Here is a 57184-nt window from a genome sequence, read left to right on the forward strand (position 1 = left end):
TCGACGCGAAGGCCAAGCCACTCACCGGTGAGGACGAGCGGAGTGCGGCGGAGCGGCAGGCCGAAGCGCTGGCGGAGGTGTGCGGGTTCGTGCTGGACCACGGCGACGTGCCGCACGCCGGTGGTGGGCGGCCGCATCTGAATGTGTTGGTGCGGTTGGAGGATCTGGAGAATCGGTGCCGGGCCGCGGTGCTCGATTTCGGTGGCACGGTCGCCCCGGAGTCGTTGCGGATGCTGGCCTGTGATGCGGCGGTGGTTCCGGTGGTGCTGGGTGGGAGGGGTCAGCCGCTGGATGTGGGCAGGTTGACTCGCACGATCCCGGATGGGCTGCGGCGGGCGGTGGTTGCGCGCGGGGGTGGGTGTGAGTTCCCGGGTTGTGGGCGGCCGCCCTCGTGGAGCGAGGTTCATCATGTGCTGCCCTGGCAGGAGGGTGGGCCGACCGCGTTGCACAACCTCGTGATGGCGTGCCGGGTGCACCACCGGTTGCTGCACCACTCGGAGTGGATCGTGCGCATCCGGGACGGGCTACCGGAGTTCATCCCGCCCGCGTGGATCGACCCGGAGCGAAGACCCCGGCGAAAACCCCTCCCACACCTGGTCACCGCGAGCTGAGGCAGAGAGCAGCCTGATCACTGGTCGGACGTCCAGCGGCACGGTTCGTCCGGCGGTCCACGCCGCGCGCGTCGCGCACCCGCAAACCCCGTGCGGACGGCCCTCGGGCTGCCTAGGGTCACGCCCCGTACCCCGACCGACGGACAGGACGATGAGCGAGACGATCACCACCGACGCCCGCATCCGCCGCGCCATGGCGAACTCGACGAAGGGCGAGGCGGCCCGGATGACCCTGCCGGGGTGGGTGCGGGACCTCGATCTCGACGCCGTCGACGACGTGCTGGGCTGGCGCGACCCGAAGGCGCCGGAGCGCGGCGTCCTGCTTCTCGCGCACGAGGGCGGGCTCGTGGGGATCGCGCTGCGGGCCGGTGAGAGCGCGGTCCGGACGGCTGCCATGTGTGCGCTGTGCCGCACCACCCATGCCCCGGGACGGGTTGAGCTGCTAGTGGCTCGGCGTCCGGGCGCGGCGGGCCGCAATGGGGACTCCGTCGGCACCTATGTCTGTGGGGATCTCGCATGCGCACGGCACATCAGGGTTGAGAAGGCGACCGCGGCGTTGCGGCCGACTCCGGGCACGGATGTCGAGGAGCGACGTGCCGGCCTGCGGGAACGTGCACAGGAGTTCGTGAGGGCGGTGCTCGGCTGAGCCCGGAGCGTCAACGTCTGTGCTGGGACCGACGTGGCATGACTCCATCTCGTCACAAAGATCGAGTCTCCGTACACGTCCAGCGTCCTCGATGAACGGCGGTGTCGGCTTCATCGGTTCGAGAGGATGGGTGAGGATGTGCCGGTGACGAGCGAGAGGTCGGGCCCGAAGGCGGAGCCTGCGACGCTCGGGGCCCGTTCGCGGACGCGTAATCGATGGGGTCAGGGTGAGCGGCTCCGTGCGGAGGTTCTGGAGGCTGCTGCCCGGTTGCTCGGCGAGTTGGGCACGGTGGAGGGGCTGAGCCTGCGTGGCGTGGCCCGGGAGGTGGGCGTCGCGCCGGCGAGCCTGTATGCGCATTTCGCGGACAAGTCGGCCCTGATCGAGGCGCTGCTCGACTACGAGCACGAGCGGCTGGTGGCTCTCTTACGGGAGGCCGGGGCCGCAGTGGCGGAGGCGGACCCGATCGGCCGGGTGCGCGCCCAGTTGCATGCCTTCTGCGGGTTCTCGCTGGCCAGTCCTGGCCTCTACCGGGTGATGTTCGGGGCACGGCTGGGCCAGCCTGTCAGCACCGCCCGTGCCCTGGTCGAGACCCTGACCGACAGCCTGCATGCGTGTGAGGTGGCGGGGGCCCGACTGCGGCTGCCGGCCGAGCGGGCCGCCATCGTGCTGACCGTCGGCACGCACGGCCGTGTGGCGATCTCCCAGGCCCGGTCCGTGGACGACGCCGAGGCTGTGGTCGTTGAGTTCGTGGACGAGCTGCTCTCCCTGGTGTTCGAGAGCGGCTGACGTCCGGCTCGCCCCGGGCCGACCCATGATTTTTTCTATCCTATGATTTTTTGCCCTTTTCCATGATTCTTTTTCGCGCACGTTGAAAGGCGACCCAGAGACGACTAACATCTGTTCAGTAAGTTGATGAACAAATGTTAGGTAACTGGACCTTTCGGCGCGGAGGCGCATATGAGCAGGGCAATGACGAACACGACAGACCAGGCGTTGGTCGACACCCCGGACTACCCGATGCCGCGAGCGGCCGGCTGCCCGTTCGATCCGCCGCCGGCGCTGCGGGCGTTGCAGGCGCAGGCGCCGATCACCAGGGTCCGGCTGTGGGACGGCAGTACCCCCTGGCTGGTCACCCGTTACGCCGACCAGCGCGCCCTGCTGGCCGACCCGCGCATCAGCTCCGACACCACGGCTCCCGGCTACCCGCACATCAGCGCCGGCGTGCGGGAGCGCCGCACGCAGGCCCGGACCTTCATCAGCATGGACGACCCCGAGCACGCCCGGCTGCGCCGGATGGTGACCGCAACGTTCGCGATCAAGCGGGTCGAGGCGCTGCGCCCGGCGATCCAACGGATCGTGGACGACCTGATTGACCAGATGCTGGCCGGCCCCACCCCGGTCGACCTGGTGCAGGCCTTCGCCCTGCCGGTGCCCTCCCTGGTGATCTGCCACCTGCTCGGGGTGCCCTACGCCGATCACGACTTCTTTCAGCGCAACAGCAAGCTCCTGATCAACCGGGACACCCCGCCGGAGGTGAGCCGACAGGCCCAGGCCACGCTCACCGACTACCTGGACCGGCTGATCACCGACAAACTCGCCCACCCCGCTGACGACCTGCTCTCCCGGCTGGCCCACGAGCAGGTCAGAACCGGGGAACTGACCCAGCGCGAGCTGGCCGTGGTGGCCAGCCTGCTGCTCGTGGCCGGCCATGAGACCACCGCGAACATGATCGCGCTGGGCACCCTGGCCCTGCTGCAGCACCCCGACCAGCTCGCCGCGCTGCGCGCGACCACCGACCCTGCCCTGATCCGCAGCACGGTCGAGGAACTGCTGCGCTACCTCACCATCGTCCACAGCGGCCGGCGCCGGGTCGCGCTCGCCGACATCGAGATCGACGACCAGCTCATTCACGCCGGCGACGGCGTCATTCTCGCCACCGAAGTCGGCAACCGCGACGAGCAGGCATTCGCCGATCCCGACGCACTGGACCTGCACCGCGACGCCCGCGCCCACGTCGCCTTCGGATTCGGCGTCCACCAATGCCTCGGCCAACCCCTGGCCAGGGTGGAACTGCAGGTCGTCTACGGCACTCTCTACCGGCGCATCCCCACCCTTCGCCTGGTCGGCGACGTCGCCGACATCCCGTTCAAACACGACGGCGCGGTATATGGCGTCTACGAACTGCCCGTCACCTGGTCGACGACACACCTGTCGGAAACGGCCTGAGCAGACCGTGGGAACCCACGGAGAACCCACCGAGGAAACGTCATGCGAGTTATTGCGGACCAAGACAAGTGCGTCGGCTCGGGACAGTGTGTGCTGGCCGCCGCGCAGGTGTTCGACCAGCGCGAGGAGGACGGCATCGTCACGCTGCTCATCGACAACCCACCGCCCGAGCTGCACGAGGCTGTCCGCCAGGCCGCGGCCATCTGCCCGGCCCTGGCCATCACTGTGCTGGAAGAGCCGTGAGTGGGCCGAAGCGGATCGCCATCGTCGGGGCCTCGGCGGCCGGGCTTGGCGCGGCCGAAGCCCTGCGCCGCCGGGGCTACGACGGCACCCTGACGCTGATCGGGGACGAACAGCACCCGCCCTACGACCGGCCGCCTTTGTCCAAGCAGATCCTGGCCGGCACCTGGGAGCCGGACAAGATCGTCTTGCGCAGCGGGGCGCAACTGGCCACCCTCGACGCCGACCTTCTGCTCGGCCGGTCTGCCGTTGGCCTGGACATGGCCGATCGGCGGGTCCTGCTCGACGGCGGCGACCGGATCGACTTCGACGCCCTGGTCATCGCCACCGGCGTCGCTCCACGCCACTTGCCCGGCGACGGCCTCGCCGGTGTGCATGTCCTGCGGACCCTCGACGATGCACTGTGCCTGCGCTCTCACCTGCTCGACCGGCCGACGGTGGTCGTCGTGGGTGCGGGCTTCCTCGGCGCCGAGGTGGCCGCGGTCGCCAGGGGCATGAGCCTGGACGTGACCCTCGTCGATCCCCTGCTGGCACCCATGCATGCCCAGTTCGGCGACCGGATCGGTGGCATCCTCGCCGACCTGCACCGTGACCACGGCACATCGGTGCGCTGTGGTGTCGGCGTGCGCCGGTTCATTGGTACGGCCGGGCGGGTGGCCGGGGTCGAGCTCACCGACGGTTCGGGGCTGGAGGCCGACCTGGTGGTGGTCGCGGTCGGCGCCGGCCCTGCCATCGGGTGGCTTGCCGGGTCCGGCCTCCCGCTCGGCAACGGCGTCGAATGCGACGCCCACTGTCGGGCCGCCCCACACGTGTACGCGGCCGGCGACGTCGCGTCCTGGCGCAACAACCGCTTCCACACCCGGATGCGCGTGGAACACCGGGTCAACGCCACCGAGCAAGCCATGGTTGTCGCCGCCAATCTGCTCGGCGACGACCAGGAATACGCGCCCGTGCCCTACTTCTGGACCGATCAGTACGACGCCCGCATCCAGGCCTACGGAATCTTCCCTGCGGATGCGGACATCACGCTTATGCGCGGCGAACTGGCCGGCCGCAGATTCGTCGTCGGCTACAGCCACCGGGGCAGGGTGGTCGGCGTGCTGGGCTGGAACAGCCCCCGCGAACTGCGCACGCTGCGCCAGCTTGTGGTCGACGCCGCACCATCTCCGGCAAAGCTGACCGCCGCTGACGACCTGGACGCGGCCTGATCTTGGCTGCCCGCCGGTGCTGAAACCGTCGTCTTCGATGAGAGACCGGGCGTTTGCTCGCTAGCTCCTTGCCAGCGAGCGGGCGATCACCAGCCGCTGGATCTGGTTCGTCCCCTCGAAGATCTGCATGATCTTCGCCTCTCGCATGAACCGCTCGACCGGGAAGTCCCGTGTGTAGCCGTACCCGCCCAGCACCTGCACCGCGTCGGTCGTGACCTTCATGGCGGCGTCCGTGGCCACGAGCTTCGCGACGCTCGCCTGCCGCCCGTACGGGCGTCCCGCGTCGCGGCGGCGGGCGGCGTCGAGGTAGGTGGCGCGGGCCGAGTCGACGGCGGCGGCCATGTCGGCGAGCAGGAACCCGAGGCCTTGGTGGTCGATGATCCGCTTGCCGAACGTGCTGCGTTCGTGCGCGTAGGCCACGGCGGTGTCCAGGGCCGACTGCGCGAGCCCGGTGGCGACCGCGGCGATTCCGAGGCGGCCGGAGTCGAGGGCGGCGAGGGCGATCGGGAGGCCCTGGCCCTCCGCGCCGATCAGTCGGTCGCCGTCGAGCACGGCGCCGTCCCAGTGGGCGGTGGTGGTCGGGATCGCGTGCAGGCCCATCTTCTCCTCGGGCCTGCCGAATGAGAGGCCGTCGGCCCGTGCCGGTGCGAGGAAGCATGAGACTCCGCGGCTGCCCGCACCGGTGCGGGCGAAGAGCGCATAGAAGTCGGCCACGCCGCCGTGGGTGATCCACGCCTTCGTTCCGGTGATGCGGTAGCCGTCGGCGGTCTTCTCCGCCTTGCACGTCAATGCGCCCGCGTCGGAGCCGGCCTGTGGCTCCGACAGCGAGTAGGCGCCCACCAGTTCCCCCGCGAGCGCGGGGGCGAGCCAGCGCTCCTGCTGCGCGGGGGTGCCGAACGTGGCGAGCGGGAAGCAGGACAGGCCGTGCACGCTCACTGCCACGGCGACGGCGGCCCAGCGCGCCGCCAGCTCCTCGAGGACCTGCAGGTAGACCTCGTACGGCTGGCCGCCGCCGCCCTGCTCCTCGGGGTAGGGCAGTCCGAGGAGTCCGGCCTCGCCGAGCGTCGCGAACAGGCCGTCCGGGTAGGTCTCGGTCCGTTCGTGTACCTCGACGCGGGGCGCGAGCTCGCGATCGGCGAGCTGGCGGGTGAGCGCGAGCAGGTCGGCGGCTTCCTGGGTGGGCAACAGCCGGTCGACGGCCATCGATTACCTCTAACGGTACTGAGAAGGGAACTCCAGTACCGGCTAACGTAGCTGACATGTCCATCCCGGTGCGGCGCGGCGCCGTCCGGCGGGAGCAGCTCTTCGACGCGCTCGTGGAGCTGCTGCTCGCCGAGGGCTTCGCGCACCTCACGCTCGACGACCTCGCCGCCCGCCTGCGTTGCTCGAAGCGCACGCTCTACGCGCTGGCGGGAAGCAAGCAGCAGCTGGTCAGGGCGGCGGTCGTGCATTTCTTCCGGGGTGCCACCGCGCGCGTGGAGGCTGTCCTGTCGGGACGTGACGACCCGGCCGGGCAGGTGGGCGCGTACCTGCGGGCGGTCGCGACGGAGCTGGGGCCCGCGTCAGCGCGGTTCTTCGACGACGTCGCGGGCTTTCCACCTGCCGCGGAGGTGTACGAGCGCAACACGCGCGCGGCGGCGCGACGGGTGCAGGAGCTGGTGGCGGCCGGGGTCGCGGCGGGGGCGTTCCGGCAGGTGCATCCAGAGTTCGTCGCGGACGTCGTCACGGCGGTGATGGTGCGGATCCAGCAACGCCAGGTCGCGACGGCGACGGGCCTGGACGACGCCGCGGCCTACGCGCACCTGGCGGAGCTGCTGCTGCACGGGCTCGCCAAGCCCTAGGCGACCAGGGAAATCAGGAGCGGACGAGCCGCGCGATCGCCTCGGACGCCTCGCGCACCTTCTCGTCGGCCTCGTCGCCGCCCGCGGCTGCCGCCTGCACCACACACGTCGCGAGGTGCTCGTCGAGCAGCTCCAGCGAGAACGCCTGCAGGGCCTTGGTGGCCGCGGCGACCTGGGTGAGGACGTCGATGCAGTACTTGTCCTCCTCCACCATCCGCTGCAGACCGCGGACCTGGCCCTCGATGCGGCGCAGGCGCTTGAGATAGGCATTCTTGTCGCCGCTGTAGCTGGCCATAACAGGGATCCTACACCCCCTGGGGGTAATGCCAGGTCACAGGCGATCAGATCAGGAAGCGGTACGCGGTGGTGCCCGGTGCGATGTGCTGGATCGTGAGCGGGCTCGCCTCCATGCGCTTCCACAGCGGCTCGTAGCCGTCGCGGTCGGAGACCTCGATGCCGCAGAGCGCGGCGCCGGTCTCCCGGTTGTCGCGCTTGACGTACTCGAACAGCACTATGTCGTCGTCCGGGCCGAGCACCTCGTCGAGGAAGCGGCGAAGCGCCCCCGGCTCCTGCGGGAACTCCACCAGGAAGTAGTGCTTGAGCCCCCGGTGCACGAGCGAGCGCTCCACGATCTCCGCGTAGCGGCTCACGTCGTTGTTGCCGCCCGAGAGCAGGCAGACGACGGCGGCGTCGGGCGGGAGGTCCAGCTCGTCGAGCGCCGCGGCGGCCAGCGCGCCGGCGGGCTCGGCGATGATCCCGTCGACCTGGTACAGCTCCAGCATCTCGGTGCAGACGCGCCCCTCGGGCACGCTCATCAGCTCCGCGCCGCTGTCGCGCACCAGCGGGAAGCTCACGTCCCCGACCCTGCGCACCGCGGCGCCGTCGACGAAGGTGTCCAGGTCGGGCAGCGCCACCGGCTCGCCCGCCGCGAGCGCCGCCGCCATGCTCGCCGCTCCGGCCGGCTCCACCCCGATGATGCGGACGCCCGGGTGTTCGGCGGCGAACCAGCTCCCGACCCCTGCGAGCAGCCCGCCGCCGCCCACCGGCACCAAGACCACGTCGGGTGCGCGCCCGAGCTGCGCCACTACCTCGACGCCGACGGTGCCCTGCCCGGCGATCGTGCGGACGTCGTCGAACGCGGGGACGACCGTGGCTCCGGTGCGCTCGGCGTACTCCGCCGCCGCGGCCGCTGCCTCGTCGTAGGTGTCGCCGCCGACCACGAGGTCGACAGCGCCGCCGCCGAGGGCCGCGATCCGCTCGCGCTTCTGCCGGGGTGTGGTGCTGGGGACGTGCACGCGGCCGCGGATTCCGAGCTGGCGGCACGCGTACGCCACGCCCTGCCCGTGGTTGCCTGCGCTCGCGCAGACGGCCCCCGCCGCGCGCTCCGCGTCGTCGAGCTGGGCGAGCAGGTTGTAGGCGCCCCGCAGCTTGTAGGAGCGGCCGACCTGCAGGTCCTCCCGCTTGAGCCACACCTGCGCGCCGGCCACCGCGGACAGGCGCTCGTTGCGGTGCAGCGGGGTGCGGCGGGCCACGCCGCTCAGGCGTTCGGCCGCGGCGGGCACGGCGTCGGCGAGGGAGGACACCCCTGAATCCTCCTCCGGTCTACTGGACCAGCGGTGAGCGGGGGCGCGGCTCGAACCCGGCAGCGGTGTAGCAGGCGTCCACCAGCTCCGCGGTCGCGACGGCGTCGTCGGCCCCGGTCGGCACCGGTGCGCCCGTCCGGATCGCCCGGGTGAACGCCTCCAGCTGGTAGGCGTACGAGGGTCGGCGGCCCAGCTCCTCCACCCGCTCTACGCCGTCCACATTCACGAGCAGGCGGTCGTCGCGGTGGGGGAGCACGAAGTTGAAGGCGAGTATCGCGCCGTCGCTGCCCGTGATCCGCGCCGTCATCTGGACGTCGTCGGCGGCCATCGAACACCGGACGGTCCCCTCGGCGCCGCCGGGGAACTCCAGGTCGACGTCGAGCCACTCGTCCACGCCGGGGTGCCCGGCCCGCTCCCCGCCGTCCGCGTCGACGACGTGCGGCTCCCCGCCGGCGAACGCCCCGAGCGCGCGGTGCAGGTGCAGCCCGTAGCAGCCGACGTCCATCAGCGCGCCGCCCGCCAGCTCCAGGGACCAGCGGGGATCAGTGTCGGGCGGCGGCGGGATCAGCATGTCGACCTCCACTCGTTGCAGCTCCCCGATGTCGCCGGAGGCCACCACGTCCAGCAGCCGACGGGCGACCGGGTGATAGAGGTAGTGGAAGGCCTCCATGACGAGCACGCCCGCGCGCGCGGCGGCGTCGCGCACTTCTCTGGCCTCGACGGCGTCGCTCGCGGAGGGCTTCTCGGTGAGCACGTGCTTGCCTGCGTCGACGGCGGCGAGGTTCCACGGCCCGTGCAGGCCGTTTGCCAGTGGGTTGTAGATCGCCTCGACCTTCGGGTCGGCGATGACGTCGGCGTAGGAGTCGTGCACGCGCTCGACGCCGTGCTCAGCGGCGAACGCCTCGGCGCGGGCCCGGTCGCGGGCGGCGACCGCGACGAGCCGGGTGCCGGTGAGGCGGGCGGGGTCGGCGATGGCGGACGTGGCGATGCGAGCGGCGCCGAGCACGCCGATCCTGAGAGGTTCCACGGACGCCATCCTGCCCTGCTCATCAGATGAGTCCGCGCTAGGAGGCCAGCCACCCGCCATCGACGGCGATGTTCTGGCCGGTCACGTAGGCGGACGCGGCCGAGAGCAGGAACACGGCGGCGCCGACCAGGTCCTGCGCCGTTCCGAGCCGGCCCATCGGGATTCGCCCGAGGATCCGCGCGTGCTGCTCCGGCTGTGAGAGCAGGTCCTCGGTCAACCGCGTATGGAAGTAGCCGGGCTGGATGCCGTTCACGCGGATCCCCAGCGGCGCCCACTCGGCGGAGAGCGTGCGGATCACGCCCAGCAGGGACGACTTCGACGCCGCGTACGGGGCGGCGTTGCGCACGGCGATCGAGCTCGAGAGCGACGTGACGAACACGTGGCTCGCCGGAACCCCGGCGTGCGCCTGTGCCGCGCCCAGCCGGGTGGAGAGGAAGAACGGCGCCTCGACGTTGACCGCCTGGATGAAGGCCCAGTCCTCGGGCGTGACCTCGGTAGCCGGCTTGCGCACCTGCACCCCCGCCCCGTGGACGACCCCGTCGGGCACGCCATCGGCCACCAGGTCGGCGACGAGGCCCTCCCACCCGTCCCGGCTCGCCAGGTCCGCGGGAACGACGTGGCACGAGCCGCCTGCGTCGCGGATCTCGCGTCCGGTCTCCTCCAGTTCGGGGAGCGAACGCGCGACGAGCACGACGTGCGCACCCTGCCGGGCGATCCCGGTCGCCAGTCCCTGGCCGAGGCCCCGGCCCGCGCCGGTGACGACGATCCGGCGGTCGGCGAGGGTGAAGAGATCGGTGGGACGCGCGGGTGGCTGGCTCATGCCGCACACGGTTGCAGCCCGCGCCGCGGCTCCCGCAAGGAGCGCCCTGAACAACTCGGCCCTACTCCGCGCCGCCCAGGCGGGCACCTCGCGGCGTTGGACGATCGGGCCGATACAACAGCGGTATCGGCCCGATCGTCCGCCTTGCGATGCACCCACCTGGACGCCGCTCGCTACGGGCGGAGTCGTTCAGGACACTCCTAGTGGATGTGGTCTTGCCAATCCGCCGGCACCCGGTCCCGAGGGCCGGGCACGGTCTGGTCCAGGGGGTGGTGTTGCGGGTCCGGGAGATCCGGGCCCTGCAGCATCTCTTGGCTGCGGTAGTCCCAGTACCAGCTCTCACCCGGTTCGAACGACTGGACATACGGGTGCGCCGTCGTGCGGAAATGCGCGGTGGCGTGCTGGGCGGGGGAGGTGTCGCAGCAACCGACGTGACCGCACTCGGCACACCGGCGCAGGTGCACCCACCAGCCGCCGGCCTCGTCGCACTCGACACAGCCCGTGCCGCTCGGCCGGGCGGTGACGTCGATCCCCTCCGGCAGTGTCATTGCGTCGCCTCCTCGGTGGCTGGGAAGGACCATCATGGACCTCGGCGGGCGGGTTCCGGTGTGACCGGCGTCGCGGTACCGTCCGAATTGGTCAAAGCTTTGATCGGGAGGATCGGCCATGGCGACGAAGCCGTTCGCATCGTCTGCGGACCTCGCGGCCAAGGAGCAGACCCTGGAGGTCCTCGACGACGGCGTCTACGCGCTGACGGCAGAGGGCGACCCCAACATCGGGGCCGTCGAGGGCGAGGACTTCCTCGTCTGCTTCGAGGCCCTCGCCACCCCGGTCGCGGCCCGCAAGTGGCTCGCCCGGTTGCGGGAGCACACCGACAAACCGGTGCGCTACCTCGTGCTGAGCCACTACCACGCCGTTCGTGTGCTCGGCGCCTCCGCGTTCGATGCCGAGGTGATCGTGGCGCACGAGAACACGCGCGCCCTCGTCGCCGAGCGGGGCAAGGAGGACTGGGAGAGCGAGTTCGCCCGGATGCCGCGCCTCGCCGACGGCGCCGACTCAGTGCCCGGCCTGACGTGGCCGACGCTCACGTTCTCCGACCGCCTGACGATCGACCTGGGCGGCGACCGCGGCGACCTCGTGCTCCAGTACTGCGGCCGCGGGCACACCGAGGGCGACATCGTGGGCTGGCTCCCGCGCCAGAAGATCCTCTTCGCAGGCGACCTGGTGGAGGCGGAGGCGGCGCTCTACACGGGCGACGCGTTCCACCGTGACTGGGCGAGCACCACGCTGGACCGGGTGGCGAGGTTGGGTGCGCAGACGCTCATCGGGGGCCGCGGCGGGGTGAGCCGCGGTGCGGACGCCGTCGCCGACGCGATCGGGCAGACACGGCACTTCCTGCAGGTCATGCTCGACGAGGTCGGCGCGGTGCACGGCCGCGGCGGCACCCTCAAGGAGGCGTTCGAGCGCACGCACGCCGCACTCGTCGACCGGTACGGGCGCTGGCCGATCTTCGAGCACTGCCTCCCGTTCGACGTCTCGCGGCTGTGGGACGAGCTGTCCGGGATCGAACGCCCGGTCATCTGGACCGCGGAGCGCGACCGGGAGGTCTGGGACCAGCTGCAGTCATGAACACGCCGGTGGCGGTGATCGGCAACGGGCCCGTCGGGCAGACGACGGCTCTGCTGCTCGCGCGCTGGGGTGTGCCGGTGGTGGTGCTCGACCAGCGGCCCGCCCGCGACCTGGTGGGCTCGAAGGCGATCTGCCAGCAGCGGGACGTCCTCGACATCTGGGACGCGGTCGGGGCTGGCGCGCAGATCGCTGCGGAGGGCGTCACCTGGACGACCGCCCGCACCTTCCACCGCGGCGCCGAGCTGTTCTCGTTCACCTTCGCCGACGCCGGGCGCCCCGCGTTCCCGCCCTTCGTCAACCTCTCGCAGCCGCGCACGGAGGAGATCCTCGACGAACGGGTGGCCGCGCAGCCGCTGATCGACGTGCGGTGGGGACACCGGGTCACCGGGCTCGTGCAGGACGCCGACGGCGTCACGCTGGCCTGCGACAACGGCGCCGAGGTGCGGGCCGCGTACGTGGTGGCCTGCGCTGGGGCGCGCTGCGCGGAGCTGCGGGACGCGCTGGGCGTGGCGTTCGAAGGCCACTCGTTCGACGACCGTTTCCTCACCTGCGACATCCGCGCCGACCTGCCCGGAATGCGCACGGAGCGGCACTTTCACTTCGACCCGGAGTGGAACCCCGGCCGGCAGGTGCTCGTGCATCCCTGCCCGGACTCGAGCTTCCGCATCGACTGGCAGGTGCCTGCGAACTACGACCTCGACGCCGAGACCGCGTCCGATGCGCTGGACCGGCGGATCCGCCAGGTCGTCGGCGACCAGCGCTACGAGCTGGGGTGGATCACGGTCTACCGGTTCCACTCCCGATGCGCCGACCGCATGCGGGTCGGGCGGGTGCTGCTCGCCGGGGACGCCGCGCACCTGATGTCGCCGTTCGGGGCGCGCGGGCTCAACTCCGGTGTCGCCGACGCCGAGAACGCGGCCTGGAAACTCGCGTTCGTGCTGAACGGCTGGGCGCCGGAGGAACTGCTCGAGAGCTACCACGACGAACGGCACGCCGCGGCGCAGGAGAACCTGGAGGTCACGACGGCGACGATGGACTTCCTCGTGCCGCAGGACGCGGCGGCTGCGAAGCACCGCCGCGAGGTGCTGGAGCGTGCGGCGACCGACCCGGACGCGCAGGCGCTCGTGAACTCGGGGCGGCTGTCGGAGCCGTTCTGGTACGTCGACTCACCGCTGACGACACCGAACGAGCGCCGCCCCTTCGCAGGCCGCCCACGGAGGGGCGCGGTGCCCGAGCCGGGCCCGGGGATCCTGACACCAGACGCCCCGGTGCGCGCCGCCCCCGAACGTCAGCGGGGCGGCCCCGCAGACGTTGAACGTCAGCAATGCCACCCCGCTGGAAGTACGGGTTGGTCACCACGGCGGTTCCGGCAGCTCGCCCGGGAGGGGTTCCTGCTGCTCGCCGCGCCCGGGGCCGACCTCGACGCGGCCCGGACCGTCGCCGCGCAGCGCGCCGCGCCCGTCCGCGTCGTCGAGCTGGCCGAGATCGACACGACCGGTGCACTCGCGGGCGCGCTCTCCGTGCGGGACGGTGAGGTGTGGGTCCTGCGCCCGGACGCGCACATCGCCGCCGTGCTCGAGCACCCCACACCCGCGACCATCGAGGGGGCGCTGCACCGAGCGCTCGCCGACCGGGAGGAGAGCGGCCATGGCCTACTACCGACGAGCCGGTGAGGTCCCGCCGAAGCGCCACACCCAGCACCGCAGGCCCGACGGCGGGCTCTACTACGAGGAGCTGATGGGGGAGGAGGGCTTCTCGTCCGACTCATCCCTGCTCTACCACCGCCACATCCCCTCGGCGATCGTCGACGCGACCCCGTGGGAGATCCCGCCCGCCGACACCGAGCCGAACGTCCCGCTGCTGCCGAGGCACCTGAAGTTGCACGACCTGTTCCCCGGCGAGGACTGGAAGGCCGTGGACGCCGTCACCGGGCGGCGGCTCGTGCTCGGCAACGCCGAGGTGCGCATCTCCTACGTCGTCGCGGGGGAGGCGAGCCCGCTCTACCGCAACGCGATCGGCGACGAGTGCGTGTACGTCGAGTCCGGCGCCGGGGTCGTCGAGACCGTCTTCGGAGCGCTCGACGCCCGGCAGGGCGACTACGTGCTGCTGCCCAGGGCCACCACCCACCGCTGGGTGCCGGTCGGGCCCGAACCGCTGCGGCTCTACGCCATCGAGGCGAACTCCCACATCGCGCCGCCCGAGCGCTATCTCTCCCGCTTCGGGCAGCTCCTGGAGCACGCCCCCTACTGCGAGCGCGACCTGCACGGCCCGGCCGAGCCGCTGCTCGTGGACGGGGCCGACGTCGATGTTCTGGTGAAGCACCGGGGGAGCCGCGGCATCACCGGCACCCGGTACGTCTACCCGGCACACCCCTTCGACGCAGTGGGCTGGGACGGGTGCCTCTATCCGTACACGTTCAACGTGGCGGACTTCGAGCCGATCACCGGGAAGGTGCACCAGCCGCCGCCGGTGCACCAGGTGTTCGCGGGAAACGGGTTCGTGATCTGCAACTTCGTGCCGCGCAAGGTCGACTACCACCCGCTCGCGATCCCCGTGCCGTACTACCACTCGAACGTGGACTCCGACGAGGTGATGTTCTACTGCGGCGGCGACTACTCCGCCCGCAAGGGCTCCGGCATTGCGCAGGGCTCCATCAGCCTGCACCCCGGCGGGCACTCCCATGGGCCGCAGCCGGGGGCGTACGAGCGCAGCATCGGGGTGCAGCAGGTGGACGAGCTGGCCGTCATGGTCGACACGTTCCGGCCGCTGGAGCTGGGCGAGGCCGGCCGCGCGGCCGACGACGGCGCCTACGCGTGGAGCTGGGCCGGCCGGGGCGCCCCGCGCTGAACGGGGTTCACGACAGCAGCGTTCTTGCCACCGATTTCCACAGTGCTAGGTGGGGGTCGGTGCGCGGGTCGCGGTGCTCCATTGCGTACGCGAGACCGACCCCGCGCATGCTCGTGAAGAGCAGGTCGCGGACCTCGGCGAACCGCGGGTGCGCCGCCAGCTCCGCACCGAAGAACCGCGGGATGAGCGCCCGGACCGCCGCGCCCACCTCACGTTCCTCGGGCAGGAGCGCGCCGCGCAGCTCGTCGTTGGTCCGGGCGGCCGTCCACAGCTCGACGGCCGCCCAGAAATGCGGCTCGGAGAACGTCTCCCAGAGCAGCTCGACGGCCCGCTCGAGCCGCTCGTCGTCGGACGCGCTGTCGGCGAGGCTCTCGACCCTCTCGCCCGTGCGGCGCAGGCGCTCTGTGGCCAGGTGCCGGGACGCGGCAACGAGGAGTTGGTCGCGCGACGGGAAGTGGTGCAGCAGCCGCCCACGCGACACCCCGGCCCGGGCCTGGATGCGCAACGTCGTCGCGCCCGCGTACCCGGACTCGACGAGGCACGCGACCGCCGCGTCGAGGATGCGAGCCCGGCTCGTGGCCGTGCGCTCCTCGCGGCGGCCTCGGGGAGGTACCGGCGCCGAGGACGTCATGCCCGGAAGGGTAGTCGGCACCAGTCAGTGTTGACCCTTTCCGGCGGCCGGCCCTACCCTCCCGAAATGAGGCGGTTCGACGTGCTGCGGCGGATCGAGCGGCTCGACCCCGAGACGGACTGGTACGAGATCTACCGCACCAGCGTCGCCCTCGAATTCCCGTGGGACTACAACCAGTCCCTGTCGTTCGCCCTGTTCCGCACCTACGCCGTCCCGAGCATCGGGCGGCTGCTCGCGGAGACGGGCGAGTTCGCCGAAACGCGCGTCCAGAAGCGCTACGACGACACCAGCCTCATCCTCGACGCGATCGTCGAGCACGGCTTCACCGGCACGCACGGCCGGGGTGCCATCCGCCGCATGAACCAGATGCACGGCGCGTACCCGATCTCCAACGAGGACTTCCTCTACGTCCTCTCGACGTTCGTCGTGGTGCCGATCCGCTGGATCGACTCGTTCGGCTGGCGACGGCTGTCCGAGGGCGAGAAGGTTGCCGCGGCCAACTACTACCGCGAGCTCGGCCGCCACATGGGGATGAAGGACATCCCGGCCACCCACCAGGAGTTCGCTCGCTACCTCGACGACTACGAGGCCGAGCACTTCGCCTACGACGAGGGCGCGCGGGCCGTCGCTGACAGCACGCTCGGCCTGTTCGCGACGTTCCCGCCCAGCCATCACGCTCCCGCCGCCGTGGTGAAGCGGTTCTCCCTCGGCCTCATGGACGACCCGCTGCGGGCCGCGTTCCACTACCCGCGGCTCTCGCGTGTCGAGCAGGCGGTGTCGCGCGGCGCGGTGTGGCTTCGCGGGCGCGTGGTGCGGTTCCTCCCGCCGCGAGAAGAACCGAAGTTCGCGCGGCAGCTTCCCAACATCCGCAGCTACCCGGACGGCTACGAGATCGGCGCGCTCGGCACGTTCCCGCGCGGTTGTCCCGTGCCGCACCCGGAGCCCACCCAGCCGGTCGCGGAGGCCTGATCAGCCGGGCGGCGGCCCGGTTGTGGTGCCGATCCGCAGCGCTACCGGCAGGACGACGGGTTCGGCCGGCCTCCCGTGCACCAGGTCCATGGCGGCCTGCGCGGCGGCCCGGCCCTTCTCGTCGCTGGGCTGGACCACGGTGGTCAGCCGCGTCTCGCCGAGCCACGGCAGGTCGGCGCCGTCGAACCCGCCGACGCTGACGTCCTCCGGCACGCGCAGCCCGAGCGCCGCCGCGGCCCGCAGCACCCCGGCGGCGAGCACGTCGCTCTGGGCGATCACGGCGGTCGGCCGCCGGTGGGCCGGCACGTCGAGGAGCACGCGCCCGGCGGCTTCGCCCTCGTCGACGGCGTTGCTCGCCGTCTCGTAGACGGGCACCGGCCCGAACACGTCCTCGGCGCCCTCCATGCGGTGGCGCGTGTCCCGGTAGTGGTTGCGGGCCCGGCGCGCCTTCCCGACGGGCCCGCGGGTGCCGTCCAGACGCAGCGGCATCGCGATCATCTCGATGCGGCGGTGGCCCATGTCGTGCAGGTGGTGGGCGAGGTCGCGGGTGCCACGGCGGTCGTCGATGTCGATGAGCACCACCCCGTCCGCCACGGGCCCCTCGATGCCCACAACCGGCACGCCCCGAGCCCGGAGCTGGCTGAGCGCGGGGTCGTCCTCCAGGCCACACGTGGCGAAGATGGCCGCGTCGAGCGGAATGCGGGCGATCTGCTGCGCCGAGGGCCGCCCGGTGTCGCCCGCGAGGAGCAGCAGCCCGACGCCGTGCGCGCCGAGCACCTCCGTGATGCCGTCGAGGAGCTGGACGGCGACCGGGTCGCGGAACGCGTAGAGCAGCCGCTCGCCCACGAACGCCCCGACGACGCCGCTGCGGCCGCGGCGCAGCGACGCCGCGAGCGGGTCCGGTCCCGCGTAGCCGAGCAGGGCGGCGGCCGCCAGCACGCGCTCGCGGGTGGCGGGCGCGACCCGAGGACTGTCGGCGAAGGCCAGCGACGCCGTCGAAGGGGAGACGCCTGCGCGCGCCGCGACGGCGGCGAGCGTCGGCCGGATGGACACGCCCGGAACGGTAGCCGTGTAACGGATATCCGGGTTGAGCGGACCGGGGGTCGGCGGGTACGGTCGGCGCGGATCGAATCGATTCGACGAGGAGCCGATGTGACGACCACCGGGGCCCCGATCGCCCCCGAGATCCTCCGTTCGCGCACTGCCGTGGCCGTCACGTTCGCCGCGAACGGCCTGGCGTTCGCCTCGTTCATCGCGCGCACCCCGGCCATCCGCGAGGCGCTCGGGCTCAGCACGGGTGGGCTCGGACTGTTGCTGCTGTGCCTGTCCGGCGGCGCGGTCGCGGGCTTGCCGCTCTCGGGGCCGATCGTGCACCGGCTCGGGGCGGGCCGCGCGGTCCTGGCGGGCACCGTGTCCAACATGTTCGGGCTGGTACTGCTCCTGGTCGGCCTGGTCACCGGCGCCGTCTTCCCGGCCGGAGTCGGGCTGGTGTTCGTCGGGCTCGGCTCGGGCGTGTGGGACGTCGCCATGAACATCGAGGGCGCCGACGTCGAACGGCGGCTCGGCCGCTCGCTCATGCCCAAACTGCACGCCGGGTTCAGCCTCGGCACGGTGACGGGCGCGGGGATCGGCGCCGCCTGCGCCGCAGCCGGGGTTCCGCTCGCGGCGCAGCTCGTGGTGGTCGTGCTGGTGTTGCCGGTGGTGGTCGTGATGGCGGTGCGGCGCTTCCTCCCCGTGACCGAGACCACGCCGGAGCAGAAGGCCGCGGGTGCCGGGGCGCTCGCCGCGTGGCGGGAGCCGCGCACGCTCATGGTCGGGCTCCTCGTGCTCGCGTTCGCGTTCACGGAGGGATCGGCCAACGACTGGATCGCCGTCGCGATGGTCGACGGCTACGGCGCGGGCGAGACGGTCGGCGCGATCGCGTTCGGCTTCTTCGTCACCGCCATGACCATCGGGCGGCTCGCCGGCGGAAGCTTGCTGGAACGTTTCGGGCGGGTGCCCGTGCTGCGCGCCACCGCGGTGATCGCGCTTGCCGGTTTGCTGCTCGTGCTCTTCGGTGGGTCCGCACCCGTTGCGCTCGGCGGGGCCCTGCTCTGGGGGGTGGGAGCCTCGCTGGGCTTCCCGGTCGGCATGAGCGCAGCCGCCGATGACCCGGCCCGCGCCGCGGCGCGCGTCTCCGTGGTCAGCTCCATCGGCTACACCGCGTTCCTCGCGGGTCCGCCCCTGATCGGCCAGCTCGGCGAGCGCATCGGCACCCTGCATTCGCTCCTGGTGGTGCTCGGCGCGGTGACGCTGGGCCTGCTCACCTCGGCCGCGGCTCGCCCCCTGCCGGCGACGTCGGAAGGGTGATCCCCACTGCACGAGCGGCTCGTCCGTCCAGCCCTTCCGGACGAACGCGCTGCTCATGCGACAGACCTGCGTGACCTCGGGTTACGGTAACTTTCCCGACCGGTTCGCCCATTGACGTGTGCCATTGCGAGAGCGACGCTGTTGCGCGTCGTGCAGGTCGTTCCGCAATGTGCTCCCGGAGAGTCCGCCATGATCCATGTCTGCGCCCTCAGTGAGCTCCCGCACGCGGTCTACCTGGTGCTCACCGGCACCGACGCGGGCGCCGACGACCTCGAAGCCGCGTCGTGACACCGCGCGTCGTCGTCATCGGCGCGGGCGTCGTCGGAGCGGCGGTCGCCGACGAGCTGACCGCGCGCGGCTGGACCGACGTGACCGTGCTGGACCGGGGCGCGCTGCCGCTCCCGGGCGGCTCGTCGTCGCACGCCCCGGGCCTGGTGTTCCAGACCAACCCGTCGAAGACCATGGCGGGGTTCGCCGGCTACACCGTGGAGAAGATGTCGGCGCTCGGCGTCTTCGACCAGGTGGGCGGGCTCGAGGTCGCCACCACACCGGAGCGGCTGGCCGACCTGCGCCGCCGCCACGGGCTGGCCACGAGCTGGGGAGTGCCGTCACGGCTCGTCGAGCCGGACGAGTGCGCGGCGCTGCACCCGCTGATCGAGCCCGACCGCGTGCTCGGCGGCTTCCATACCCCCACCGACGGGCTTGCCAAGGCTCCGCGCGCCGTCGCCGCGCAGCTCGCCCGCGCCACCGACCTCGGTGCGCGGGTGCTGGGTGAGCACCGGGTGCTGGAGGTCCTCTCCGAGAAGGGCCGGGTCACCGGCGTGCGCACCGACCAGGGTGACGTGCCTGCCGACGTCGTCGTCTCCGCCACCGGCTTCTGGGGGCCGCGTACCGGCGCGCTCGTCGGGCTGACGATCCCCCTGCTGCCGATGGCCCACCAGTACGCGCGGACGACCCCGGTGGCCGCGCTCGCCGGGCGCAACTCCGAGACAGCGGAGGCGAGCGCGCCGATCCTGCGCCACCAGGACCGCGACCTGTACTTCCGCGAGCACGTCGACCGCGTCGGCATCGGCTCCTACGCCCACCGCCCGATGCCCGTGGATCTCGACACACTGCCCGCTGAAGGCATGCCGAGCGTCCTGCAGTTCACCCCGGACGACTTCGCGCCGTCCTGGGCCGACGCGCGCGAGCTGCTGCCCGCGCTTGAGGACGCCGAGATCGCGAGCGGGTTCAACGGCATCTTCTCCTTCACCCCCGACGGCATGCCGCTGCTCGGCGAGCACCCCGACCTGCGCGGCTTCTGGGTGGCCGAGGCCGTCTGGGTCACGCACTCCTGCGGGGTCGGGCAGGCGCTCGCGCGCTGGCTCGCCGAGGGCGAGCCCGGCGTCGACGTGCACGAGTGCGACCTCAATCGGTTCGAGCAGGCGCAGCTCAGCCCGTCGTACGTCGAGACCCGCAGCGCGCAGAACTTCGTCGAGGTCTACGACGTGCTGCACCCGCTCGACCCGCCCGCCCGGCCGCGCCCGCTGCGCGTCAGCCCGTTCCACGCGCGGCAGGTGGAGCTGGGCGCGGTGTTCCTCGAGGCGTCGGGCTGGGAACGCCCGCATTGGTTCGAGGCCAACGCCGGGCTGCCCGAGGTGCGCCGCGTGCCCGGGCGTGGGGAGTGGGAGGCGCGGCATTGGTCGCCGATCGCCGGCGCCGAGGCGCTGGTCACGCGCGACCGCGTGGCGATGTACGACATGACCCCGCTCAAGCGGCTGGATGTGAGCGGCCCGGGCGCGCTCGCGCTGCTGCAGCGGCTCACCACCAACAACCTGGACAAGAAGCCGGGGGCGGTGACCTACACACTGCTGCTGGAGCCGTCGGGCGGCGTGCGCAGCGACCTGACGGTGGCCCGCCTCGGCGAGCAGCGCTTCCAGGTGGGGGCGAACGGCAACCTCGACCTCGACCGGCTGCAGCGCGAGGCCGGCGGGGACGTCCACATCACCGACATCACCGGCGGCACCTGCTGCATCGGGCTGTGGGGGCCGCGGGCGCGGGACGTGCTGGCCTCGGTCACCCGCGACGACGTCTCGCACGCCGGGTTCGGTTACTTCCGCGCCAGGGCGATCCACGTCGGCGACGTGCCGGTCACCGCGATGCGGTTGTCGTACGTGGGTGAGCTGGGCTGGGAACTCTACGCGAGCGCCGAGCTGGGGCTGCGGCTGTGGGACGTGCTGTGGGAGGCGGGCCGGCGCTACGGCGTGATCGCCGCCGGGCGCAGCGCGTTCAACTCGCTGCGGCTGGAGAAGGGCTACCGGTCCGCCGGCACGGACATGACCACCGAGCACGACCCGTACGAGGCCGGGCTGGGTTTCGCGGTGCGGCCGGGCTCCTACGTCGGGGCAACGGCGATCGCCGGGAAGGAGCAGCCCACGCGGCGGCTCGTCCCGCTGCTGCTCGACGACCCGTCGCACGTCGTGATGGGCAAGGAACCGGTATGGCATGCGGACGCGCCCGCCGGGTACGTCACCAGCGCCGCCTACGGCTACACGATCGACGCGAGCATCGCCTACGCGTGGCTGCCCGCCGCGGCCGCCGAACCCGGCACGCCGGTGCACGTGGAGTACTTCGGCGAGCGCCTCCGCGCGGTGGTGGCCGCCGAGCCCCTGTTCGACCCCGAGATGAAGCGGATCCGTGCATGACGAGCTACGACGTGATCGTTGTGGGCCTCGGCGGGATGGGGTCGGCGACGGTCCGCTACCTCGCCGCGCGGGGCGTCCGCGTGCTGGGGCTCGAGCGGTTCCAGCCCGCCCACGACCGCGGATCCAGCCACGGCGACTCCCGGATCACCCGGCAGAGCTACTTCGAGGACCCGGCCTACGTCCCGCTCCTGCTGCGCGCCTACGAGCTGTGGCAGGAGGCGGAGAAGGACTCCGGCGCCGACCTGCTCACGCTCACCGGCGGTCTCTACCTCGGCCCGCCCGAGAGCACGACGTTCGCGGGGAGCCTGCGCGCAGCGCAGGAGTGGGACCTCCCGCACGAGGTGCTCGACGCCGCCGCCGTCCGGGCGCGGTTCCCCACCTTCAGCCCTGCCGAGGACGAGGTGGCCGTGTTCGAGGAGCGCGCAGGGTTCGTCCGGCCGGAGCGGACGGTGGCGACGCACCTCGACCTCGCCGCCCGCGACGGCGCCGACCTGCGCTTCGGCCGGCAGGTGGTCTCATGGGACGCGAATGGCACCGGCGTGCGGGTGCGGACGGCCGACGGCGAGCACACCGCGGGCTCGCTCGTGATCTCGCCGGGGGCATGGGCGCCCTCGTTGCTTGCCGGGCTCGGCCTCCCACTTCGTGTGGAGCGGCTGGTGCAGTACTGGTTCGCGCCGCCGGGCGGGACCGAGCCGTACGAACGGCAGCCCGTCTACGTCGCTGAACAGGCCGGGGGCGCGCAGATCTACGGCTTCCCCGCGATCGACGGGCCGGAGGGCGGCGTGAAGGTGGCGTTCTTCCGCCGCGGCCGCGACACCGACCCGGATGCGCTGGACCGCGTGGTCACCGACGCCGAGGTCGACGAGATGCGGGCGCGGGTGGCCGACACGCTCCCCGGGCTGGTGGGGCCGGTCGTGAAGACCGTGCCCTGCATGTACACGACCACCCCCGACGAGCACTTCGTGATCGCCACGCACCCCGAGCACGAGAACGTCACGATCGCATGCGGCTTCTCGGGGCACGGGTTCAAGTTCGTGCCGGTGGTGGGTGAGGTCCTCGCCGACCTCGCGACCACCGGCACGACGTCGCATCCGATCGCCCTTTTCGACGCGCGGAGGTTCGCGTGACCGCGGTCGAGGCGTCGGGTGAACGCGCGAGTCGGGCTGTGAGTGCGCGCGAGTCGGGGCCTGGGTGCACGCGAGTCGCGCTGTGAGTGCGCGCGAGTCGCGCTGTGGGTGCGCGCGAGTCGCCCTCCGCGGTGGGAAAGCTCCTGGTCATCGTGCGCGAGGCCTACGACCTCGCGGCAAGCGTGGCGGTGGCCCGACTCGCGTGCATTGAGGCCCCGACTCGCGTGCATTCACGCCCCGACTCGCGTGCATTCAGACCGCGACTCGCGGGGGTGGGGCCTGGTGTTCGGGTTACGGGTGGAACCAGCCCATTCGTCTGCTCACCTCGGATGCGGCCGCGCGGACCGGGGTGGCGAGGGCGTCCAGGTGGTCGGGGTCGAGGCGGTAGGCCGGGCCGCTCACGCTCAGCGCGGCGATCACCTCGCCGGTGCGGTCGTGGATCGGGGCCGCCACGGCGTTGAGTCCGATCTCGTACTCCTCCACCGCCACCGCGAGGCCGGTCTCGCGCACCTTCCCCAGCTCTGCTTCGAGGGCGTCGAGGGTGGTGATGGTATGTGGGGTCAGCTTCTCCATTCCCGATTCCGCCAGCAGCGCTGTGCGGCGTGCGGGGTCGAGGTGGGCGATCAGCACCTTCCCGCTCGACGTGCAGTGCAGCGGGGTGAGCCTGCCGATCCAGTTGTGCGTCGCGACGGTGGACGGGCCGCGGGCCTGGTCGACGTTCACCGCCCAGTGCTCCTGCAGGACCGCCAGGTTGATCGTCTCGCCCAGTTCGGCGGCCAGCCGCTCGCACACCGCGCGGCCCTGCCGGGTGACGTCCAGCCGGTCGGACACGGCCCCGGCCAGCGGGATGAGCGCGAACCCGAGCCGGTACTTGCCGCGGTCGGAGGTCTGCTCCACGAGCCCGCGGTCCTCGAGCGCGCCCAGCAGCCGGAACGCCGTCGACTTGTGGACGTCGATCTCGGCGGCCACCTCGCTGACCCCCGCCTCACCGCGCCTGGCCAGGATCTCCAGGACGCTGATGGCCCGATCTACGGACTGGACTCCACCGTCCCGCCCGCCTGTGTTGCTCATGGCGAAACTATATGCACCAATCGGCGATCAGTGCTTTGACGTGTGGCCGGGCGGGTGGACGATCCATTGATGCCGAGCCTGCTGATAGGCGGAACGTGGACGACGGGGTCCGGTGGCACTGCCGATGTGATCAACCCTTTCGACGCGAGTGTGATCGAGGCGGTCGATCAGGCGGGGCCGGAGGACGTCGAGCGGGCGGTCGCCGCGGCGCGGAGCGCGTTCGACAGCGGCCCGTGGCGCCAGACGTCCGCCTCCGAGCGGGGCGAGCTCCTGCGACGGGTGGCCGACCTGCTGGTCCGTGACAAAGAGGAGATCGCCCGCACCGAGACCCTCGACACCGGCAAGACCCTCGTCGAGAGCCGCATCGACGTCGACGACGTGGTCGCGGTGTTCCGCTACTACGCCGATCTCGCAGGCAAGGACGCCGGCCGCATCGTCGACGTCGGCCAGGCCCACGTGCTGAGCCGTGTCGTCCACGAGCCGGTCGGGGTGTGCTCGCTCATCACGCCGTGGAACTACCCGCTACTGCAGCTGTCGTGGAAGGTGGCCCCGGCGCTGGCGGCGGGGAACACCGTGCTGATCAAGCCCAGTGAGGTCACCCCGCTCTCCACGATCAAGCTCGTGAGACTTCTGGACGAGGTGGGTGTCCCCGCCGGGGTGGTCAACCTGCTGCTCGGCGACGGCCCCACCGTCGGGGCCCCGCTCACGGAGCACCCCGACGTGGACATGGTGTCCTTCACCGGCGGCCTGGACACGGGCCGGCGAATCATCCGATCCAGTGCGGAGACGGTGAAGAAGCTGGCCGTCGAGCTGGGCGGGAAGAACGCGAACGTCGTCTTCGCCGACACCGACTTCGAGACGGTGGTCGACTACGCGCTGCTGGCGGTGTTCCTGCACTCCGGCCAGGTCTGCTCGGCGGGTGCCCGGCTGCTCGTGGAGGACGAGCTGCACGACGCGCTGGTCGAGGAGGTCGGCAAGCGGGCCGAGCGGATCCGGCTGGGCAACGGTCTCGACCCGGAGGCCGAGGTCGGGCCGCTGGTATCCGAGCAGCACCGGGCGAAGATCGAGGCGTATGTGGCCTCTGCGCTCGACGAGGGTGCCCGGCTGGTGGCCGGCGGTCGACGGCCGGACGAGCCGGAACTGCAACGCGGGTACTTCTACCGGCCTACCGTCCTCGACGACTGCCGCGCCGACATGCGGGTCGTCCGCGAGGAGACCTTCGGTCCGATCATGACGATCGAGCGCTTCTCCACGGAGGACGAAGCGATCGCCCTCGGCAACGACACCGAGTACGGCCTGGCCGGGGCGGTGTGGACCAGCGACATCGGCCGGGCGCATCGCGTGGCGAACGCGCTGCGCCACGGCACGATCTGGATCAACGACTTCCACCCCTATGTCCCGGGGGCGGAGTGGGGTGGCATGAAACGGTCCGGCAACGGACGCGAGCTCGGGCCGACGGGGCTGGCCGAATACCAGGAGCTCAAGCACATCTGGCAGAACACCGCGCCGCAGCCGATGCGGTGGTTCCGCGGCTGATCTCTCCACCCGGAGGTGGGCGATGAGTACTACTCAAGATCGCGCCAGCGACGACGGGATGGCCGACTACGGCTACTCGCAGTCACTCGACCGCAGTATCGGGAAGTTCGCCAGCTTCGCAGCCGGCGTCAGCTACATCTCGATCCTGACCGGGACATACCAGCTCTTCTACTTCGGGTTCGGCACCGGTGGCCCGGCCTACTGGTGGTCGTGGCCGCTGGTGTTCGCCGGCCAGTTCATGGTTGCGCTGTCGTTCGCCGAGCTGGCCGGGCGCTACCCGGTGGCCGGTTCGGTCTACAACTGGTCGAAGCGGCTCGCGGGCCCCACCACGTCGTGGATGGCGGGCTGGATGATGCTCACGGCCTCGATCGTCACGATCACCGCCGTTGTGCTCGCCTACCAGTTGGTGCTGCCGCAGATCTGGTCCGGGTTCCAGATCGTCGGCGACGCGGCCGACGCCGAGGACGCCGCGATCAACGCCGCCATCCTCGGCGGCTTGCTCATCGTGTTCACCACGGTCGTCAACGCGATCGGCGTGAAGCTGATGGCGCGCATCAACAGCACCGGTGTGTTCATCGAGCTGATCGCTGCGGTGCTGATCGTCGTGCTGCTGGCGATCAACATCGTGAACCCACCGTCTGTGCTGTTCGACACCCAGGGCCTCGGCGCGGGCACGAACCTCGGCTATTTCGGGGTGTTCCTCGTCGCCTCGCTGGCCTCGGCGTACGTCATGTACGGGTTCGACACCGCCAGCTCTCTGGGCGAGGAGACGGTCGACCCGCGACGCACCGCGCCCACCGCGATCCTGCGGGCCGTGATCGCGTCGTTCGTCCTCGGCGGTCTGATCCTGCTCCTGATGATCCTCGCCGCGCCCGACCTGAATGATCCCGCGCTGGGGGAGAAGTCCGGTGGTGGGCAGCTCATCCTGTTGCAGGTGCTTGGCGGGCCGGTGGGCACGGTCTTCCTCGTCGCGATCGCGATCGCGATCACCGTCTGCACGCTGGCGGTGCACACGGCCGCGATCCGGCTGATGTTCGCCATGGCGCGCGACAACGCCCTTCCGGCGGGAGCGACGCTGGCGAAGATCGACCCCGTGCACAAGACACCGGTGATCCCGTCGATCCTCGTCGGAGTGCTCGCGCTCGCCATCCTGATGTCGAACATTGGGACCCCCGAGGTCTTCACCGCGGTCACCAGCGTCGCGATCATCATGATCTACATCGCGTACCTCCTGGTCACGGTGCCGATGCTGGTGCGGAGGCTGCGTGGTGAGTGGCCGGACGAGGAGGCAAGGTCGCGCCGCTACTTCTCGCTCGGAGTCTTCGGGCTGCCGGTCAACATCCTCGCGGTTCTGTGGGGTATCGCCATGTCGATCAACCTCGCGTGGCCGCGCGAGGAGGTCTACGGCGGCGGCTGGCTGCGGTGGATCGCGTTCATCTTCATCGGCATCGTGGCCCTGGCGGGCCTCGCCTGGTACCTGCTGCGCGGCCGGCACCAGTTCGGCACGCTGCCCGAGCACCTCGCCGCTCAGATGGACGTCGACCCGACCGTGCCCCGGGAGGTCGGTCCCGAGCCCGAGGGGAGCCAGGCTTGAACCTGAACGACACAGGAACCTTCGACTACGTCGTCGTCGGCGGCGGGTCGGCCGGGTGCGCGCTGGCCGCGCGGCTGTCCGAGGATCCGTCGGTGACGGTGTGCCTGCTCGAGGCCGGCCCGTCCGACGTCGACGACCCGAACATCCTGCAGCTCGGGGAGTGGATGCACCTGCTCGACTCCGGTTACGACTGGGACTACCTCGTCGAGCCGCAGGAAAAGGGCAACAGCTTCCTGCGCCACGCCCGGGCCAAGGTGCTCGGCGGCTGCTCCTCGCACAACTCGTGCATCGCGTTCTGGACCCCGCGCGAGGACCTCGACGAGTGGGCGTCGATGGGCTGCACGGGATGGAGTGCTGACGAGTGCTGGCCGCTGATCAGCCGGCTGGAGAACAACGACGGGCCGTGGGATGGCCACGGCCGGTCCGGCCCGGTGAAGATCCGCCAAATCGCGCCCGACGATCCGTGCGGCGTCGCGCTGCTCGAGGCGGCCAGCGCGGTCGGGCTGCCCACCGTGCGGTTCAACGAGGGCGCCACGGTCGTCGAGGGCGCCGGCTTCTTCCAGATCAACGCGGACGAGGACAACATCCGCTCGTCGTCCTCGCACGCGTACCTGCACCCCGTGATGGGACAGCGGCCGAACCTGGACGTGCGGGTCAACGCATGGGCCCGGCAGATCCTCTTCGACGCCGACCGGCGCGCCACCGGCGTCCACTACCTCGACTCCGCCACCTTCCACTACGAGTCCGTGGCCGCCCGCCGCGAGATCATCGTGTGCTCCGGCGCGGTCGACACGCCCAAGCTGCTCATGTTCTCGGGCATCGGCCCGGCCGAGCACCTGCGGGAGTTCGACATCGACGTGCTGGTCGACGCGCCGGGCGTCGGCTCCAACCTGGACGACCACGTCGAGGGCCTCGTGATGTGGGAAGCGGCGCGGCCGATGGTCACGCGCTCCACGCAGTGGTGGGAGATCGGGCTGTTCACCCGCACCGAGGACGGCCTCGACCGGCCGGACCTGATGATGCACTACGGGTCGGTGCCGTTCGATCTCAACACCGTGCGCTGGGGCTACCCGACCACCGACAACGGGTTCTGCCTCACGCCCAACGTCACACGGGGCCGGTCCCGGGGCACGGTGCGGTTGCGCACGCGCGACTTCCGCGACCGCCCGCGCGTCGACCCCCGCTACTTCACCGACCCCGAGGGCCACGACATGTCCGTGATGCTCACCGGGGTCAAGCTCGCCCGGCGGATCGCCGAGCAGCCCGCGCTGAAGGAGTGGGTGGCCCGGGAGCTGGCCCCGGGGCCGGACGCCGTGACCGACGACGAGCTGGCCGACTACATCACCAAGACCCACAACACCGTGTACCACCCGGCGTCGACGGCGAAGATGGGCCCGGACAGCGACCCGGGTGCGGTGGTGGACCCGCAGCTGCGGGTGCGCGGGGTGCGCGGCCTGCGGGTGGCGGACGCGTCGATCCTGCCGTTCCTGCCGGCGATCAATCCCAACATCACCTGCATGATGATCGGTGAGAAGGCCGCCGGCCTGCTGCGCGCGGAGCGCTGACCTGCGTCAGGGCGCGGCCCCGACAGATCCGGTGGGCTGCTCGATCGCGGTCACGAGCTCGTCGGGTGCTGCGGCCGTGCCGCGGGCGAACTCCGCCGCGAAGCCGGCCTCACCGAGCGCCCGGCAGGCCGCGGCGGTGATGCGGTCGACATCGCCCCGCTCGGCCGGCGGCAGCGGCCGCCCCACCCCTTCGCGGGCGGCCGCCGCCGCGCCGAGCAGGCGTGCCGCGTGCTCGGGCGCACCGCCGAGCGCGACGGCCCCGGCCAGGCCCTCCAGAGCGAGCGCCACCGCGCGCGGGTCGCCGAACCGCCGGGCTATCGCGTAGCCGTCGAGCTGGCGGCGGGTGGCCAGGGCCGCGTCGCCGCGCAGCTCGGCGACGAAGCCCAGCTCGGCGAGAATCAGCGAGTTGGCCGGTTCGAAGTCGACCCCGCGACCCCACTCGAGCGCCACCTCGAGGTGCTCCTCGGCCGCGTCGAGGCGCCCGGCCCGGCGGGCGCCCAGCGCGAGGCCGGTGACGGCGTAGATCCGGCCGGGTGCGAACCCGCGCTCGACGGCCATACGCCGGGCGCGCTCGTGCAGCTCGTCGGCCTCGTCGAGGCGCCCGCTGAGCAGGGCGACGCGGCCGAGCCAGGAGAGCTGATACGACACCTCGCCCCACAGCCCCAGCTCCTCGGCCATCTGCAGCCCGCGACGGTGGTGGCGTTCGGCCCGGGGGTAGTCGCCGGCGATCTCGGCGAGCGCGCCGAGCGCAAAGGTGGTTTGCGTCTGACCCCACCGGTCGCCGACCTCGGCGAACAGCTCGGCGGACCGGGTGGCGTGCCGCTCGGCTGCGTCGAGGTGGCCCGTGGCCATTGCCTGGCTTGCCCGGTCGACGAGCCCGGCCGCGGTGCCCCAGCGGTCGCCGATGGCTTCGAAGGTGGCGAGCGCCGCCCGGGTGAGCCGCTCGGCGGCGGCCATGTCGCCCACCGTGGCGAGCGTGTACCCGACGAACCAGCGCATCCGGGCCGTGGCGGTGGGTTCGCCCTCGATCACGGGTGGGTCCAGATCGGTCCGCTCCGGGCCGTCGCCCTCCAGCACGCGGAGGCCGGCGAGCCATGCCGCGGCGTGCGCGCGGGCGACCGGGGGAGCGGTGCCCGGAACCGCGAGTGCGCGCCGCAGCGACCGGGTGGCCTCGCCGAACCGCCCGCGCAGGAACCAGTACCAGGTGAGCGCGCCGGCCAGCCGCAGCGCGGGTTCGGCGCCGTCGGCGTGCTGGACGACGTGCTCGAACGCGGCGCGCAGGTTGGCCGACTCCGCGTCGAGCCGTTCGAGCCACTGCCGCTGCTCCGGGCCGCGCAGCTCCGGCTCCGCGCGTTCCGCGAGGGCGAGGTAGTGGTGGATGTGGCGCTGCCGGACCTGTTCGACCTCGCCGACGTCGGCCAAACGCTCCAGGCAGTACGCCGCGACCGTCTCCAGCAGCCGGAACCGCGGCTCCGCCGTCGTGAGGCCCTGGCTCACCACCAGCGACCGGTCGACGAGCCGGACGAGCAGGTCGAGAACCTCGTCGGCCTGCACTCCCTCGCCCGCACACACGCTCTCCGCGGCGGCCAGGCTGCAGCCCTCGGCGTGGACGGCCAGCCTGCGCAGCACCGTGCGCTCGGCCGGGGTGAGCAGCTCCCAGCTCCAGTCGATCGTCGCGCGCAGCGTGCGCTGCCGGGCCGGGGCGCCGCGCGGGCCGCCCGCGATCACCCGGAACCGGTCGTCCAGTCGCGCCAGCAGCTCGTGCACTCCGAGTGCCCGTACCCGACCGGCGGCCAGCTCCAGCGCGAGCGGGATGCCGTCGAGCCGCCGGCAGATCGCGGCGACGGCGGGCGCGGTGTGCTCGTCGAGGACGAACCCGGGTGCCGCCGCGGCGGCCCTCGCCGCGAACAGCCGCACTGCGCTCGCCTCGCGCACAGCGGGAAGCGCGTCGGCCGGGGCGGGCAGCGCGAGCGGCTGCACGTGCCAGAGTACCTCGCCGGGTACGCCGAGAGGCTCCCGGCTGGTGGCGAGGATCCGCAGCCGCGGCGCGGCCCGCAGCAGCCGTTGGACGAGGTCGGCGACCGGATCGGCGACCTGCTCGCAGTTGTCGAGGACGAGCAGCACCTCCTCGGCCCGCAACGCATCTCCCACCCGCTCCACGAGGTCGGCCTGTGCGCCAGACGGCACCGGACCAGCAGGCGAGTCGCGCACGCCGAGGGCGGCGGCCACCACCTCCACGAGCCACACCGCGGCCGGGCACTCCGACTCCGGGCACTCCGACTCCGGGCACACGTGCTGCTCGATCCCGGCCAGCTCCACGAGCCACGCCCCACCGGAGACGCCGTCCGCCGCGTCGGCCAGCCGGCGCGCCGTCTCGATCGCGAGGCGGGTCTTGCCGACGCCGCCCGGCCCGGTGAGCGTGACGAGCCGCGCGGCACCGAGCCGGGCCCGGACCTCTCGCACGTCGTCGTGGCGGCCTACCAACTCGGTGAGCTGAGGGGCGATGTTGGTGCGCACGGCCTGCGGGCCGTCGAGCGTGGGGTCCTGGGCCAGGATCGCGCGCTGGAGCGCCGTGAGCTCGGGGCCGGGTTCGAGCCCGACCTCATCGACCAGCAGCGCCCGCAGCTGCGCGAAGCTGTCGAGCGCCGCGCTCTGCCGGCCGGCGCGGTAGAGCGCGCGCATCTGCAGGCCGCGCAACCGCTCGCGCAGGGGGTGGCGCGCGACGAGATCGGCCAGCTCACCGGTGAGCGCGGCGTGCTCGCCGAGCGCGAGCCGGGCCTCCGCGTGCTCCTCCACGGCCGTGAGCCGCTCCTCCTCCAACCGCCGAACGGCCCCCGCGGCGAACGGCTCGTCGGCGAAGTCGGCGAGGGCGGGGCCGCGCCACAGCGCCAGCGCGTCGGCGAGCAGCGCGGCACGTTCCCGCGGCCCGGGTGCGTCGCGAGCCTGCGCCGTGAGCGCGCGGAACCGCTGGACGTCGATGGCGCCGGGCTCGGCGCGCAGTGCATAGCCGGGCGGCCTGTGGGCCACCTGGTGGCGGGCGCCGGGCTCGCCGGCCTCCAGCGCCCGGCGCAGCTGCGAGACCTTCGTCTGGAGCGTGTTGCCCGGGTTGCCGGGTAGCCGCTCGCCCCACAGGTCGTCGAGCAGCCGCTCGGCGGACACGGCCCGTCCCTCGTGCAGGAGCAGATCGGCGAGCAGCGCGCGGACCTTCACCTCGGGGACGCGCACCGGCTTCCCCTCCGAGGTCCACACGGCCAGCGGGCCGAGCACTCCGAAGCGCACCCGACCACCGTAATCAAGGGCACCGACAGGATCGTGTTCCCGACCGTGCGCGGACCGTCAGCAGATCGTGCGCGCCCGTGGGCAGGCTGGCGCCATGACCGACAAAACAGTGAGTGCGAAGGAACCGGTCACGATGATCGGTCTGGGCCCGATGGGGCAGGCGATGGTGCGGCGGTTCCTGGCCGCCGGCCACCCCACCACGGTGTGGAACCGGACGCCGAGCCGGGCCGACGGCGTGATCTCCGAGGGCGCGGTGCGCGCGACGACGCCTGCCGAGGCGGTGGCGGCAGGGGGTCCTGTGCTGCTGAGCCTCACCGACTACGCCGCGATGTACGACATCCTCGGGGACGTCGGGGACGCGCTCGCCGGTCGCGACATCGTCAACCTCAGCTCGGAGAGCCCCGAGAAGACCCGCGACGCGGCGGACTGGCTCGCCGAGCGCGGCGCGCGGCTGCTGGTCGGCGGGGTGATGGCGAACGCGCCGATGGTGGGTGCCGACGGCGCGTACGCGCTGTTCAGCGGGCCCCGCGAGCTGTTCGACGCGCACGAGCCGTTGCTGGCCCTGATCGGCAGGCCGGACTACCTCGGCAAGGACGTGCAACTCGCCCAGCTGTACTACCAGGCGCAGCTGGACTACTTCCTCACCGCGCTCGCGGCGCTGCTGCATTCGATCGTGCTCGTCGGGACGGCAGGCGTGTCGGCCAAGGACTTCCTGCCATACGCCGCCGACACCGTCGGCTCGATCGCGTTCTACCTCGAGGAGACGGCCCGCGAGGTCGACGAGCGCCACTACCCGGGCGACGATGCGAACACCGCGATGATGGGCGCAACGGCCGATCACATCGTCGCCGCGAGCCGGGCAGCTGGTATCGACACCGCCCTTCCCGAGGCCGTGAAGGCGCTCTACGACCGCGCGATCGCGGCCGGGCGCGGCAAGGAGAGCTGGACCGTGCTGAGCGAGGTCATGAGGAGGCGGCTGCCGTGAGCACGAACACGCCGGTCACGGTGATCGGGTTGGGCCCGATGGGACAGGCGATGGTGCGCCGGTTCCTGGCGGCCGGGCACCGGGTCACGGTGTGGAACCGCACGCCGAAGCCGAGCCGACGGCCTGATATCCGAGGGCGCGGTGCGCGCGGCGACGCCGGTCGAAGCAGTGTCGGCCGGTGATCCTGTCCTGCTGAGCCTCACCGACTACGCCGCGATGTACGACGTCCTCGGCGACGTCGGGGACGCGCTCGCCGGGCGGGTGGTCGTCAACCTCAGCTCGGACACACCGGAGAAGACGCGCGAGGCCGTGGAGTGGCTGGCCGCGCGTGGGGCCCGGATGCTCCCCGGCGGGATCATGGTGCCAGCGGTGCTCCGGCTCCGAGTCCGCGTACGTCTTCTACAGCGGCCCGCGCGAGGTCTTCGACGCCCACCAGCCGCTGCTGCGTCTGATCGGGCGACCGGACTACCTGGGCGCCGGCCCTCGCCCGGCCCAGCTGCTCTACCAGGCGCAGCTGTCCTACTTCCTCACCGCGCTCGCCGGGTTCACGCAGGCCGCGGCCCTGGTGGGCACGGCCGGGGTGCCGGCTTCGGACTACCTGCCCTACGCGGTCGACATCGCGGACTCGGTCTCGATGTACCTCGGGCAGGCCGCGAAGCAGATGGACGCGAACGACCACCCGGGCACGGGGGACACCACGATGATGCGGGCGTCCGCCGCGCACGTCGCGCGCACCAGCCTGGACTCCGGCCTCGACACCGCGGTCCCGGACGCCGTGGGGTCGCTCTACGACCACGCGGTCGCGGCCGGGCGCGGCAACGACAGCTGGACCGTGCTCAGCGAGGTCGTCAGGAGGCGTCTGCCGTGAGGTTCGCAGGCCGCAAGGCCGTCATCACCGGCACGCACGGCCAGGGCATCCCGGTACCGCCCCCGGCCGGTTCGCGGGCCTCCGCCCGATCCGCATAGCGATCTCAGACGCAGTCCACGGTTGCGAGCCCGGCTCCGGCGGCCACCTCGCGGTTGGAGCACGCCACCAGGTTGTCGCGGTCCCTCTTGGTGACATTGAACCCGTAACCGGGGCCGTTGACCACCGCTGTGTTGCCCCGGAAGACGTTGCGCTCACCCCAACCGTCGAGGATGACGTGCACCTGGAAGCCATCCTCGGGGGCGTCGGTCCCCGAGTTGTCCGTGACGGTCCACTCGTTGCCCTTCACATCGACCCAGGAGTCGGCTGCGGTCATCCGCGCGCCCGCGAACGTGTTGCCCTGCAGAACGCCCCCGGTCGTGCCTTCCTTGATGTCGACCGAATCCGCGGTCGTGTCCCGGATGTCGTTGCCCTCGATGACGTTGCGGTCGCTGCGGTCGGGCTCGCAGTCGGTGTAGGCGCACCAGTTGCTCTCGGCGCTGCCGACGTAGATCCCCTCACCGAACCTGGGGTTGCGGTTGCCGGTGTTGCGGATGGTGTTGCCGCGCACGACGTTGTCGGTGCTGCCGGCCCGCAAGTGCAGGGCTTCGTCGCCGGTGCCCTCGATCAGCAGCCCCTCGATCACCACATGACGGGAGCGGTCGACCATGAGGCCCTTCTGGCCGCCCCTGATCGTGAACCCGGAGACCTGCCAGCCGTCCGCCTGGGACAGGTGGAGGGTGTAGCCGCTGTCGGGGGCGCCGCCGTCGAGCACGGCACCCTGTCCTCCGCAGAGCCGGGCGGGCGGGTCGAGCGGTCGCCCGATCTCGAAGTTGCCGGGGTACACGCCGTCGGCCATCCGGATCACCCCGCCCGGAGCAGCCGAGGCGAGGGCCTGGATCAGTTCGGCCGCCGACGACACCGGCACTACCTGCTGCCCGTCGCAACCGCCGGGCACGGGCCGTGGCGGTACGGCCGACGGCTCGGTGGCTGGCTGGGTGGGCGGCGGGGTGGGCGGCGGCCCGCCGACCGAGCAGGCGGCCACGAGAAGCGCGAGGGCCAGCGTGGCCACCAGGGTAACGAGCCGGATCGTCCTGCCGTTCTCGCTCATGCTGCTCATATCGATCACCTCGCTCGCCCGCTTCGAGGCCATCCGGTTGCCAGGAGGGTCAGGCGCGTACCCGAGGCGTTGTCCGCCGCGCCGTTCGATCGCGCGCTCTCCGACCCCGCAACGCTGATCTCGGCGACGGAGGGCACAACGCGGTACGGCAGCCGCACGCCACCCCGGCGACGCGACCGCGCGAAGATCGTGGCGACGGCCGGCACAGCCAGCAGGACCACCCACAGCGGCAGCAGCGGGTGATCGCGGATCGTGTCGCGCACGCGCTGCTGGAAGGTGCGGTAGTTCTCCCAGTTATCGGTTCCGTTGCCGGCCATGGCGACGGTGGCGCCTGCCTGCAGCCGGTACAGGTCGACCGCGCTCGGCCCCCTCCCGACCAGGAGGTTGCGCAGTACCGCCGAGCCGCCGGAGACCCCCTGCACCGACACGCCGTGCGCGGCCAGTCCCTCGGCGCGGTTGCCACTGACGATCGCGCGGGAGTTGCGCACCTGCACGCCGGTGGTGGCACCGCCGATGACGTTCCTGGTGACGACGACATCGGTCGCCCCGTCGCGGACGCCGATCGCCGTTCCCCTCGAGTGGGTCACCACGTTGCCCCGGATCACCACGCTCCGCGCCGGCCCGCGCACGACCACGCCCTCGGTGTTGCCGTCCACCTCGTTGCCGGTGACGGTCGAGTCGTCGGCGTCCCGCACGAGGATGCCGACGCGGCCGTTGCGCCGGGAGGTGGAATCCGTGATCCGGAAGCCGCTTCCGCCTTCCATCGACGCGCCGGACGGTCCGGGTTTGGTCGCCAGCGGGCGGCCGTCGACGGCGATGCCGTTCTGCGCGTTTCCTTCGGAGCTCAACCGGTTGACCGTGATGGACGACGTCCCGCGCGCGGTCGCCAGCCCGTCGGCGCCACTTGACCGCACGGACCCGTCGTGCACCTGCGCCCCGACCGTCCCGCGGTAGAAGAGCATGCCGTCGGCGACGGCGTCCGCGACGGCCACACGCTCGATGCGGAGGTCGCGGGTGTCGGAGCTGAAGAGCCCGTAGTGGCAGCCGCTGATCGTCGTGTCGACGACCGCGCCTGTGGCAGGGTCGTCGTCGCTGCCGGTGAAGGCGATCCCGCCGGTGCGACCGCTCCAGAATCCGAGCGCCGACACCGCGGCCGACTCGATGCGCATCTGCGCGCCGACCGCCCGCAGGTACGCGCGTCCGTCCTCGGTCAAAATGTCGGCGCCGCCGGCGGGGGCGTCCCAGCTCGTCACCGCGAGCGGTCGTCCCGGCTCGCCGGACAGCGTGACGGCGGCCTTCCAGGCGACCAGCGAGGTGAATCTCGCCGGCGTGCTGGTCATCCGCAGCACGGAGCCGGGGGCGTGCACCTCGAGCCGGGCACCGGGAGCGACGAGCACCGGCATCACCAGCTCGATGACGTCGGGAGCCGGTCGCCGCGCGGCGCCGAGGCGGACCAGGTCGTCGACGTCGTAGGGCCGCGGTCGGAGGGTGAGCACGGCGGCCGGTGTGCCCGACGAGCGGTCGACGTACGCCGCCGCCCGGTGTGGCACCGCCCGCAGCAGCGCGAGCAGCCGCTCGTCCTCGCGGGCGATGAGCTCGGTCTGGTTGCGCACGGCCAGCTGGGCCGCCGCGTCGAGCGCCGGGGGAGGCGGCGGGCGCGACGGCGTGGCCGACGGGTCCGCCCGGACGGACGCGCTATAGACCGCCAGAGCGACCGCCAGCGCGCTGACCAGCAGGCTGATCGCCACGCCGACCCACAGCCCAGGACCTTCTCGGGACCGGCGCTCCGCCGTCCGGCGCATCAGGCCTCCCCACCCCCGGCAGAGGCTCGGTCCAGGCTCGCCGCGTTCTGTCCCTCCCCGCCGACCAGGCCGGCCCGGCGGGTAAGCCAGCCTTGTTTGTTCATCGTGATGAACGCCCACGTCTTGACGGGAAGCGCGACGAACATGATCGTCACTGTGACGAGTGGCAGCAGCCACAGGTCCGACGGACGCCGGCGCAGGTGCGCCACGCTGCGGATCCCGCGGCCCATGAACAGCCAGAGCAGCGCGAGCCCGACAGCGGTTGTCGTGTGCGGATGGACGACGGCCACGGCCAGGTAGTAGGCGGTCGCGCCCATCGTCACCGGGGTGAGCAAGATCTGGAACACCGTGATCTGCGAGATCACCGGGACGTGCCAGATCCATCCTTTCCACAGCGCGGTCAGGTAGCAGCGGTACGAATTGCGGCTCCACCGCAGCCGCTGCCGGCAGAATGCGCGGAAGGACGCGGGGAACATCGACAACGCGACCGCGCTCGACTGGTAGACCGTGCGATGGCCGCTCGCGAGCATCAGCCACGTGAGCCGCCCGTCGTCACCGGCGATGCAGCGCCTGCCGAGGAAGAACTCGTGCTCCAGGTACTGCAGCACCGGCATCACCGCCGATCGGCGGTAGGCGGCGGTGCGCCCGGAGACGCAGACGACACCGCCGACCCGGCCCATCGCCGGGACGAAGTCCAGGTAGCGGTTGTCGATGATCCAGTCCGCGACCCTCCGCCACACGCTCGTGTTCGGCTGGTACACGTTCTGCCGGGTGCTGACCGCGGCCACACCCGGGTCGACGAAAGGCATTTGCACCGCGTCGAGGAGGCCGTCGGTCCAGCGCGTGTCGGAGTCGACCAGCACCAGGACCTCGCCCGACGCCGCGCGGATCCCGACGCCGAGCGCTGAGCGCTTGCCCTCGTGCGCGAACACGATCACGTGCAGTCGCCGGTCGCGCCGCGCCACGAGCCGCCGCCTCGCCTCGTAGTCCATGACGTCGAGGACGACGATGACCTCGGTCGGGTCCTGGGCGAGCCACGTTTCCAGACACGCCTCGAGGACGTCCGGGTCCTCCCGGAACGACGGGACGACCACGGAGGTCGTGGTGCGGAAGTCGTTCACCGTCGGGCGGTACAGGGTCGAGAGGAACTTGCGGACGCCCCAGACGCCCCACGAGAGGATGCCGATCACGCCGACCGGGAGCAGCAGCAGCCAGTTGTCGACGACGAAGATCCAAGCGTCGTGCAGAACCTGCATCGTGCTCACACCCCGGCTCGGCCGCGTGCCACGCCGGGGCCGGTCCCGATGAGGCCGATCCGGGGCGGGTGCTGATCGGGCGGCACCAGGAATCTCGGATTCGGGGAAGCCTCATCCTCCATGATCACTCCTTGCCTGGAGGGCGAGGACGTCTCGCTCTCGCCGAACCGGATGGACGCCGACAATCCCTACCATCAATTAGTCGATCGAGTGGGAACCTTCGCTCTCCGGCGCGTCCTGTTCTCCACGGAATGATCAATTGCGAGTCCGGGGTTACCCAGGGCCTGGAGACCGGCGATCGAGGGCAACTCGCGGTGTCATTTCGTTGATCAATTCGAGCTGCCCGCGAACGTGCTTGGGTGTCGGTTTCGGCGAAGATCAGCGAACCCGGGTGCGGGCGCTCTGGCCGGAGCTCGTCACGCAGTTCGTCGTCGACATCGGCCATGCTCCCCGCCTACCCGTCGCGGGGGATGCCGAGGCGTGGACTAGCGGCTGGGCCTGGCGACCGCGGCGTCCTGCTTCTGGATCTCCTCGGCCACCGCGCAGACGTCGGCGCTGTGCGCCCCTGTGCGGGTGGCGAGGCGGCGCAGCAGGGCGCGCAGCGTCTCCTGCTCCTCCGGCGCGAGCGGGCCGAGCACGTGTTCTTCGGCCGTGCGCAGCCGCCGCTCCACGTCGCACAGCCGGGCGCTGCCCGCCTCCGTGAGCACCACGCGGCGGGCGCGGCGGTCAGCCGGGTCCGGGCGGCGCTCGACGAGCCCGGCGGTCTCCAGGTCGTCGAGCAGGTAGGTCATCACCGTGCGGTCGACCCCGAGGCGCTGGGCCAGCGCGAGCTGGCTGCCGCGCTCGCCCCGGTTCGCGGCGGCGAGGACCTGGTAGCCGCGCGGCCCGCCGGGAATGCCGTCGACGGCGTCGTTCGCGGCGGCCATGTAGGTGCGCATCACCGTGCCCAGCGCCCAGCCGAGATCGGACTCGACGGCCGGAGGGGTGGTCACCGGGCACATCCTACCCGCGGGAATGCGGAATACCCATCATTCTGTTGACACGATCGTCTGCATGTCAGACGATCGGTCGCGCAACGTAATCGAGCTGTAGGAGTTCCTGATGACCCTGTTCCGCCTCGACGCGAGCATCCGCCGTGAGGGGTCGGTGAGCCGCGAGGTGGCCGACACCGTGCAGCGCTCCTGGATCGAGCGGCACCCGCACGACACGGTGATCCACCGCGACCTGACGGCGTCGCCGCTGGCCGCCGACGCCTGGTTGCTGGCCGCGTCGACGAGGGGCGTCCCCGAGGACGAGCAGACGCCGGAGCAGCGCGCAGCGGTGACACTCACCGCGCTGCTCGCCAACGAGGTGCTGAACGCCGATGCGCTCCTGATCGCGACGCCGCTCTACAACTTCGGCATCTCCCAGCACCTCAAGACGTGGATCGACCTGCTGGCGATCGACCCACGCTTCGTGCCGGGACCCGACCCGCTCGCCGGGAGGCCGGTGACGCTCGTGATCGCCCGGGGCGGCGGATACGGCGAGGGCACGCCCCGCGCCGGCTGGGACCACGCCACCCCGTACCTGGAGCAGACCTTCGGCGCCCAGTTCGGCGGCGACGTCACGGTCGTCGCCGCCGAGCTGACCCTCGCCGACGTGACCCCGCAGATGGCCGAGCTGCGCGGCCTGGCCGCCGAGCTGCGCACCAAGGCCCACGAGCTGGCCGCCGAGACTGGGCGTGTGCACGCCGAGCTGGTGGCTTCCAGGCGGGCGGACGCGGGCCTCACCGGCGCGGCCTGACACCGCTCGAGCCGGGGTGGCTCCCGAAGGGGTGGGTCACCCCGGACCTGGGTAACTGCAGGTGCATGACCGTCTTCGGCTACTCCCTCCTGTGCGAGCAGCGCGGACCGCGTGAGCTCGTCGCCGACGCCGTTGCCGCCGAGGACGCCGGCTTCGACTTCGCGGTGATCAGCGACCACTACTTCCCCTGGCTCGAAGCCCAGGGGCATTCGCCCAACGTCTGGCCGGTGCTCGGTGCCGTCGCGGCGGCCACCGAACGCATGCCGCTCATGACGTACGTGACCTGCCCGACCATGCGCTACCACCCGGCCGTCGTCGCGCAGAAGGCGGCGACGGTGGCGCTGCTCGCCGGCGACGAGCGGTTCTGCCTCGGCCTCGGGGCCGGGGAGAACCTCAACGAGCACGTGATCGGGCGCGGCTGGCCGCCGGTCAACGTCCGACACGAGATGCTGTCGGAGGCCATCGAGATCATCGGGGAGCTGTTCGCGGGCGGGTATGTCAACCGCAAGGGAGAGCACTACCGCGTCGACTCGGCGAAGCTCTGGGACGTCCCCGACGCCGGGGTGCCGATCGCCGTCGCGGTGTCGGGCGAGCAGTCGGTCAGGGCGTTCGCGCCGGTCGCCGACGCGATGGTGGCCGTCGAGCCCCTCCCCGAACTGGTACAGGGCTTCGACGCGGCGGCAGGTGTGACCCTGCCGAAGATCGGCCAGCAGCCCATCAGCTGGGGCGAGGACCGCGACGATGCCGTGGCCCGCGCCCACGAGCAGTTCCGCTGGTTCGCGGGCGGCTGGAAGGTCAACGCCGAGCTGCCGGGCCCGGCCGCGTTCGCCGCCGCGACCCAGTTCGTCACCCCCGATGACGTCGCCGAGGCGTTCTCGTGCGGCCCCGAGGTCGGCGCCCACGTCGAGGCGCTGCGGCCCTTCGTGGACGCCGGGTTCACCCACGTCGCGGTCGTGCAGGTCGGTGGGGAGACCCAGCCGGGGTTCCTCGCGTTCGCCGAGCGGGAGCTGCTGCCCGCGCTGCGGGAGGAGTACGGCAAGCCGGACGCAGGCCCGATCAAGGTGCGCTGAAAGCGCGAGGCGGGGCGAGCGCGGCAGGCAGTGTGCGGGCCGCTTCGGTGAGGCTCGGCCCGTACCAGGTGAGCAGCCGCCCGCTGACCAGCGCCGACGGTGCGGTGAACGCCTCGGGACCGTCGTCAGGGGTGAAGAGGTAGGGCTCGTCGGGCAGCACCACCAGGTCGTGGGGCGGGAGGTCCGCAGGGTCGATCCGCGGGTAGCGCTCGTCGGCGTCGGCGAGGACGTTGTCGACGCCGAGGCGGGCGAGCACCGCGCCGGTGAACGTGTCGCGCCCCACCGCCATCCACGGCCTGCGCCAGATCGGCACCACGGCCCGCCGCCGCACGGCCGGCTCGGGCAGCGCACGCCAGGCCGCCTCGGCCTCGTCCAGCCAGGAGGGGCGGGTGAGCCCACACGCCGCGAGCATCCGCGTCAGCGACGCGAAGGCGCCGTCCAATGTCTGCACGTCGGTGACGTGGACCGGCACCCCCGCGGCGCGCAGCGCGTCGAGGTCGGGGAGGCGGTTCTCCTCCTGGTTGGCGACGACGAGGTCGGGGGCGAGCGCGACGATCGCGTCGACGTCGGGGTTCTTGGTGCCGCGGACGCGGCGGACGTCGAGGTCGGCGGGGTGGGTGCACCAGTCGGTGGCCCCGACGAGGAGCCCCGGGGCGGTGGCGGCGACGGCCTCGGTGAGCGAGGGCACGATCGATACGACCCGCCGAACGGGCCCGGCGACAGACACAGGAAGCCCGAGATCGTCAACGACCACGCGCCGACCCTACGCGCGGCGGAGAACTACCTCAGGGGGTCGAGGGGGGTGTCGCCGGTCACCCGGGAAGGCGCGAGGCCGTCTCCGGGTTGCTCTCGATTGTGCTCGATCATCCGCTGGACAACCCCGCCTCGTCGGCGCTCGCCGGTCCGCACGCGGCACTCGCGGAGCGCAACGGGCGGGCGGGCCGCTACCGCCCGGACGTCTCCCCGTTCGCCGCGCTCCCGCTGGGCCCCGACGAGACGGACTGGGCCCACCTCGCCGCGCTGGTGGGGGAGGGCGCCGAGGTGCTGCTCACCGGACCGGCCCGGCGCATCCCGCCACCCGACTGGGAGCAGGTCATGGACCTCTCCGGTGTGCAGATGGACGGCTCCGGTCTCGACGTGCGCCCCGACCCCGACGCCGCGGTGCTCGGCGAGGCCGACGTGCCGGAGATGCTCGACCTGGTGGCCCGCACCCGTCCCGGCCCGTTCCGCTCCGGCACCCGGCTGATGGGCACCTACCTCGGCATCCGGCGCGGGGGCGTGCTCGTCGCGATGGCGGGGGAGCGGATGCACCCGCCCGGCTGGTCGGAGATCAGCGCAGTCTGCACCGACCCGGCGTACCGCGGGCAGAGCCTCGCGACCCGGCTCATCCGCGCGGTCGGGGCGGTGATCCGCGAACACGGCGACGTCCCGTTCCTGCACGCGGCCGAGCACAACACCGGGGCGATCCGGCTCTACGAGCACCTGGGCTTCGAGGTCCGCCGGAAGGCGACTTTCACGGTGCTCCGCACACCCTCAGCCACCACGCCCGCGCCCCCCGAACGCCTGGAAAGCCACGTTCCTGTCGTGGGATGACATGAACGTGGCTGTCCTGGCATTCCCGGGCAGTCAGCCCGGTAACAGGCCGTGGTCGCGGACGTAGTCCAGGAGCGCTCGTACCGGCGGCGTCAGGGGGCGGGTGCGCATCCACACCAGCCCGATCGTGCGGGTCGTGCGCGGCGCCGTCACGTGCAGCTCCACCACCCCGGCTGTCGGGTGCGACGACGGTGGCAGCAGCGACACCCCGAGCCCCGCGCCGACGAGCCCGCGCAGCGTCTCGACATCCCCTCCCTCGAACGCCAGCCGCGGTACGAACCCGGCCTGGCGGCACCATGCGTCCACGGTGCCGCGCAGCCCGACCCCGGGCATGATCGCGACGAACGGCTCGCGGGCGGCCTCGGCGAGCGCCACGTCGGTGCGCCGCGCGAGCGGATGGTCGGCGGGCACGACCAGCAGCAGCTCTTCCTCTGCGACCGGCTCTGCCGTGAGGCCGGCCTCGTCAGGGAGCGGCGAGGTGAGTGCGAGGTCGACGTCCCCAGCGCGCAGCCGTTCGAGCAGCAGCGCGTGGGCGCCCTGCAGGAGGTCGAACCGGACGCCGGGGTGGGTCATCCGGAAGTCCCGAAGCAGCCGGGGGACCACCGCAGCCCCGAGGGCGGACAGGAACGCCAGCCCGATGCGGCCGCGCAGCTCGTCGGCGTCGCCGCGGATCTCCCGGTCGGCCGCCGCCAGTTCGGCCAGGGCGCGCTCGGCGTAGCGCAGGAGCGTGCGGCCCTCACGCGTGAGCCGCACGGTCCGCCCCGCCCGGACGAACAGCGCGACCCCGAGGTCATCCTCCAGCCGCGCGATGCCTCGGCTGATCGTGGACTGTGGGACCTCGATCTCGTCGGCCGCGCGGGTCATGTGCTCCGAGCGGGCGACGGCGATGAACTGGTGCAGCCGCGGGGCCAGCGCGGCGAGGACCGCCGTCTCTTCCACAACGGGCACCCTGCACTCACAAGGGTGCGTTGGTGGCACGGGGATCGGTGTCTCGGTCTCAGCCGACCGGCATGTCCCGCCGCCGCAGGCCGCGCACGCCGACCAGGACGAGCGCCGCCGCGATCGCCGTCATCACCAGCAGCGGCAGCACCGTCAGCTCGCCGCCGGGAAGGTGCGGGAGGTGGGCGAACACCGACAGGTTGATCAGCCACTGGCCCATATGGAGCTCCTCACCGAGCCAGCCGAGCAGGAGGCTCGTCATGAGCAGGGCGAACGTCCAGGCAGCGAGACGGGGCAGCAGGCCGAACAGAGCGAGCGCGAGCGCGGCGAAGGCCCAGACCGCGGGGAGTTCGACGAGTGCTGCACCGAGTGCGTCGGACACCCCCCGGCCGACGTCTCCTGTGCTGAGCCCGTGCGCGAGACCGACCACCGTGCCGAAGACGACCGCCCAGAGGATCGGGCCGAGCAACGCGATGGCGAGGTGGCCGCTCGCCCAGCGCAGCCGCTCGACTGGAGCAGCCAGGACCGGTTCCGCCCGCCCACCGCTCTCCTCGGCCCGCAGCGTCAGCACGATCTGGATGGCGAAGCCGGCGGAGACTACGCCGAAGACCGTCATCATTGCCCAGAGGTACTGGTCGATCACGGTGCCGGGGCCGCCCAGCCGGGCGAGTACCTCCCGGGCTGCCGGCGTGCTGTTGTTCATCAGCTCGCCGATGCTCGTGGCGATGCCGCCGAGCCCGAAGCCGACGACGGCGAAACCCACGGTCCGGCTCACCAGCGACCCGCGGTGCAGCCGCCACGCCAGCGCCGCGGGTGTGCGGAGAGCGGGAGCGGCGCCGGCCGGGCCGAGCCGGGAGGGCAGGAGGCCGCTGCCGACGTCGCGACGCTCGGCGAGTGCGACCGCCATCGCGATCAGCCCGGTGGCGGCAACGCAGGGGACCACCAGAATCCACCAGCGTTCGCCGGCGAACGGGCGGAGCCGGCTGACCCAGCCGATCGGCGACAGCCAGGAGATCCAGCCGAGTGCGCCGCCGGACTGTGTGCTGACGTCGCCGATGCCTCGGAGCAGGAACGCGACGCCGAGGACGGTGATCCCGATGCCGCGCGCGCTTCCGGCGCCGGTGGTGAGCTGAGCGACCACGGCGCCGACTGCCGCGAAGACACAGCCGACTGCGGCGATCCCGGTCCCGTGCGCGAGCGAACCTGCGGCGGGCAAGCCCTGACCGGCCAGCATCAGAGCCGACAGCAGGCCGATGACCAGGTTGGCGCCGCAGGTCACGAGCACGGCGGCGGCCATGGCCGCGTGGCGCGAGACGGCGGTCGAGACGACCAGCTCGCGCCGGCCGGCCTCTTCCTCGGTTCGGGTGTGCCGGATGACCGCGAGGAGGCTGAACAACCCGATCATCACCGGGACGAATCCGGCGCGCCAGGTCACCAGCTCACCGAGGCTCGGGCCCTGCAGCGCGCCGTAGAAGACGGTGAACGCGGCGTTGTGAATGCTTGTCTCCGCGTACTCCTGGAGCGCCTGTGGAGTGGGGAACGCGGTGGTGAACGCGACGACGAACACCGCCGGGAAGATCGAGGGAACGAGAACCCAGAGCGGCAGGAGTACCCGGTCACGTCGCAGCGCGAGGCGGATCAGCTGGCCGGTGCCGGTCAGTGTGCTCATCGGGTAGCCGCGGCGTGCTCGGTGGCGGGCGCAGCCGCTCGGTCGTAGTGCCGCAGGAACAGCTCCTCCAGCGTGGGCGGCTGGCAGACGAGGCTGCGCACGCCGGCGTCGGTGAGGTGGCGCAGTGCGCCGTCCAGCGCCGCGCTCTCGACGTCGAACCGGACCCGGCCGTTCTCCGCGCGCAGGCCGTGCACGCCGGGAAGGTCCGCCAGCCCGTCCGGGCTGCCGGCGAGCTCCGCCTCGACGGAGGTGTGGGTCAGGTGCCGCAGGTCGGACAACGTGCCGGTCTCGACCACGCGGCCGTCACGGATGATGGTGACCCGGTCGCACAGCGCCTCCACCTCGGCGAGGATGTGGCTGGACAGCAGCACGGTCCGGTCGCCGCGGCGCTGCTCCTCACGCACGGTCTTGCGGAACTCCTCCTCCATCAGCGGGTCCAGCCCCGACGTCGGTTCGTCGAGCAGCAGCAGTTCGACGTCCGAGGCCAGCGCGGCGATCAGGGCCACCTTCTGGCGGTTGCCCTTCGAGTACGTCCGGCTCTTCCGGCGCGGGTCGAGGTCGAAGCGCTCGAGCAGATCGGCCCGGCGCTTCTTGTTCAGCCCACCGCGCAGCCGGCCGAGCAGGTCGATCACCTCACCGCCGGACAGGTTGGGCCACAGCGTCACGTCACCAGGCACGTAGGCCAGCCGGCGGTGCAGTTCGACGGCGTCGGCCCAAGGGTCACCGGCAAGCAACCGGGCGGTACCGGCGTCCGCGCGCATCAGGCCGAGCAGGATGCGGAGCGTGGTGCTCTTCCCGGCGCCGTTCGGGCCCAGGAAGCCGTGCACCTCTCCGGTGTGGACGACGAGGTCGAGGCCGTCCAATGCCCTGGTGCGGCCGAAGGTCTTGACCAGACCCGACACCGAGATGGCGTCAGTCATCGTGGTGCTCCTTGTGTTTGCGGAGCGCGGCTCCGCTCTCGATCAGGGTGACGCCGGCTGGATCTTGTCGAGCGCTGCTCGAATCGCGGCCGCGTCTTCAACGCTGAGCATGGGGTGCGAGTAGATGTCGACCAGGGTCCGGGCGAGGAGCTGATCTCCGTCCGGACTGAACACGTCGACGCCCATGTTGCGGGACAGGTGCGGGTGGAGGATCGATACGGCCAGGGCCATCGCGGTGATCACTGCGGCCCGGGACTTGCGGTCGACGTCGGGGGGATCGGGACGGCTCTTGTCGGCATCCACGAGCCACCGCTCACTCATCCCGACCATCTCGTCGAACACGGCCGCCGCAGATCCCTCTGCCAGAGACCGCGCGAGATACCGCTGGTAGGGCCCCACTGCCGCCCGGCCGACGGCCACATAGTTCACGTCGGCCGCCGTCGGATCGGCCTGGGCCTGGTCGTTGAGCCTTCGCATCACTTTGATCAAGTAGGCGTCGCACTCCTCGCGCAACCCCTGCTTGGAGCCGAAGTGGTGGCGTACCAGCCCCGAGGACACTCCTGCGGTCTCGGCGATCCCGCGGATCGTCGCCTGCTCGAACCCGCGCTCGCCGAAATGCAGCATCGCCGCGTCCCTGATGCGGGCGCGGGCGGTCAGGTCCTCGGGGTCCGGCAGGGGACTATCCACGCGAGCAACGTACTACTCAAGAAGGCAGTTGGCTACACACTTGTGTAGTCAACGAGGGGGTCATGCGACCAGAGCGGGGCGGCACGTCACATGTTGCGCCGGTACTGCCCGCCCACCTCGAAGAACGCGTCGGTGAGCTGGCCGAGCGAGCACACCCGAGCCGCCGTCATGAGCTCGTCGAACACGTTGCCGTCGCCGGTGGCGACGTCCTGCAGGCGGCGGATGGTGGTCTCGGCCTCTCCGGCGTGCCGGGACTGGAAGTCGGCGAGGCGGTCGAGCTGGCTCTGCTTCTCCGCCTCCGTGGCGCGGGCCAGCTCGATCTCCTGCTGCGCCTCGCCGCCTTCCCGCACGAACGTGTTGACGCCGACGATCGGCAGCGACCCGTCGTGCTTGCGGTGCTCGTACAGCAGTGACTCGTCCTGGATCTTGCCGCGCTGGTAGCCGGTCTCCATCGCGCCGAGCACGCCGCCGCGCTCGGAGATCCGGTCGAACTCCGCCAGCACGGCCTCCTCCACGAGGTCGGTCAGCTCGTCGATGATGAACGACCCCTGCAGCGGGTTCTCGTTCATCGACAGGCCCCACTCGCGGTTGATGATCAGCTGGATCGCCATCGCCCGCCGCACGGACGACTCGGTGGGCGTGGTGACGGCCTCGTCGAACGCGTTGGTGTGCAGGGAGTTCGCGTTGTCGTAGAGCGCGCAGAGGGCCTGCAGGGTGGTCCTGATGTCGTTGAAGTCCATCTCCTGCGCGTGCAGCGACCGCCCGGATGTCTGCACGTGGTACTTGAGCTTCTGCGACCGCTCGTTCGCCCCGTACTTGTCCCGCATCGCGACGGCCCAGATCCGGCGCGCCACGCGCCCGATCACCGAGTACTCGGCGTCCATCCCGTTGGAGAAGAAGAACGAGAGGTTGGGTGCGAAGTCGTCGACCGCCATCCCACGCGCGAGGTAGCTCTCGACGAACGTGAACCCGTTGGCGAGCGTGAAGGCGAGCTGGCTGATAGGGTTCGCCCCGGCCTCGGCGATGTGGTAGCCGGAGATCGAGACGGAGTAGAAGTTCCGCACCTTGTGCTGGATGAACCACTCCTGGATGTCGGCCATCATCCGGAGCGAGAACTCCGTGGAGAAGATGCAGGTGTTCTGGCCCTGGTCCTCCTTGAGGATGTCGGCCTGCACCGTGCCCCGCACGTTCTGCAGCGCGAACGCGGTGAGCTCCTCGCGCTCGCCTGCGTCCGGCTCGCGGCCCTCCTCGGCGCGGAAGCGCTCGATCACCTGGTCGATGGCCGTGTTCAGGTAGAACGCCAGGATGGTCGGCGCAGGACCGTTGATCGTCATCGAGACGGACGTGGTGGGCGAGGTCAGGTCGAACCCGCCGTAGAGCACCTTCATGTCATCGAGCGTCGCGATCGAGACGCCGGACGTGCCGACCTTCCCGTAGACGTCGGGGCGGGTGCCGGGGTCGCGCCCGTAGAGCGTCACGGAGTCGAACGCCGTGGAGAGGCGCTTGGCCTCGGAGTGCTCCGAGAGCAGCTTGAACCGGCGGTTGGTGCGGAACGGGTCGCCCTCGCCCGCGAACATGCGCCCGGGCTCCTCGCCGTCGCGCTTGAACGCGAACACCCCGGCGGTGAACGGGAACCGGCCGGGCAGGTTCTCTGTGCGCAGGAACCGCAGCAGCTCGGCGTCCTCCGTGTACCGGGGGAGCGCCACGCGCGGCACCTTGTTGCCCGAGAGCGTCTCGCGCGTGAGCTGGGTCCGCAGCTCCTTGTCGCGGACGCGCACGACCATCTCGTCGCCGGAGTAGGCCTCGACGACCTGCAGCCACTCGTCGAGCAGCGCGGCCGACTCCGCCGGGAGCGCCTTCTCGGCCCGTTCCAGGGCCTCGGCGACGGGTTCGCCGACCTGCTCGTAGGCCGTACGCAGGTGCTGTCGCGTCCGGGCGGCGTCGATGTGCGCGGCGGAGGCCGCGTGGTAGCCGCGGACCGTCTCGGCGATCTCCGCGAGGTAGCGCACCCGCTGCGGCGGGATGACGGCCGCGTGGTCGCTGGAGGTCTTGCGGTCGGTGCGCGGAAGACGCCCGTCGGCGACGGTGAGCCCGCTCCCGGCGAGCTGCTCCTTCAGGAACTGGTAGAGCGCGGTCACGCCGTCGTCGTTGAACGTGGCGGCGCTGGTGCCGAAGACGGGCATGTCCTCCCAGCTCGCGCCGAACGCCTCCCGGTTGCGCACGAGCTGGCGGCCCACGTCGCGGCGGGCGTCGGCCGCGCCCCGGCGCTCGAACTTGTTGATCGCCACGGCGTCGGCGAAGTCGAGCATGTCGATCTTCTCGAGCTGCGACGCCGCGCCGAACTCCGGCGTCATGACGTAGAGCGAGCGGTCGACGAGCGGGACGATGCTGGCGTCGCCCTGCCCGATGCCCGGCGTCTCGACGATCACGAGGTCGAACCCGGACGCCTTGAGCACCGCGATGACGTCGGAGAGCCGGTCGGGGAGGCCGCTCTCTGTGCCCCGCGTGGCCATCGAGCGGAAGAAGACCTGGTCGCCGCCCAGGGAGTTCATCCGGATCCGGTCGCCGAGCAGCGCCCCGCCGCCGCGGCGGCGCGTCGGGTCGACGGCGAGCACGGCGATGCGGAGCTTGTCCTCCTGGTCGAGGCGGAACCGGCGCACCAGCTCGTCGGTGAGCGAGGACTTGCCGGAGCCGCCGGTGCCGGTGATGCCCAGCACGGGCACCGGGCGCTGCGGCGTGAGGTCGAGCCCGGCAGGCAGCCGGCCGGTCTCGGCGAGGGTGAGCGCCCTGGCGACGGTGGTCGGCTCCCCGGTGAACAGCCCGTCGAACGACTCGGGCGGGGTGGCCGCGAGGTCGACGTCGCACTCGCGGATCATCAGGTTGATCATCCCGGGCAGGCCGAGTCGCTGGCCGTCCTCGGGGGAGAAGATGCGGGAGACGCCGCGCGAGTGCAGCAGCTCGATCTCCCGCGGCACGATCACGCCGCCGCCCCCGCCGTAGACCTTGACGTGCCCGGCGCCGCGCTCGCGCAGCAGCTCGACGAGGTAGCTGAAGTACTCGACGTGCCCGCCCTGGTAGGAGCTGATTGCGACGCCCTGCACGTCCTCCTGGACGGCCGCGGCGACCACCTCGTCCACGGAGCGGTTGTGGCCGAGGTGGACGACCTCGGCTCCCTGGCGCTGCAGGATCCGCCGCATGATGTTGATCGCAGCGTCATGCCCGTCGAAGAGACTCGCGGCGGTGACGAACCGCACCGGGTGGGTGGGCACGTGAAGCTCAGCCATGCGATTTAGTTTGGCTTCCGAGTATCGGACGTGCAAGCGATCTGACACGACGTGACGAAGAGGACTCCCGTCAGGCAGTAGACGTGACGAAGTGAACTCCCGCAGGGAGTAGGCGTGACGAAGAGGACTCCCGTCAGGGAGTAAAGGCGCTGATCAGCACGGGTCAGGCGGCGCGCTCGATCTCGATCGTCGGCATCTCGACCGTCGGGCGGTCGTCGGGCATCGGACGGGCGGGCCGCGAGCGGCGTAGGCGCCGGGTGACCAACGGCAGCACGGCACCCAGGGCGACCAGCACGGCCCCCGAGGCTGCGATGGAGGCGGCGGCGGCATCCGGCGCGATCATGACCAGCACGAACGCGGTACCCGGCCACCACATCAGGGCCCGGAGCGGGGCGGGGACCGTCCAATCCCGTTTGTCTGGCGCCATGGTGCGATTCCTACCCGGTCCCGTTCGAGTCCATGCGGCCACCCCCATGTTTCCGACGACTACGGTGCGTGGCATGGACTACACCGCCGCCCGGGCCGAGCAGAACGCTGTGCTCGTTGAGCTGTTGCGCGATGCCGACCTTGCCACCCCGGTGCCCACGTGCCCCGGGTGGACCCTGCAGAAGCTGCTCGCCCATGTGGGGCGGGGCGACCGCTGGGCCGCGGTGATCGTACGGGATCAGGCAGACGGCCCCGTGGACATCCGCACGGTCGCCGACGGCCAGCCCCCGGAGGACCCGGACGGCGCCCTGAAGTGGCTGGCCGAGAGCGTTCCGGTGCTCGCCGACGCCGTCGTCGCGACCGGTGCCGACACGCCGGTCTGGACGTTCACCGGCCCGAAGCCGGCAGGCTGGTGGGTGCGCAGGCGGTTGCACGAGTCGGTGGTGCACCGCGCGGACGCCGCCACCGCGCTCGGCCTGCCATACGAGGTCGAGCCCGCGCTGGCCGCCGACTGCGTCTCCGAGTGGCTCGATCTCCTCGACGCCCGTCCCGCGGACGCCGACGCTCCTCTGCTGTCCGGCGGGGCGACACTCCACCTGCACGCCACGGACGACGGGCTCGGCGAGCACGGGGAGTGGCTCGTGCGGCTCGACGGCGGCCGGGTGGTCTGGGAGCACGGGCACGGGAAGGGCACCGTTGCCGTGCGGGGGAGTGCCGCCGACCTCCTCCTGGCCGTGCTGCGGCGCATCCCCGCCGACGACGAGCGGCTCCAGCTCATCGGCGACGGGGACGTCTGGCGGACCTGGCTGGACCGGACGCCGTTCTGACGCGCGCTCAGCCCGGCGCGTCCTCCGCGCGGGCGTGCCGGGGCAGCGCCCCGGCGAGCGCCCCGCTCAGCAGCACCAGCGCGACCGTCCACCCCAGCACCGTCTGCATCGCCCCGAGTGAGTCGCCCGCCTCGAACATCGTGAAGAAGACGGTGCCGAGCACGGCGACGCCCGCGGCGCTGCCGAGCTGCTGGTTCGCGTTCAGCACGCCGGAGGCCGAGCCGACCATCGGAAGGCTGACCCCCGCGAGCACGATCTCGAAGAACTGCGTGATGAGCAGCCCCATCCCGATCCCGCAGAGGGCGAGCCCCGGCGCGAGGTGCCAGCCGCTGACGGCCCCTCCTCCGGTGAGCGCGAGCGCCAGCGCCACGACGCCGATCCCCAGCGCCATCACCACGGCTCCAGCCTGCATCAGCGTGCGCCCGAACCGCCTGCCCAGCCCGGCCCCGCCTGCGATCGCGCCTGCGGCCGTGCCGAGGGCCCACGGCGCCTGCGTGAGCCCCGCGGCGAGCGCGCTGAAGCCGAGCGCGATCTGCAGGTAGAGCCCGAGCGCGAACACGAGCCCGGTCATCCCGGCGAAGAAGACGAGCCCGACGACGAGCCCGGCCGTGAACGCCCGCGTCCGGAACAACGCGGGCTCCACCAGCGGGGCGCGGCCTGCGGCCCGGCGGCGAACCTGGTGCAGCGCGAACAGCACAAGGACCGGCACCGACGCCGCCATCATCGCGAACACCCAGCCCGGCCAGCCCAGCTCCCGGCCCTGTACCAGCGGGAAGATCAGCAGCACCAGCCCGGTGCTGACCAGCAGCATGCCGACCGGGTCCGGCCGCGGGCCGTCGTCCGCGCGTGACTCTGGCATCACCTTGGCCGCCAGGGCGAGGCACGCGAGCCCGATCGGGACGTTGACCAAGAAGATCGTGCGCCACCCCACGCCGCCGAGGTCCCAGGCGATGAGCGCGCCGCCGAGGATCGGCCCGGCGACGGCCGCTAGCGCGATCGCAGGCCCGAACGTGCTGAAAGCCGTGCCCAGCTCCCGCGGCGGAAACATCGACTTGATGACCCCGAAGCCCTGCGGGATCAGCACGGCCCCGAAGAGGCCCTGCGCGACCCGGCTGGCCACGAGCATCTCCGGGGAGGCGGCGAGCCCGCAGAGCGCGGACGCCGCCACGAACCCGACGAGCCCCACGAGGAACATGCGGCGGCGGCCGTAGAGGTCGCCCAGCCGGCCCCCAGTGATCAGCCCGACGGCGAACGCGAGCGTGTAGCCGGCAGCGATCCATTGCAGCACGGTGCTGTCGCCGCCGAGGTCGGCCTGGATCGACGGCGCGGCGACTCCGACGACGGTCGCGTCGAGCAAGTCCATGATCTCGGCCGTCAGCACGGCGGCGAGGGCGAGCCAGCGCCAGCGGTACGGCTGCGGGTCCGTGGTGGTGGCCTGATTTCGAACAGTGTTCGTCACGAACGATGTTCTACTAACGAACGCTGTTCGTGTCAAGTACACTGTTCGACCGTGAGTGCTGCCGTGCCGGAACCTCCCTGGTGGACCCCTCGCAAGACGGCTCAGCGGCGCTCGCCGCTGAGCCGGGAGGCGATCGTCGCGGCGGCCCTCAAGATCCTGCGGGCCGAGAGCATCGACGCCGTGAGCATGCGGCGGGTGGCGGCGGAGCTCGGCACGGGCCCGGCGTCCCTCTACGCACACGTGGCGCACAAGGAGGAGCTGCTGGAGCTGGTGTTCGACGAGGTCAGCGGGGAGATCCCGCTCCCGGACCCGGACCCGGCCCGCTGGCGGGAGCAACTCCGCACGCTCTGGACCGACTCGCACACCGCCCTCGCGCGCAACGGCGACATCGCCCGCGTGGTGCTCGGTCGCGTTCCGATGGGCCCGAACGCGCTGCGGATCGCCGAGCGGACGCTGGAGATCCTGCGTGCGGGCGGGGTGCCCGACCGGGCCGCTGCCTGGGCGGTCGACGTCGTCGGGATGTACATCGCCGCCAACGCCATCGAAGGGGCGGTGCACAGCGCCAACCAGAAGGCGGGCCGCGACCCCGGCGAGCACTACGCGGCGGTCGCGCGTCACTTCGCCGCGCTGCCCGCCGACCAGTTCCCGACGATCGCCGCCCTGGTCCCGGCACTAACAGCAGGCGACGGCGACGACCGCTTCGCGTTCGGCCTAGACCTACTGATTGAGGGCCTGAATTCGCAAACCGGGCGCATTGTGGAGCCATGAGGCCGTGAATGGGGCTCCGTGAACGGCACTTCGGTTCCATACTGCGCTCATGCGTAGAGGGCTTCTCGTATAGCTCTTCTTACCTTTCCTGGGTCTCTCAGCATTGGGGCCGTTACGAAGACCACCCGCCAACCGGCCGCCTGCACGCGGTTCAGGCGGTCGCGGTCGCGGTTCAGCGCCCAGGTCTCCCCGTCGCGCCAGTCGCCGTCGTACTCGACCGCGACCTTGTGGCGGGGGAAGGCGAGGTCGACGCGGGCGATCCGCCCGGTGCGGTCCTCGATCCAGTACTGCGGCACCGGGTCCAGGCCGTCCAGCACCAGCAGGACCCGGACCTTGGACTCCGGCAGCGACTCCGCCCGCGGGTCGGCGAGCTCCGCCGCCCGGCGTGCCACGACGATCCCGTTGTCGGACCGTGCTCTGACCATCCGGGCGACGGCTGCCCGTGTGACCAAGCGGGCGCGCAGCACCGCGTCCAGGTCCGCCACGGCGTCGGGAAGCGGGCGTGCCAGCAGCAGGTCGAGGGTGAGCCGGAGCGGAGTGGCGATCCGCCCGTACTCCCATGGCTCCCACTCCTCGGGCGCGATCGTTGTGCGCCGCACGTCGAGCCCGTGACGGCGCCCCAGTCGCATCTCCAGCGGTGCGACGACGTTGACAGGGTCCTCGGGCCAGCAAAGACGCACGCCACGGACGGTCGCCGCCGAACGCCCCGTGATCACCGCCCCCGCGGGCAGCGCGAGCGTCATCGCAAGGCACCGCAGCTCATGGGTGACCCGGCGCGGGTTGACGGTGTACACGTCACGAGCCAGCCGGGACACCCCACGTCCCCGAAGCTGCCCGGGAGTGAGCGCGCCGCACGCCACCGCATGAGACCCACGGAACACGAGAGGAAAAGATGAGCGATCCATACGAGAACAATGCAGGAGCAAGAAGACCGCGAGGCCAACAGGGGAAGAGTTATCCACACCCCCCACCCACAGGCGCGTTGCGGAGCCAAACGCGCCTACGGAGCCTGAGGTCAGCGTTGTGGAGCCATAACGCGCCCCTACCGCCCCCCGGCGCATTATGGCTCCATAACGCGCCTCACGGACCCTATGAAAAGCGTTGTGGAGCCGTACCGCGCCCTACAGACCTCACGGACGGAGTTATGGAGCCAAAGCGCGCTCTACGGAACCTCGGCAGCGCGCTATAGGTCCTCGCGTAGCAGTTCCATCAGCAGGCCGTCGTGCCACGTGCCGTCGGTCGAGCGTTCGTAGCTCCGCATCACGCCTACCGGCTGGAAGCCCGCTCGCCCGCAGCTGCGGATGGCCCGCTCGTTCTGTGCGGCCGGGTCGATCACCACGCGGTGGTGGCCCTTCGCGCGGAACAGGTACTCCGCCATCGCCCGCATCGCGTCGCAGCCCAGGCCCTGCCCGTGGTGGGCGGGGTGGACGGCCAGGTCCATCGCCGCGTGGCGGTGGTCGGGGTCGTTCTCCTCGCGGTAGATGATCAGCCCGACGACCTCGCCGGCCAGCTCGACCGCGTAGCCGTGGGGGCCGAGCAGCTCGCGGCGCACGCGCTCCAGGTCGTAGCCGCCCCACCAGAGCGCGATGTCGGGGTGGCCGAGGATCTCCAGGAACACCGGAACGTGGCCCGCCGTGGTGGGCCGCAGCACCACAGTCTGTCCGGCGATCGGGTAGGGCGTGTCGGTGGTCGGTGTCGTCGGAGTCATCCGCGTCATCCCGTCAGGTCGAGCCGCGCGAGCTCCACCAGCGCCGCGGACGAGCGCGGCTGCTCGAAGAACACCTCGGCGGTCGGGCCGTTGATGTCGAGCGTTGCGATCGTGTTGCCGAACAGCGGCCCCGCGAGCCGGCGCCAGGACAGCGGCGGCGGCGGCGCACCCGCCCGCCGCGCCCAGCGCTCGGCAAGCCGGCTGGCGACGCGGGACCAGCCCAGCCGGAACCCCGGCCGGATGAACCACTGCATGCGGTTGTGCACGGGCGAGCAGGTCAGCTGGTGCACCCGCCCACGCGGCCGGCTCGGCAGGTCGGCGCGAGCGACGTAGCTGTGGTGGACGTCCCCGGACAGGACGCTGACGGTGGCCGGTCCGTTCGCGGCGGCCCGCTCGATCATGGCCGTGAGCCGGTCGAAGGACTCCCGGAAGGCCGCCCAGTGCTCCATGTCGGCCGCCTGGCGGACGGCCTCGGCCAACCGCCCCCGCCTGCCCGGACGGGCGGCGGCGATCTCGTTGACCGTCTCCAGGTCGCCGATGGCGTGTGGCAGCAGCCACGGCACGGACGTGCCGATCATCAGGTGCTCCACCTGGCCGGGCGCCTCTGCCTGCCGCTCGATCCAGGAGAACTCCGCCTCGCTCAGCATGCGCCGGCCGTTCTCCAGGATGCGGCCGTTGCGCGAGTCGATCATCAGGAACCGGCTGCACCCGAGGTCCCAGCGGTAGCTGAACCGCACGCCCTTCTCACCGTCGGTCTCGGTGTCGGCGCGGTCAGCGAGCTCGACCAGCAGCGGCCAGACGTCGCCCTCGTACTCGATGATCTTGCGGTAGTCGGCATCGGTCTCCAGCTCCTCCATCGGGATGTTGCCGATGTGCTGGTAGACCCAGTACGACGCCAGCGCGGACCGGATCCGGTCGCGCCACCACGGCTTCCTGCGTATCTGCTCCCGCCAGGTGGCGGAGGTGTTCCAGTCGTCGCGCACGTCGTGGTCGTCGAAGATCATCGCCGTGGGCACGGTGGACATCAACCACCGGATCTCCGGGTCGGTCCACGAGTCGCAGTAGAGCCCGGCGTACTCGTCGAAGCCCACGATCTCGTCGTCCGGCCAGTCGGGGTGCCGGTCGCGGCGGCTGGCGATGCGGCGGCGGTTCCTGGGGGTGAGCTCATCGGCGTAGACCTGGTCGCCGAGGAGCAGGAGCGCGTCGGCCCACTCCTCCTTCGGGAGGGTCGCCATCCGCGCCGCGTAGGCGTCAAGCGCGTCGATGCCCAGCTCGGCGCTCTGCTTCCGGTCGGCGACCTTCGCAAACCGGCAGGACCCGAAGATGATCCGGTGCCTGCTGTCGGGCGCCCGGCCTCTCGTGCGGATGACGCTGGGCGGGAACGGGTGCGCGGTGGGCGGCCAGACCTGGTCGCCGTCGACCTCGACCGTGTAGGGCGTGCTGGAGCCCGGCTCCAGCCCGGTGACGGGCACGAGCGCGTAGTGGTGCCCGGCCACGTCGAACGTGCGGGCGGAACAGCCCAGTACCGAGACGGTGGCCGCGTCGTGCGTCTGCACCCAGACGGACGCGGTTGTCTCTCCCACGTGGCGCAGGACCGGACCGAGCGCGAGGGGCACGTCGCCCACACTAGTGAGTGACACGTTCGGCGGGATGCCTCGAAAAGCTCGAAGCGGCTCAGACGTACTCGAGCGCGAGGAGCGCCGCACCGATCTTGCCGGCGTCGCCGCCGAACTTCGCCGGGACGATGGGCGCGACGCCGCGGGCGGCCGGCGCGTACGCGTACTCGCGGGCCGCGACGCGTGCGGGGGCGAGCAGCAGCTCGCCCGTCTCGACGAGCCCGCCCCCGACGACGACCGCGTTCACCTCGAAGATGTTGGCCAGCGACGCGATCCCGACGCCGAGCCAGCGCCCGAGCCGCGCGAACAGCGCCTTCGCGGCCTCGTCGCCCTGCTCCACGGCCTTCACGACAGTGTGGCCGGTGACCTCGCCCTCCTCACGGCCCAGCCGCGCGATCAGCCCGTCGGGGTCGTCGGCGGCGGCCTCCCGGCCCATCCGGGTGAGCGCGGTGCCGGACGCGAACGCCTCGAAGCAGCCGTAATTGCCGCAGCCGCAGAGGGGGCCGTCCGGGTTGAGGATGATGTGGCCGAGTTCGGCGCCGAGGCCGGTGGGGCCGCGGTAGATCTTGCCGTCCATCACTAGCCCGCCGCCGATGCCGGTGCCGACGGTGACCAGCACCATGTGCGGGTACGGCTCGCCCAGCCGGGCCTCGGCGAGGGCGGCGACGTTGGCGTCGTTGTCGACGATGACGGGCAGACTCGTGGACTTCTCGAGCTGCTCGCGCACCGGCCAGTCGCGGTAGGCGTTGTTGGGGGCCCAGAGCATCCGCCCGGCGGGCCACTCGACGATCCCGGCCGCGCCGACGCCGATCGCCACGACCTCGTGCTTCGCCCGGAACCGGTCGATCAGCGACAGCAGCACCGCGGTGACTGCCCCCGCGTCCGA

The 57184-nt window shown here is 71.8% G+C and carries 49 protein-coding genes and 1 pseudogene (1 of these 50 cut by a window edge); 24 read left to right on the forward strand and 26 right to left on the reverse strand.

Going from position 1 to position 57184, the window contains the following annotated elements:
- From ABD143_RS35340 to ABD143_RS35365, 6 genes are all read left to right on the forward strand, one after another.
- A partial coding sequence (locus tag ABD143_RS35340) for an HNH endonuclease signature motif containing protein (RefSeq protein WP_343987220.1) occupies window positions 1-611 on the forward strand: 611 nt, incomplete at its 5' end.
- A 151-nt stretch (window positions 612-762) separates the two neighbouring features.
- Window positions 763-1257 (forward strand): FBP domain-containing protein, encoded by a 495-nt coding sequence (locus ABD143_RS35345; RefSeq protein ID WP_343987224.1) that lies wholly within the window; start codon window positions 763-765, stop codon window positions 1255-1257.
- Between the two features lie 144 nt (window positions 1258-1401).
- Window positions 1402-2043 carry a TetR/AcrR family transcriptional regulator gene (locus ABD143_RS35350; RefSeq protein ID WP_343987227.1) on the forward strand — a complete coding sequence of 214 codons (642 nt, stop codon included), beginning with the start codon at window positions 1402-1404 and terminating at the stop codon, window positions 2041-2043.
- A gap of 183 nt (window positions 2044-2226) precedes the next feature.
- Entirely contained in the window at window positions 2227-3483 is a 1257-nt protein-coding gene (locus ABD143_RS35355) for a cytochrome P450 (protein WP_343987230.1), read from the forward strand.
- 42 nt (window positions 3484-3525) lie between these two features.
- Window positions 3526-3726, forward strand: a complete 201-nt coding sequence (locus ABD143_RS35360; RefSeq protein ID WP_343987233.1) for a ferredoxin — start codon at window positions 3526-3528, stop codon at window positions 3724-3726.
- Window positions 3723-4931, forward strand: a complete 1209-nt coding sequence (locus tag ABD143_RS35365) for an NAD(P)/FAD-dependent oxidoreductase (RefSeq protein ID WP_343987236.1) — start codon at window positions 3723-3725, stop codon at window positions 4929-4931. The genes ABD143_RS35360 and ABD143_RS35365 overlap by 4 nt, the downstream gene beginning before the upstream one ends.
- 60 nt (window positions 4932-4991) lie before the next feature.
- On the opposite strand, the gene ABD143_RS35370 is transcribed toward ABD143_RS35365, so the two are convergent.
- Window positions 4992-6134: an acyl-CoA dehydrogenase family protein gene (locus ABD143_RS35370; RefSeq protein ID WP_343987240.1), complete on the reverse strand. Its 1143-nt coding sequence runs from the start codon at window positions 6132-6134 to the stop codon at window positions 4992-4994.
- A 56-nt stretch (window positions 6135-6190) separates the two neighbouring features.
- On the opposite strand from ABD143_RS35370, the gene ABD143_RS35375 reads away from it, so the two are divergent.
- Entirely contained in the window at window positions 6191-6772 is a 582-nt protein-coding gene (locus ABD143_RS35375; RefSeq protein ID WP_343987243.1) for a TetR/AcrR family transcriptional regulator, read from the forward strand.
- Between the two features lie 13 nt (window positions 6773-6785).
- Here ABD143_RS35375 and ABD143_RS35380 read toward each other — a convergent pair whose 3' ends face one another.
- The 5 genes from ABD143_RS35380 to ABD143_RS35400 form a co-directional block, all read right to left on the reverse strand.
- Window positions 6786-7067 (reverse strand): metal-sensitive transcriptional regulator, encoded by a 282-nt coding sequence (locus ABD143_RS35380; RefSeq protein WP_343987246.1) that lies wholly within the window; start codon window positions 7065-7067, stop codon window positions 6786-6788.
- A gap of 46 nt (window positions 7068-7113) precedes the next feature.
- Window positions 7114-8355 (reverse strand): threonine ammonia-lyase IlvA, encoded by a 1242-nt coding sequence (gene ilvA / locus ABD143_RS35385; RefSeq protein ID WP_343987249.1) that lies wholly within the window; start codon window positions 8353-8355, stop codon window positions 7114-7116.
- Window positions 8356-8374: 19 nt separating this feature from the next.
- Window positions 8375-9382: a Gfo/Idh/MocA family protein gene (locus tag ABD143_RS35390; RefSeq protein ID WP_379660067.1), complete on the reverse strand. Its 1008-nt coding sequence runs from the start codon at window positions 9380-9382 to the stop codon at window positions 8375-8377.
- Between the two features lie 37 nt (window positions 9383-9419).
- Complete coding sequence (locus ABD143_RS35395; protein WP_343987255.1) at window positions 9420-10202, reverse strand: SDR family NAD(P)-dependent oxidoreductase; 783 nt, start codon at window positions 10200-10202, stop codon at window positions 9420-9422.
- A 200-nt stretch (window positions 10203-10402) separates the two neighbouring features.
- Complete coding sequence (locus tag ABD143_RS35400; RefSeq protein ID WP_343987258.1) at window positions 10403-10750, reverse strand: UBP-type zinc finger domain-containing protein; 348 nt, start codon at window positions 10748-10750, stop codon at window positions 10403-10405.
- 118 nt (window positions 10751-10868) lie between these two features.
- On the opposite strand from ABD143_RS35400, the gene ABD143_RS35405 reads away from it, so the two are divergent.
- The 3 genes from ABD143_RS35405 to ABD143_RS35415 are packed head-to-tail and all read left to right on the forward strand — an operon-like array spanning window position 10869 to window position 14678.
- Complete coding sequence (locus ABD143_RS35405) at window positions 10869-11831, forward strand: MBL fold metallo-hydrolase (RefSeq protein ID WP_343987261.1); 963 nt, start codon at window positions 10869-10871, stop codon at window positions 11829-11831.
- Window positions 11828-13504 carry an FAD-dependent monooxygenase gene (locus tag ABD143_RS35410; RefSeq protein ID WP_343987264.1) on the forward strand — a complete coding sequence of 559 codons (1677 nt, stop codon included), beginning with the start codon at window positions 11828-11830 and terminating at the stop codon, window positions 13502-13504. The genes ABD143_RS35405 and ABD143_RS35410 overlap by 4 nt, the downstream gene beginning before the upstream one ends.
- Complete coding sequence (locus tag ABD143_RS35415) at window positions 13479-14678, forward strand: homogentisate 1,2-dioxygenase (protein ID WP_343987267.1); 1200 nt, start codon at window positions 13479-13481, stop codon at window positions 14676-14678. Before ABD143_RS35410 ends, ABD143_RS35415 begins: the two co-directional genes overlap by 26 nt.
- 7 nt (window positions 14679-14685) lie before the next feature.
- On the opposite strand, the gene ABD143_RS35420 is transcribed toward ABD143_RS35415, so the two are convergent.
- Entirely contained in the window at window positions 14686-15309 is a 624-nt protein-coding gene (locus ABD143_RS35420) for a TetR/AcrR family transcriptional regulator (protein ID WP_343987270.1), read from the reverse strand.
- Between the two features lie 66 nt (window positions 15310-15375).
- Between ABD143_RS35420 and ABD143_RS35425 the strand changes: the two genes are divergently transcribed.
- The gene (locus ABD143_RS35425) at window positions 15376-16278 is read left to right on the forward strand and encodes an oxygenase MpaB family protein (protein WP_343987273.1); all 903 of its coding nucleotides are present in this window, start codon (window positions 15376-15378) and stop codon (window positions 16276-16278) included.
- Here the strand turns inward: ABD143_RS35425 and ABD143_RS35430 are convergent, their stop codons facing one another.
- Window positions 16279-17331: a LacI family DNA-binding transcriptional regulator gene (locus tag ABD143_RS35430; RefSeq protein WP_343987276.1), complete on the reverse strand. Its 1053-nt coding sequence runs from the start codon at window positions 17329-17331 to the stop codon at window positions 16279-16281.
- A gap of 99 nt (window positions 17332-17430) precedes the next feature.
- Here ABD143_RS35430 and ABD143_RS35435 point away from each other — a divergent pair, with 99 nt between their 5' ends.
- The 3 genes from ABD143_RS35435 to solA all read left to right on the forward strand — a co-directional run bounded on the left by ABD143_RS35435 (window position 17431) and on the right by solA (window position 22438).
- Window positions 17431-18627, forward strand: a complete 1197-nt coding sequence (locus ABD143_RS35435; protein ID WP_343987279.1) for an MFS transporter — start codon at window positions 17431-17433, stop codon at window positions 18625-18627.
- Window positions 18628-18911: 284 nt separating this feature from the next.
- On the forward strand, window positions 18912-21311 hold the full coding sequence (locus tag ABD143_RS35440) for a GcvT family protein (protein WP_343987282.1): 2400 nt from the start codon (window positions 18912-18914) through the stop codon (window positions 21309-21311).
- Entirely contained in the window at window positions 21308-22438 is a 1131-nt protein-coding gene (solA, locus tag ABD143_RS35445) for an N-methyl-L-tryptophan oxidase (protein ID WP_343987286.1), read from the forward strand. The genes ABD143_RS35440 and solA overlap by 4 nt, the downstream gene beginning before the upstream one ends.
- 291 nt (window positions 22439-22729) lie before the next feature.
- Here the strand turns inward: solA and ABD143_RS35450 are convergent, their stop codons facing one another.
- On the reverse strand, window positions 22730-23509 hold the full coding sequence (locus ABD143_RS35450; RefSeq protein ID WP_343987289.1) for an IclR family transcriptional regulator: 780 nt from the start codon (window positions 23507-23509) through the stop codon (window positions 22730-22732).
- Between the two features lie 69 nt (window positions 23510-23578).
- On the opposite strand from ABD143_RS35450, the gene ABD143_RS35455 reads away from it, so the two are divergent.
- Genes ABD143_RS35455 through ABD143_RS35465 form a run of 3 tightly spaced genes read left to right on the forward strand, consistent with a single transcriptional unit; the run spans window position 23579 to window position 28204 of the window.
- Window positions 23579-25045: an aldehyde dehydrogenase family protein gene (locus tag ABD143_RS35455; protein ID WP_343987291.1), complete on the forward strand. Its 1467-nt coding sequence runs from the start codon at window positions 23579-23581 to the stop codon at window positions 25043-25045.
- A 22-nt stretch (window positions 25046-25067) separates the two neighbouring features.
- The gene (locus tag ABD143_RS35460) at window positions 25068-26639 is read left to right on the forward strand and encodes an APC family permease (RefSeq protein WP_343987294.1); all 1572 of its coding nucleotides are present in this window, start codon (window positions 25068-25070) and stop codon (window positions 26637-26639) included.
- Entirely contained in the window at window positions 26636-28204 is a 1569-nt protein-coding gene (locus ABD143_RS35465) for a GMC family oxidoreductase (RefSeq protein ID WP_343987297.1), read from the forward strand. Before ABD143_RS35460 ends, ABD143_RS35465 begins: the two co-directional genes overlap by 4 nt.
- A 6-nt stretch (window positions 28205-28210) precedes the next feature.
- Here ABD143_RS35465 and ABD143_RS35470 read toward each other — a convergent pair whose 3' ends face one another.
- Window positions 28211-31483, reverse strand: coding sequence for an AfsR/SARP family transcriptional regulator (locus ABD143_RS35470; protein ID WP_343987300.1), 3273 nt, complete (start codon window positions 31481-31483; stop codon window positions 28211-28213).
- A gap of 94 nt (window positions 31484-31577) precedes the next feature.
- Between ABD143_RS35470 and ABD143_RS35475 the strand changes: the two genes are divergently transcribed.
- Both ABD143_RS35475 and ABD143_RS35490 read left to right on the forward strand, forming a co-directional pair.
- Window positions 31578-32468 carry an NAD(P)-dependent oxidoreductase gene (locus ABD143_RS35475; protein WP_343987303.1) on the forward strand — a complete coding sequence of 297 codons (891 nt, stop codon included), beginning with the start codon at window positions 31578-31580 and terminating at the stop codon, window positions 32466-32468.
- A gap of 38 nt (window positions 32469-32506) precedes the next feature.
- A pseudogene (locus ABD143_RS35490) lies at window positions 32507-33336 on the forward strand (NAD(P)-dependent oxidoreductase).
- A gap of 103 nt (window positions 33337-33439) precedes the next feature.
- On the opposite strand, the gene ABD143_RS35495 reads toward ABD143_RS35490, so the two are convergent.
- From ABD143_RS35495 to ABD143_RS35510, 4 genes are all read right to left on the reverse strand, one after another.
- A complete protein-coding gene (locus ABD143_RS35495) occupies window positions 33440-34492 on the reverse strand; it encodes a right-handed parallel beta-helix repeat-containing protein (RefSeq protein WP_343987312.1) in 1053 nt (350 codons plus the stop codon).
- A gap of 5 nt (window positions 34493-34497) precedes the next feature.
- On the reverse strand, window positions 34498-36294 hold the full coding sequence (locus tag ABD143_RS35500; RefSeq protein WP_343987315.1) for a right-handed parallel beta-helix repeat-containing protein: 1797 nt from the start codon (window positions 36292-36294) through the stop codon (window positions 34498-34500).
- Window positions 36294-37550 (reverse strand): glycosyltransferase, encoded by a 1257-nt coding sequence (locus tag ABD143_RS35505; protein WP_343987318.1) that lies wholly within the window; start codon window positions 37548-37550, stop codon window positions 36294-36296. Before ABD143_RS35505 ends, ABD143_RS35500 begins: the two co-directional genes overlap by 1 nt.
- Before the next feature lie 485 nt (window positions 37551-38035).
- Window positions 38036-38542: a MarR family winged helix-turn-helix transcriptional regulator gene (locus tag ABD143_RS35510; RefSeq protein WP_343987321.1), complete on the reverse strand. Its 507-nt coding sequence runs from the start codon at window positions 38540-38542 to the stop codon at window positions 38036-38038.
- A 109-nt stretch (window positions 38543-38651) separates the two neighbouring features.
- Here ABD143_RS35510 and ABD143_RS35515 point away from each other — a divergent pair, with 109 nt between their 5' ends.
- Complete coding sequence (locus ABD143_RS35515) at window positions 38652-39332, forward strand: FMN-dependent NADH-azoreductase (RefSeq protein WP_343987325.1); 681 nt, start codon at window positions 38652-38654, stop codon at window positions 39330-39332.
- 65 nt (window positions 39333-39397) lie between these two features.
- Window positions 39398-40402 carry a TIGR03557 family F420-dependent LLM class oxidoreductase gene (locus tag ABD143_RS35520; protein ID WP_343987328.1) on the forward strand — a complete coding sequence of 335 codons (1005 nt, stop codon included), beginning with the start codon at window positions 39398-39400 and terminating at the stop codon, window positions 40400-40402.
- Here the strand turns inward: ABD143_RS35520 and ABD143_RS35525 are convergent.
- Window positions 40389-41156, reverse strand: coding sequence for a helical backbone metal receptor (locus ABD143_RS35525; RefSeq protein WP_343987331.1), 768 nt, complete (start codon window positions 41154-41156; stop codon window positions 40389-40391). The genes ABD143_RS35520 and ABD143_RS35525 overlap by 14 nt on opposite strands.
- Window positions 41157-41257: 101 nt before the next feature.
- Between ABD143_RS35525 and ABD143_RS35530 the strand changes: the two genes are divergently transcribed.
- Window positions 41258-41995, forward strand: a complete 738-nt coding sequence (locus ABD143_RS35530; RefSeq protein WP_343987334.1) for a GNAT family N-acetyltransferase — start codon at window positions 41258-41260, stop codon at window positions 41993-41995.
- A gap of 33 nt (window positions 41996-42028) precedes the next feature.
- Here ABD143_RS35530 and ABD143_RS35535 read toward each other — a convergent pair whose 3' ends face one another.
- The 6 genes from ABD143_RS35535 to ABD143_RS35560 all read right to left on the reverse strand — a co-directional run bounded on the left by ABD143_RS35535 (window position 42029) and on the right by ABD143_RS35560 (window position 49921).
- Window positions 42029-42934: a LysR family transcriptional regulator gene (locus ABD143_RS35535; protein ID WP_343987337.1), complete on the reverse strand. Its 906-nt coding sequence runs from the start codon at window positions 42932-42934 to the stop codon at window positions 42029-42031.
- A 58-nt stretch (window positions 42935-42992) separates the two neighbouring features.
- Complete coding sequence (locus ABD143_RS35540) at window positions 42993-44603, reverse strand: ABC transporter permease (protein ID WP_343987339.1); 1611 nt, start codon at window positions 44601-44603, stop codon at window positions 42993-42995.
- Window positions 44600-45523, reverse strand: a complete 924-nt coding sequence (locus ABD143_RS35545; protein ID WP_343987342.1) for an ABC transporter ATP-binding protein — start codon at window positions 45521-45523, stop codon at window positions 44600-44602. Before ABD143_RS35545 ends, ABD143_RS35540 begins: the two co-directional genes overlap by 4 nt.
- Window positions 45524-45565: 42 nt before the next feature.
- Window positions 45566-46210 carry a TetR/AcrR family transcriptional regulator gene (locus ABD143_RS35550; RefSeq protein WP_343987345.1) on the reverse strand — a complete coding sequence of 215 codons (645 nt, stop codon included), beginning with the start codon at window positions 46208-46210 and terminating at the stop codon, window positions 45566-45568.
- Between the two features lie 86 nt (window positions 46211-46296).
- Window positions 46297-49494, reverse strand: a complete 3198-nt coding sequence (icmF, locus tag ABD143_RS35555) for a fused isobutyryl-CoA mutase/GTPase IcmF (protein WP_343987348.1) — start codon at window positions 49492-49494, stop codon at window positions 46297-46299.
- A gap of 163 nt (window positions 49495-49657) precedes the next feature.
- A complete protein-coding gene (locus ABD143_RS35560; RefSeq protein WP_343987351.1) occupies window positions 49658-49921 on the reverse strand; it encodes a hypothetical protein in 264 nt (87 codons plus the stop codon).
- A 73-nt stretch (window positions 49922-49994) separates the two neighbouring features.
- Here ABD143_RS35560 and ABD143_RS35565 point away from each other — a divergent pair, with 73 nt between their 5' ends.
- Window positions 49995-50747 (forward strand): maleylpyruvate isomerase family mycothiol-dependent enzyme, encoded by a 753-nt coding sequence (locus tag ABD143_RS35565; protein ID WP_343987354.1) that lies wholly within the window; start codon window positions 49995-49997, stop codon window positions 50745-50747.
- A 7-nt stretch (window positions 50748-50754) separates the two neighbouring features.
- Here the strand turns inward: ABD143_RS35565 and ABD143_RS35570 are convergent, their stop codons facing one another.
- Entirely contained in the window at window positions 50755-52206 is a 1452-nt protein-coding gene (locus ABD143_RS35570) for an MFS transporter (protein WP_343987357.1), read from the reverse strand.
- 51 nt (window positions 52207-52257) lie between these two features.
- Between ABD143_RS35570 and ABD143_RS35575 the strand changes: the two genes are divergently transcribed.
- The gene (locus ABD143_RS35575) at window positions 52258-52974 is read left to right on the forward strand and encodes a TetR/AcrR family transcriptional regulator (protein WP_343987360.1); all 717 of its coding nucleotides are present in this window, start codon (window positions 52258-52260) and stop codon (window positions 52972-52974) included.
- A gap of 47 nt (window positions 52975-53021) precedes the next feature.
- Here ABD143_RS35575 and ABD143_RS35580 read toward each other — a convergent pair whose 3' ends face one another.
- From ABD143_RS35580 to ABD143_RS35595, 4 genes are all read right to left on the reverse strand, one after another.
- Entirely contained in the window at window positions 53022-53789 is a 768-nt protein-coding gene (locus tag ABD143_RS35580; RefSeq protein ID WP_343987364.1) for an endonuclease domain-containing protein, read from the reverse strand.
- A gap of 368 nt (window positions 53790-54157) precedes the next feature.
- The gene (locus ABD143_RS35585) at window positions 54158-54682 is read right to left on the reverse strand and encodes a GNAT family N-acetyltransferase (protein WP_343987367.1); all 525 of its coding nucleotides are present in this window, start codon (window positions 54680-54682) and stop codon (window positions 54158-54160) included.
- A 5-nt stretch (window positions 54683-54687) separates the two neighbouring features.
- Window positions 54688-56298: an alkaline phosphatase D family protein gene (locus ABD143_RS35590; RefSeq protein WP_343987370.1), complete on the reverse strand. Its 1611-nt coding sequence runs from the start codon at window positions 56296-56298 to the stop codon at window positions 54688-54690.
- 58 nt (window positions 56299-56356) lie between these two features.
- On the reverse strand, window positions 56357-57184 hold the 3' portion of the coding sequence (locus ABD143_RS35595; protein ID WP_343987372.1) for an ROK family protein. The gene runs 120 nt beyond the window's last position; 828 of the gene's 948 nt are visible here — the last part of the coding sequence; the start codon falls outside the window, past its right edge; the stop codon is at window positions 56357-56359.

It is taken from the genome of Pseudonocardia aurantiaca, from assembly GCF_039526725.1.
GTDB classification, from domain to species: domain Bacteria; phylum Actinomycetota; class Actinomycetes; order Mycobacteriales; family Pseudonocardiaceae; genus Pseudonocardia; species Pseudonocardia aurantiaca.

What these genes read in the sequence shown, in the direction of transcription:
- ABD143_RS35345 (WP_343987224.1), top strand. Translation starts at nt 763, where the DNA reads ATGAGCGAGACGATCACCACCGACGCCCGCATCCGCCGCGCCATGGCG.
- ABD143_RS35355 (WP_343987230.1), top strand. Translation starts at nt 2,227, where the DNA reads ATGACGAACACGACAGACCAGGCGTTGGTCGACACCCCGGACTACCCG.
- ABD143_RS35360 (WP_343987233.1), top strand. Translation starts at nt 3,526, where the DNA reads ATGCGAGTTATTGCGGACCAAGACAAGTGCGTCGGCTCGGGACAGTGT.
- ABD143_RS35370 (WP_343987240.1), bottom strand. Translation starts at nt 6,134, where the DNA reads ATGGCCGTCGACCGGCTGTTGCCCACCCAGGAAGCCGCCGACCTGCTC.
- ABD143_RS35375 (WP_343987243.1), top strand. Translation starts at nt 6,191, where the DNA reads ATGTCCATCCCGGTGCGGCGCGGCGCCGTCCGGCGGGAGCAGCTCTTC.
- ABD143_RS35380 (WP_343987246.1), bottom strand. Translation starts at nt 7,067, where the DNA reads ATGGCCAGCTACAGCGGCGACAAGAATGCCTATCTCAAGCGCCTGCGC.
- ABD143_RS35395 (WP_343987255.1), bottom strand. Translation starts at nt 10,202, where the DNA reads ATGAGCCAGCCACCCGCGCGTCCCACCGATCTCTTCACCCTCGCCGAC.
- ABD143_RS35400 (WP_343987258.1), bottom strand. Translation starts at nt 10,750, where the DNA reads ATGACACTGCCGGAGGGGATCGACGTCACCGCCCGGCCGAGCGGCACG.
- ABD143_RS35405 (WP_343987261.1), top strand. Translation starts at nt 10,869, where the DNA reads ATGGCGACGAAGCCGTTCGCATCGTCTGCGGACCTCGCGGCCAAGGAG.
- ABD143_RS35410 (WP_343987264.1), top strand. Translation starts at nt 11,828, where the DNA reads ATGAACACGCCGGTGGCGGTGATCGGCAACGGGCCCGTCGGGCAGACG.
- ABD143_RS35415 (WP_343987267.1), top strand. Translation starts at nt 13,479, where the DNA reads ATGGCCTACTACCGACGAGCCGGTGAGGTCCCGCCGAAGCGCCACACC.
- ABD143_RS35420 (WP_343987270.1), bottom strand. Translation starts at nt 15,309, where the DNA reads ATGACGTCCTCGGCGCCGGTACCTCCCCGAGGCCGCCGCGAGGAGCGC.
- ABD143_RS35425 (WP_343987273.1), top strand. Translation starts at nt 15,376, where the DNA reads ATGAGGCGGTTCGACGTGCTGCGGCGGATCGAGCGGCTCGACCCCGAG.
- solA (WP_343987286.1), top strand. Translation starts at nt 21,308, where the DNA reads ATGACGAGCTACGACGTGATCGTTGTGGGCCTCGGCGGGATGGGGTCG.
- ABD143_RS35450 (WP_343987289.1), bottom strand. Translation starts at nt 23,509, where the DNA reads ATGAGCAACACAGGCGGGCGGGACGGTGGAGTCCAGTCCGTAGATCGG.
- ABD143_RS35455 (WP_343987291.1), top strand. Translation starts at nt 23,579, where the DNA reads ATGCCGAGCCTGCTGATAGGCGGAACGTGGACGACGGGGTCCGGTGGC.
- ABD143_RS35460 (WP_343987294.1), top strand. Translation starts at nt 25,068, where the DNA reads ATGAGTACTACTCAAGATCGCGCCAGCGACGACGGGATGGCCGACTAC.
- ABD143_RS35475 (WP_343987303.1), top strand. Translation starts at nt 31,578, where the DNA reads ATGACCGACAAAACAGTGAGTGCGAAGGAACCGGTCACGATGATCGGT.
- ABD143_RS35495 (WP_343987312.1), bottom strand. Translation starts at nt 34,492, where the DNA reads ATGAGCAGCATGAGCGAGAACGGCAGGACGATCCGGCTCGTTACCCTG.
- ABD143_RS35500 (WP_343987315.1), bottom strand. Translation starts at nt 36,294, where the DNA reads ATGCGCCGGACGGCGGAGCGCCGGTCCCGAGAAGGTCCTGGGCTGTGG.
- ABD143_RS35505 (WP_343987318.1), bottom strand. Translation starts at nt 37,550, where the DNA reads ATGCAGGTTCTGCACGACGCTTGGATCTTCGTCGTCGACAACTGGCTG.
- ABD143_RS35515 (WP_343987325.1), top strand. Translation starts at nt 38,652, where the DNA reads ATGACCCTGTTCCGCCTCGACGCGAGCATCCGCCGTGAGGGGTCGGTG.
- ABD143_RS35520 (WP_343987328.1), top strand. Translation starts at nt 39,398, where the DNA reads ATGACCGTCTTCGGCTACTCCCTCCTGTGCGAGCAGCGCGGACCGCGT.
- ABD143_RS35540 (WP_343987339.1), bottom strand. Translation starts at nt 44,603, where the DNA reads ATGAGCACACTGACCGGCACCGGCCAGCTGATCCGCCTCGCGCTGCGA.
- ABD143_RS35545 (WP_343987342.1), bottom strand. Translation starts at nt 45,523, where the DNA reads ATGACTGACGCCATCTCGGTGTCGGGTCTGGTCAAGACCTTCGGCCGC.
- icmF (WP_343987348.1), bottom strand. Translation starts at nt 49,494, where the DNA reads ATGGCTGAGCTTCACGTGCCCACCCACCCGGTGCGGTTCGTCACCGCC.
- ABD143_RS35560 (WP_343987351.1), bottom strand. Translation starts at nt 49,921, where the DNA reads ATGGCGCCAGACAAACGGGATTGGACGGTCCCCGCCCCGCTCCGGGCC.
- ABD143_RS35565 (WP_343987354.1), top strand. Translation starts at nt 49,995, where the DNA reads ATGGACTACACCGCCGCCCGGGCCGAGCAGAACGCTGTGCTCGTTGAG.
- ABD143_RS35585 (WP_343987367.1), bottom strand. Translation starts at nt 54,682, where the DNA reads ATGACTCCGACGACACCGACCACCGACACGCCCTACCCGATCGCCGGA.